The 53,727-nt window shown below is 56.4% G+C and carries 47 protein-coding genes, 7 tRNA genes, 1 rRNA gene and 1 other RNA gene (1 of these 56 cut by a window edge); 52 read left to right on the top strand and 4 right to left on the bottom strand.

Annotated features, from left to right (window positions below):
- The 31 genes from BCM02_RS32165 to BCM02_RS32015 form a co-directional block, all read left to right on the top strand.
- Window positions 1–94, top strand: a 23S ribosomal RNA gene (locus BCM02_RS32165); the annotation flags it as partial.
- A 195-nt stretch (window positions 95–289) separates the two neighbouring features.
- Window positions 290–366 (top strand) — tRNA-Met (locus BCM02_RS32160).
- 6 nt (window positions 367–372) lie between these two features.
- A tRNA-Val gene (locus BCM02_RS32155) sits at window positions 373–448 on the top strand.
- Window positions 449–458: 10 nt separating this feature from the next.
- A tRNA-Asp gene (locus BCM02_RS32150) sits at window positions 459–535 on the top strand.
- 24 nt (window positions 536–559) lie between these two features.
- A tRNA-Phe gene (locus BCM02_RS32145) sits at window positions 560–635 on the top strand.
- Between the two features lie 25 nt (window positions 636–660).
- Window positions 661–746 (top strand) — tRNA-Tyr (locus tag BCM02_RS32140).
- Window positions 747–762: 16 nt separating this feature from the next.
- Window positions 763–838 (top strand) — tRNA-Lys (locus tag BCM02_RS32135).
- Between the two features lie 149 nt (window positions 839–987).
- A complete protein-coding gene (locus tag BCM02_RS32130) occupies window positions 988–2,130 on the top strand; it encodes a PucR family transcriptional regulator (RefSeq protein WP_148933223.1) in 1,143 nt (380 codons plus the stop codon).
- 91 nt (window positions 2,131–2,221) lie between these two features.
- Window positions 2,222–3,343: an ABC transporter ATP-binding protein gene (locus BCM02_RS32125; protein WP_148933222.1), complete on the top strand. Its 1,122-nt coding sequence runs from the start codon at window positions 2,222–2,224 to the stop codon at window positions 3,341–3,343.
- Between the two features lie 436 nt (window positions 3,344–3,779).
- The gene (hprK, locus tag BCM02_RS32120; protein ID WP_148933221.1) at window positions 3,780–4,718 is read left to right on the top strand and encodes an HPr(Ser) kinase/phosphatase; all 939 of its coding nucleotides are present in this window, start codon (window positions 3,780–3,782) and stop codon (window positions 4,716–4,718) included.
- Window positions 4,719–4,735: 17 nt separating this feature from the next.
- Window positions 4,736–5,743, top strand: a complete 1,008-nt coding sequence (gene lgt, locus BCM02_RS32115; protein ID WP_148933220.1) for a prolipoprotein diacylglyceryl transferase — start codon at window positions 4,736–4,738, stop codon at window positions 5,741–5,743.
- Between the two features lie 4 nt (window positions 5,744–5,747).
- Entirely contained in the window at window positions 5,748–6,419 is a 672-nt protein-coding gene (gene ppaX, locus BCM02_RS32110; RefSeq protein ID WP_148933219.1) for a pyrophosphatase PpaX, read from the top strand.
- Window positions 6,412–6,903: an acyltransferase gene (locus tag BCM02_RS32105; RefSeq protein ID WP_148933218.1), complete on the top strand. Its 492-nt coding sequence runs from the start codon at window positions 6,412–6,414 to the stop codon at window positions 6,901–6,903. Before ppaX ends, BCM02_RS32105 begins: the two co-directional genes overlap by 8 nt.
- A gap of 148 nt (window positions 6,904–7,051) precedes the next feature.
- Window positions 7,052–8,296: an acyltransferase gene (locus tag BCM02_RS32100; RefSeq protein ID WP_187434523.1), complete on the top strand. Its 1,245-nt coding sequence runs from the start codon at window positions 7,052–7,054 to the stop codon at window positions 8,294–8,296.
- Between the two features lie 357 nt (window positions 8,297–8,653).
- Window positions 8,654–9,862 (top strand): ATP phosphoribosyltransferase regulatory subunit, encoded by a 1,209-nt coding sequence (locus BCM02_RS32095; protein WP_148933216.1) that lies wholly within the window; start codon window positions 8,654–8,656, stop codon window positions 9,860–9,862.
- Window positions 9,859–10,518 carry an ATP phosphoribosyltransferase gene (hisG, locus tag BCM02_RS32090; RefSeq protein ID WP_148933215.1) on the top strand — a complete coding sequence of 220 codons (660 nt, stop codon included), beginning with the start codon at window positions 9,859–9,861 and terminating at the stop codon, window positions 10,516–10,518. The genes BCM02_RS32095 and hisG overlap by 4 nt, the downstream gene beginning before the upstream one ends.
- A 163-nt stretch (window positions 10,519–10,681) precedes the next feature.
- Window positions 10,682–11,971, top strand: a complete 1,290-nt coding sequence (gene hisD, locus BCM02_RS32085; RefSeq protein WP_148933214.1) for a histidinol dehydrogenase — start codon at window positions 10,682–10,684, stop codon at window positions 11,969–11,971.
- Window positions 11,972–11,996: 25 nt separating this feature from the next.
- Window positions 11,997–12,596: an imidazoleglycerol-phosphate dehydratase HisB gene (hisB, locus tag BCM02_RS32080; protein ID WP_148933213.1), complete on the top strand. Its 600-nt coding sequence runs from the start codon at window positions 11,997–11,999 to the stop codon at window positions 12,594–12,596.
- Window position 12,597: 1 nt separating this feature from the next.
- Window positions 12,598–13,227, top strand: a complete 630-nt coding sequence (gene hisH / locus BCM02_RS32075) for an imidazole glycerol phosphate synthase subunit HisH (RefSeq protein ID WP_148933212.1) — start codon at window positions 12,598–12,600, stop codon at window positions 13,225–13,227.
- A gap of 62 nt (window positions 13,228–13,289) precedes the next feature.
- Window positions 13,290–14,048, top strand: coding sequence for an imidazole glycerol phosphate synthase subunit HisF (gene hisF, locus BCM02_RS32070; protein ID WP_148933211.1), 759 nt, complete (start codon window positions 13,290–13,292; stop codon window positions 14,046–14,048).
- Window positions 14,045–14,743 carry a bifunctional phosphoribosyl-AMP cyclohydrolase/phosphoribosyl-ATP diphosphatase HisIE gene (gene hisIE / locus BCM02_RS32065; protein WP_148933210.1) on the top strand — a complete coding sequence of 233 codons (699 nt, stop codon included), beginning with the start codon at window positions 14,045–14,047 and terminating at the stop codon, window positions 14,741–14,743. The genes hisF and hisIE overlap by 4 nt, the downstream gene beginning before the upstream one ends.
- Before the next feature lie 92 nt (window positions 14,744–14,835).
- Window positions 14,836–15,642, top strand: a complete 807-nt coding sequence (gene hisJ / locus BCM02_RS32060; protein WP_148933209.1) for a histidinol-phosphatase HisJ — start codon at window positions 14,836–14,838, stop codon at window positions 15,640–15,642.
- 86 nt (window positions 15,643–15,728) lie between these two features.
- A complete protein-coding gene (locus BCM02_RS32055) occupies window positions 15,729–16,679 on the top strand; it encodes a ribose-phosphate diphosphokinase (RefSeq protein ID WP_148933208.1) in 951 nt (316 codons plus the stop codon).
- 245 nt (window positions 16,680–16,924) lie between these two features.
- A complete protein-coding gene (locus BCM02_RS32050) occupies window positions 16,925–18,673 on the top strand; it encodes a tetratricopeptide repeat protein (protein ID WP_148933207.1) in 1,749 nt (582 codons plus the stop codon).
- Between the two features lie 90 nt (window positions 18,674–18,763).
- Window positions 18,764–19,711, top strand: a complete 948-nt coding sequence (gene trxB / locus BCM02_RS32045; RefSeq protein WP_148933206.1) for a thioredoxin-disulfide reductase — start codon at window positions 18,764–18,766, stop codon at window positions 19,709–19,711.
- 185 nt (window positions 19,712–19,896) lie between these two features.
- Complete coding sequence (locus tag BCM02_RS32040; RefSeq protein WP_148933205.1) at window positions 19,897–20,847, top strand: ROK family glucokinase; 951 nt, start codon at window positions 19,897–19,899, stop codon at window positions 20,845–20,847.
- A gap of 118 nt (window positions 20,848–20,965) precedes the next feature.
- Window positions 20,966–21,853 (top strand): RNase adapter RapZ, encoded by an 888-nt coding sequence (gene rapZ, locus BCM02_RS32035; RefSeq protein ID WP_148933204.1) that lies wholly within the window; start codon window positions 20,966–20,968, stop codon window positions 21,851–21,853.
- 10 nt (window positions 21,854–21,863) lie between these two features.
- Window positions 21,864–22,856, top strand: a complete 993-nt coding sequence (locus BCM02_RS32030) for a gluconeogenesis factor YvcK family protein (RefSeq protein WP_148933203.1) — start codon at window positions 21,864–21,866, stop codon at window positions 22,854–22,856.
- Between the two features lie 6 nt (window positions 22,857–22,862).
- The gene (gene whiA, locus BCM02_RS32025; protein ID WP_148933202.1) at window positions 22,863–23,792 is read left to right on the top strand and encodes a DNA-binding protein WhiA; all 930 of its coding nucleotides are present in this window, start codon (window positions 22,863–22,865) and stop codon (window positions 23,790–23,792) included.
- Window positions 23,793–23,898: 106 nt separating this feature from the next.
- Window positions 23,899–24,168, top strand: coding sequence for an HPr family phosphocarrier protein (locus BCM02_RS32020; protein ID WP_090583454.1), 270 nt, complete (start codon window positions 23,899–23,901; stop codon window positions 24,166–24,168).
- 228 nt (window positions 24,169–24,396) lie between these two features.
- Window positions 24,397–25,206, top strand: coding sequence for an SIMPL domain-containing protein (locus BCM02_RS32015; protein WP_148933201.1), 810 nt, complete (start codon window positions 24,397–24,399; stop codon window positions 25,204–25,206).
- Window positions 25,207–25,289: 83 nt separating this feature from the next.
- On the opposite strand, the gene sda is transcribed toward BCM02_RS32015, so the two are convergent.
- The 3 genes from sda to BCM02_RS32000 all read right to left on the bottom strand — a co-directional run bounded on the left by sda (window position 25,290) and on the right by BCM02_RS32000 (window position 26,664).
- Window positions 25,290–25,604 (bottom strand): sporulation histidine kinase inhibitor Sda, encoded by a 315-nt coding sequence (gene sda, locus BCM02_RS36215; RefSeq protein ID WP_246183651.1) that lies wholly within the window; start codon window positions 25,602–25,604, stop codon window positions 25,290–25,292.
- Between the two features lie 216 nt (window positions 25,605–25,820).
- Window positions 25,821–26,402, bottom strand: coding sequence for an ATP-dependent Clp endopeptidase proteolytic subunit ClpP (clpP, locus tag BCM02_RS32005; RefSeq protein ID WP_148933200.1), 582 nt, complete (start codon window positions 26,400–26,402; stop codon window positions 25,821–25,823).
- 187 nt (window positions 26,403–26,589) lie between these two features.
- Window positions 26,590–26,664 (bottom strand) — tRNA-Arg (locus BCM02_RS32000).
- Window positions 26,665–26,905: 241 nt separating this feature from the next.
- Between BCM02_RS32000 and BCM02_RS31995 the strand changes: the two genes are divergently transcribed.
- From BCM02_RS31995 to ssrA, 13 genes are all read left to right on the top strand, one after another.
- The gene (locus BCM02_RS31995; protein ID WP_148933199.1) at window positions 26,906–27,955 is read left to right on the top strand and encodes a sugar-binding transcriptional regulator; all 1,050 of its coding nucleotides are present in this window, start codon (window positions 26,906–26,908) and stop codon (window positions 27,953–27,955) included.
- 86 nt (window positions 27,956–28,041) lie between these two features.
- Window positions 28,042–29,046, top strand: a complete 1,005-nt coding sequence (gap, locus tag BCM02_RS31990; RefSeq protein ID WP_148933198.1) for a type I glyceraldehyde-3-phosphate dehydrogenase — start codon at window positions 28,042–28,044, stop codon at window positions 29,044–29,046.
- A gap of 195 nt (window positions 29,047–29,241) precedes the next feature.
- Entirely contained in the window at window positions 29,242–30,423 is a 1,182-nt protein-coding gene (locus tag BCM02_RS31985) for a phosphoglycerate kinase (RefSeq protein ID WP_148933197.1), read from the top strand.
- 60 nt (window positions 30,424–30,483) lie between these two features.
- Window positions 30,484–31,236 carry a triose-phosphate isomerase gene (tpiA, locus tag BCM02_RS31980; protein ID WP_148933196.1) on the top strand — a complete coding sequence of 251 codons (753 nt, stop codon included), beginning with the start codon at window positions 30,484–30,486 and terminating at the stop codon, window positions 31,234–31,236.
- Window position 31,237: 1 nt separating this feature from the next.
- Complete coding sequence (gene gpmI, locus BCM02_RS31975; protein ID WP_148933195.1) at window positions 31,238–32,776, top strand: 2,3-bisphosphoglycerate-independent phosphoglycerate mutase; 1,539 nt, start codon at window positions 31,238–31,240, stop codon at window positions 32,774–32,776.
- 95 nt (window positions 32,777–32,871) lie between these two features.
- Window positions 32,872–34,164: a phosphopyruvate hydratase gene (gene eno / locus BCM02_RS31970; RefSeq protein WP_148933194.1), complete on the top strand. Its 1,293-nt coding sequence runs from the start codon at window positions 32,872–32,874 to the stop codon at window positions 34,162–34,164.
- Between the two features lie 199 nt (window positions 34,165–34,363).
- Window positions 34,364–35,113 carry a sugar phosphate isomerase/epimerase family protein gene (locus tag BCM02_RS31965; protein ID WP_246183650.1) on the top strand — a complete coding sequence of 250 codons (750 nt, stop codon included), beginning with the start codon at window positions 34,364–34,366 and terminating at the stop codon, window positions 35,111–35,113.
- Between the two features lie 138 nt (window positions 35,114–35,251).
- Complete coding sequence (gene secG / locus BCM02_RS31960) at window positions 35,252–35,485, top strand: preprotein translocase subunit SecG (protein ID WP_148933192.1); 234 nt, start codon at window positions 35,252–35,254, stop codon at window positions 35,483–35,485.
- A gap of 261 nt (window positions 35,486–35,746) precedes the next feature.
- Window positions 35,747–36,928, top strand: a complete 1,182-nt coding sequence (locus BCM02_RS31955) for an ABC transporter substrate-binding protein (protein WP_246183649.1) — start codon at window positions 35,747–35,749, stop codon at window positions 36,926–36,928.
- Window positions 36,929–37,029: 101 nt separating this feature from the next.
- On the top strand, window positions 37,030–37,248 hold the full coding sequence (locus BCM02_RS31950; RefSeq protein ID WP_148933191.1) for a hypothetical protein: 219 nt from the start codon (window positions 37,030–37,032) through the stop codon (window positions 37,246–37,248).
- Between the two features lie 54 nt (window positions 37,249–37,302).
- Window positions 37,303–40,407 carry a ribonuclease R gene (rnr, locus tag BCM02_RS31945; RefSeq protein ID WP_148933190.1) on the top strand — a complete coding sequence of 1,035 codons (3,105 nt, stop codon included), beginning with the start codon at window positions 37,303–37,305 and terminating at the stop codon, window positions 40,405–40,407.
- Between the two features lie 160 nt (window positions 40,408–40,567).
- Window positions 40,568–41,050 (top strand): SsrA-binding protein SmpB, encoded by a 483-nt coding sequence (gene smpB, locus BCM02_RS31940; protein WP_246183654.1) that lies wholly within the window; start codon window positions 40,568–40,570, stop codon window positions 41,048–41,050.
- Between the two features lie 228 nt (window positions 41,051–41,278).
- Window positions 41,279–41,642, top strand: a transfer-messenger RNA (tmRNA) gene (gene ssrA, locus BCM02_RS31935).
- Window positions 41,643–41,728: 86 nt separating this feature from the next.
- On the opposite strand, the gene BCM02_RS31930 is transcribed toward ssrA, so the two are convergent.
- Window positions 41,729–42,133 carry a CHRD domain-containing protein gene (locus BCM02_RS31930; protein ID WP_148933188.1) on the bottom strand — a complete coding sequence of 135 codons (405 nt, stop codon included), beginning with the start codon at window positions 42,131–42,133 and terminating at the stop codon, window positions 41,729–41,731.
- A gap of 131 nt (window positions 42,134–42,264) precedes the next feature.
- Here BCM02_RS31930 and BCM02_RS31925 point away from each other — a divergent pair, with 131 nt between their 5' ends.
- The 8 genes from BCM02_RS31925 to BCM02_RS31890 form a co-directional block, all read left to right on the top strand.
- A complete protein-coding gene (locus BCM02_RS31925) occupies window positions 42,265–42,675 on the top strand; it encodes an HNH endonuclease (RefSeq protein ID WP_148933187.1) in 411 nt (136 codons plus the stop codon).
- 355 nt (window positions 42,676–43,030) lie between these two features.
- The gene (locus BCM02_RS31920) at window positions 43,031–45,061 is read left to right on the top strand and encodes a pectate lyase family protein (protein WP_425466215.1); all 2,031 of its coding nucleotides are present in this window, start codon (window positions 43,031–43,033) and stop codon (window positions 45,059–45,061) included.
- A 359-nt stretch (window positions 45,062–45,420) separates the two neighbouring features.
- Window positions 45,421–46,539, top strand: coding sequence for an SEC-C metal-binding domain-containing protein (locus tag BCM02_RS35745; RefSeq protein WP_222871043.1), 1,119 nt, complete (start codon window positions 45,421–45,423; stop codon window positions 46,537–46,539).
- A 140-nt stretch (window positions 46,540–46,679) separates the two neighbouring features.
- Window positions 46,680–48,875 (top strand): DNA topoisomerase III, encoded by a 2,196-nt coding sequence (locus tag BCM02_RS31910; protein ID WP_148933186.1) that lies wholly within the window; start codon window positions 46,680–46,682, stop codon window positions 48,873–48,875.
- 227 nt (window positions 48,876–49,102) lie between these two features.
- Window positions 49,103–50,797, top strand: a complete 1,695-nt coding sequence (locus tag BCM02_RS31905; protein ID WP_148933185.1) for a methyl-accepting chemotaxis protein — start codon at window positions 49,103–49,105, stop codon at window positions 50,795–50,797.
- A gap of 216 nt (window positions 50,798–51,013) precedes the next feature.
- Window positions 51,014–51,766, top strand: a complete 753-nt coding sequence (locus tag BCM02_RS31900; RefSeq protein WP_148933184.1) for an alpha/beta hydrolase — start codon at window positions 51,014–51,016, stop codon at window positions 51,764–51,766.
- A 224-nt stretch (window positions 51,767–51,990) separates the two neighbouring features.
- Window positions 51,991–53,004 carry a LacI family DNA-binding transcriptional regulator gene (locus tag BCM02_RS31895; RefSeq protein ID WP_187434522.1) on the top strand — a complete coding sequence of 338 codons (1,014 nt, stop codon included), beginning with the start codon at window positions 51,991–51,993 and terminating at the stop codon, window positions 53,002–53,004.
- 360 nt (window positions 53,005–53,364) lie between these two features.
- Window positions 53,365–53,727: the beginning of a DUF4832 domain-containing protein gene (locus BCM02_RS31890; RefSeq protein ID WP_187434521.1), read on the top strand. It continues 2,217 nt past the right edge of the window; the window shows 363 of its 2,580 coding nt (coding positions 1–363); the start codon lies at window positions 53,365–53,367; its stop codon lies off the right edge, out of view.

Here is a 53,727-nt window from a genome sequence, read left to right as displayed (position 1 = left end):
AGACCCCTGGAAGACGACCAGGTTGATAGGTTCGAGGTGGAAGCGCAGCAATGCGTGCAGCTGACGAATACTAATCGGTCGAGGGCTTATCCTAACGTTTAAGTTCGCAAGAGCTTAAACAAAACACAGCTAAAGTGTTGAGTTTCGTATCCAGTTTTCAGGGTGTAACGGATAAAGATTTCTGACAAGTTCAGAAAAACTTTTGAACTTACAATAGCGTTTGGCGACGCTATTCACCTGGTGCATACCGCTTTCCCTGACGGTATGTAGGACAAGCAAGGGATTATGTGGCGGCGTAGCTCAGCTGGCTAGAGCATTCGGTTCATACCCGGAGGGTCGGGGGTTCGAGTCCCTCCGCCGCTACCATACTTTGGAGGTTTAGCTCAGCTGGGAGAGCATCTGCCTTACAAGCAGAGGGTCGGCGGTTCGATCCCGTCAACCTCCACCATATATAATGCGGAGCCGTGGTGTAGAGGCCTAACATGCCTGCCTGTCACGCAGGAGACCGCGGGTTCGAATCCCGTCGGCTCCGCCATTTATATAATTGCATACTTAATGTGGCTCGGTAGCTCAGTTGGTAGAGCAGAGGACTGAAAATCCTCGTGTCGGCGGTTCGATTCCGTCCCGAGCCACCATTTGTTTTTCTCTCGTGTTATGCATGGAGGATTAGCGAAGTGGCCAAACGCAGCAGACTGTAAATCTGTTCTCTGACGAGTTCGGTGGTTCGAATCCATCATCCTCCACCATTTCCTAACATGATGAGAGCCATTAGCTCAGTTGGTAGAGCACCTGACTTTTAATCAGGGTGTCGTAGGTTCGAGTCCTACATGGCTCACCATTTCGAACGTTCAACCTGTGGTCAATGACCACAGGTTTTTTTATTTTCTTATATATGTGTCCATTCCCGTAACAACCTGAATTGCATGGCAATGTATGGTACAATGTCCTAAAAACAAAGAGTACCATACTCGTGAATAGAGGTAGAGGATGAGCGAAGCGAACTGGATCGGGCAGCTGGAACAAATCCTTTTAAGGCCGATACGTCAATTCCAAACTGCGATACTCGCTTGGGCAGAACAAGTCTCGGTCACAGACTCTAGCAATAAATTTGTACAATTTACCCACAACGTTACGCGAGGCGATTGGATTCGGCTTGCAACGGGTGAATTGCAGGTCGTGATTTCAATTCATGATGAGCAAGTACAGGCCATAGAAGTAAGCGATGGGACCATGAGCGACACGGAAATTCGCTTGTTAGGCTGGTCACTTCAACACCTGAAGGCTCCCGAACAAAATGTGTTTTCGGGGTTGCCGGAAGGCGAACGAGTTGTGAGGGAACTAGGCAGTTGGATCGCCAATCAGTTGGATCACGGCAATCAGCCGCTGACGGTGCCGGATCGGCTTATCAGCCGAATCCGTCTTTACAGTACCATGATTCCGTTCTTGCTCGTCGCGGACCAGCTTGAACCTGGACAAGCCAGCTATGGTGATCTAGAGAAGCTCCTGCGGAGCTTTCTTTCGGAGGATATCCTCCTTATACCGCTGAAAGATCAGGAGTGGCTCATCCTTGGTCCGGTGTCGCTAATTCGAGAAGCCCAGAATGAAGATCGGCCAGATGAAGACGAAGAGTCGGTGGAAGATAGTCTCGCTTCCATTGCTTCCGGCTTGCATGATATGCTGGCAAGCGAGTGGCTGGGCGAGTCCCACTTGGCCGTTCTTCAACCGATACAACCTGCAAAGGATATCGTTTCGGCAGCGTCGCAGCTTAGAGAAACCGTTCATTTGGGACGCACGTTTCATGTCGGTTCGAATATCCATCTGCCTTGGCTGCTTCAACTGGAGTGGTTGCTCAGCGCGATCCCGGAGTTGCAGCGGCAGCGTTTTGTGGAGCAGGCGCTCAAACGGACGGACGTGTTTTTGGAACCGGAGATTTTATCGACGCTGGAAACGTTCTTCTCGCTCGATTGCAACGTAAGCGAGACGGCGAAGAAGCTATATATTCATCGTAATACGCTGTTATACCGCCTCGATAAGCTAAAGCAGGAGACCGAACTCGACGTGAGGCAGTTCCGTGACGCGGTGTTGGTGAAGATCGTGCTGCTATTGTATAAAGTGACGAAAAGGAATTAGTATTTTTGTAAAGTTTGTGCATAGTCACATCTGACCCTGTGAGATAAGATAGTTGTAGTGAAGAACAACTATCTGTTAGGGGGAAATACAAATGGCAGGTGTACGCTTAGAACATATTTACAAAAAATATGCTGGTTCGGACAACGCTTCGGTTAAAGACGTTAACCTTGATATCAAGGACAAGGAATTCCTCGTTCTTGTCGGTCCATCCGGCTGCGGTAAATCCACAACGCTGCGTATGATCGCAGGTCTTGAGGAGATTTCCGAAGGTAAATTGTTCATTGGCGACCGTCTCGTTAACGACGTAGCGCCGAAAGACCGCGACATCGCGATGGTATTCCAATCCTACGCCCTGTACCCGCACATGAACGTGTACCAGAACATGGCATTCGGCCTTAAACTTCGTAAATTCAAAAAAGCGGAAATCGACAAACGTGTTCGTGAAGCCGCTAAAATTCTCGATATTGAACACCTTCTTGAGCGTAAACCTAAAGCGCTTTCCGGCGGTCAACGCCAGCGTGTCGCCCTCGGCCGTGCAATTGTTCGTGAGCCGCAAGTATTCTTGATGGATGAGCCGCTTTCCAACTTGGACGCGAAACTTCGCGGTCAGATGCGCGCGGAAATCTCCAAACTGGCTAAACGTCTGGAAACGACCGTTATCTACGTAACGCATGACCAGATCGAAGCTATGACAATGGGTGATCGCATCGTCGTTATGAAAGACGGTATCATTCAGCAAGCGGCTTCGCCAGAAGAGCTGTACAACCATCCGGTTAACATCTTCGTTGCAGGCTTCATCGGATCGCCTACAATGAACTTCATCTCCGGTACGCTGACGGAGCAAGGCGGCGCTACTCGTTTCAAATCGAACGGCGTAGACGTTGTTGTTCCAGAAGGCAAAGCACAATTGCTGCGCGAGAAAGGCTACATTGGCAAAGAAATCATTCTGGGCGTTCGTCCGGAAGATATCCACGAAGAGCCAGTATTCCTGGAAGCTTCGCCGAACACGCATGTATCCGCTCACGTTGAAGTTTCCGAGAACCTCGGTCACGAAATGTACCTGTACCTGAACGGTCTGGGTACGGACACGGTTATCGCTCGCGTTGACGGCCGTTCCGGTCTGAAAGAAGGAACGACGGTTAAGCTTGCGCTTGACATGAACAAAGTTCACGTGTTCGACAAAACAACGGAACTGAACGTTTTTGAAAACTAAGCCGATCGGCTTGGGATAGAGAACAGCCACCCTCTACGGAGGGTGGCTGTTTGTATTTCGGAGAGCGGCTGACTTCAGATATCCCGGGAGAGCGGCTGTTTTCGGAAAGAGCTTGAGAGGCGAGCGGCGAAGTAAGGGTCGAAGTGAACTACGATAACGAAGCTGCGAAATCCAGCTACTATTTCGAAGACGTGAAAGGGAGTGACGGCGCGGCCCGTTAAGTGAGGTGGAATAGTAAGCTTGGCGGTTCGGCAAATGAACATAGTGTTCAGGATTTTATGTTACTGGTCAGGCATTTGGATGTACCACGCATGGGGCTGGAAGCGAACGGAAACGTTGCTTTCAACGCTTTTTTTCGTTACGATGAAGACATTGGTAAACGATACATAACACTGTGGGCAGGATGCAGCAGCTACTTGCGCGAGGAGGCCGACCAATGGCGAAGAAGGTGAAAGTGTCCGATCTTGTCCAGCAGTTTCAGCTTGAAATTGTGAGCGGAGAAGACGGATTACGCCGAAGCATTACGGTAGACGATTTGTATCGCCCGGGTTTGGAGATGGCCGGGTATTTTCACTATTTTCCGAGTGAACGGGTGCAGATTCTAGGAAAAACGGAGCTGGCGTTCATGGAGACGCTCAGCAGTGACGAACGGACCGATCGGATCGAGCGGCTCTGTCATGACGAGACGCCATGCTTCATCGTGACGCGCGGTTTGGAAGTGCCGGTCGAACTCGTGACGGAGTCGAACAAGAAGCAGATCCCGGTGCTGCGCAGTAATGTGGCGACCACGATTATTTCCAGCCGCATTACCAACTTCCTGGAACGCAAGCTGGCCCCGTCGGCAACGATACACGGCGTACTCGTCGATGTGTACGGCGTGGGGATGCTGATCACCGGCGGCAGCGGCATCGGCAAGAGCGAAACGGCGCTAGAGCTAGTGAAGCGGAGCCACCGTCTCGTCGCCGACGATGCGGTGGAAATTCGTCAGACGTCCGATGGACAGCTGCATGGCACAGCGCCGGAACTGATCCGACATCTCCTGGAGATTCGGGGCTTGGGCATCATCAACGTCATGACGCTGTTCGGCGCGGGCGCGGTCCGCAACAACAAACGGATTAGCGTCGTCATTCGGCTTGAGAACTGGCAGGCAGACAAGCAGTATGACCGGCTTGGATTGGATGAGGAAACCACGCGCATTATCGATACGGACGTACCAATCGTCACGGTCCCGGTTCGCCCAGGTCGCAACTTGGCGGTCATTATCGAGGTGGCCGCAATGAATTTCCGTCTGAAACGGATGGGGTACAATGCGGCTCTTCAATTTACGAATAAGCTGACGGAGACGATCGCGGACGATACGGACGATTTCGATTGATAAAGGAGCTAGGGAGCATGTTCACTCTTCAATTAAATTCGATTGCCTTCTCGTTAGGGCCGATCGACGTGCACTGGTACGGCATTATTTTAGGCACCGCGGCGCTAGTGGGACTGCTGTTGGCCGTGCAGGAGGGCAAACGGTTCGGGCTGTCGGCGGATTTCTTCATGGACTTGCTGCTCTTCGGCGTGCCATCGGCCATTATCGGGGCGCGGTTATACTATGTGGCGTTCAAGCTGGACGAATATAAGGACGATCCGCTGCAGATTTTTGCGGTATGGAACGGCGGTATCGCGATTTATGGGGCGTTAATCGGGGCCTTCCTTTGCGGCTATATATATTTCCGGATGAAAGGTTATAGCTTCTGGCGAATCGCCGATATTTGCGCGCCTTCGCTAATCGCGGGCCAAATGATCGGACGTTGGGGCAACTTCGTCAACCAGGAAGCATATGGCGGCGACGTGGAGGAGAGCTTCCTTCGCAATACGCTGCATTTGCCGGACTGGATCGTCAATCAAATGAACATTAACGGCGTGTTCCATCACCCTACGTTCTTATACGAGTCGCTCTGGAATCTGGTTGGCCTCGTCCTCTTGATGGTACTTCGCCGTCAGTCGTTCCTTCGCGCGGGCGAATTAGTGCTTTCGTATTTCATTTGGTACTCGATTGGCCGCTTCTTCGTAGAAGGGCTGCGTACCGATAGTCTTGCGTTCGAAGGGGCCAACTGGCTGGCATCGCTTATGAACGGGCTGTGGTCGCCGATGAACATCGTCTTCGAGCCAGGTTACCTGGATGCGGCATACGGCAACGTGCGCATTTCGCAGCTGATCTCGGTGTTGTTGATCGTAGCCGCGGTGATCCTCATCATCGTACGCCGCCGGAACGGCATGGCGAAGGATCGCTATCTCGACCCGATCATCAATTACAAAACCGGTCTTCCGGCCGGCAGCGCAGGAAATTCGGGCAGCACTTCCGCGCAAGCTCCGGGCACGGGCAGCGCCGATACGCAATCAAAGGAGCAATAAACGTATGACATCCGCAATTCAAACCGTACTTTATGATTTGGACGGCACGATTCTCGACACGAACGAGTTGATCATCGAATCGTTCCTGCATGCGCTGCAGGATGTTGTGCCTGCAAGCTTCGGGCGCGAGCAGATCATTCCGAGCATGGGACAGCCGCTAGTCAATCAGATGCAGCTATTCTCCAACCTGGAGGAAGTGTCGCATCTGATCTCCCGATACCGCGAATTCAATCTACGCCAACACGACGAGTTCGTGAAGCCGTTCCCTCACGTTGCGGAGGTCATGGCGCGCTTGCAGCAGCTCGGGTTGCAACAAGGGATCGTAACGACGAAGATCCGGTTAACGACGGAGAAAGGGCTGCGTTTCACCGGGATCTACGATTATTTGACGCCGGAGGCCATCGTGACGATCGACGACGTAGAGCAAGCGAAGCCGCATCCGGAGCCGATTCTCAAAGCGATCAAGGCGCTTGGCGCCGATCCGGAGACGACCATCATGTTGGGCGACAGCACGGTCGACATGATCGCGGCGGAGGCGGCCGGATGCATACCGGTCGGTGTGGCCTGGTCGCTGAAAGGCGAGGCGATTCTGCGGGAGAGCGGCGCGAAGCATATTATTCATGATATGCGGGATCTGTACGAGCTGCTCGGAATGGAGCGAGAGCCGATTGCGTAACGTCGAGCGCTATCCGGTTCAGGGCCCTAACGCGCTATGGCAGGTGTATCGGACGGTAAGCCGGGTGAAGGCGGTACGGAACTTTATTTTCATCCAAATTTCCCGGTACTGCCCCTCGTTGCCCGTGAAAAATTGGATTTATCGGCACGTGCTCGGGATGAAGGTGGGGCAGCATACGGCGTTCGCGCTCATGGTCATGGTCGACGTCTTCTTCCCCGAACGCATCCGCATCGGCGACAATTCGATTATCGGGTACAATACGACGATTTTGACGCACGAGTACTTGATTAGGGAGTATCGGCTCGGCGACGTGCACATCGGCTCGGGGGTCATGATCGGCGCGAACACAACGATCCTCCCGGGCGTGACGATCGGGGACGGCGCCGTCGTATCGGTAGGGTCCGTCGTGAATAAGGATGTGGCACCGGGCGATTTCGTCGGCGGCAATCCCATTCAAGTCATTCGCAAAATGGGCGAGAAGTAGAGCGGCCCTGGTGAAAGGCGGCGCGTTTCGGGTAAAGGACATAAAGGAGATGCAGCGGGGACAAATTAGGGAAGCACGATTATTTCCCGGTTTGACCAGCTGTACCGCGGTCTTCGCGCCTGCGGCCCCAGAGTTGGGAGGAAACCCGATGTCCAGAAACGAGAACGTGAACGAGCTGAACGTGCTGCGCGCCATCGCCATTCTTGGGGTGCTCGCCGTTCATGCCACATCCGCCTCAACCCTCAAGCTCGTCAAGCATGATTCGTTCGTGGTTTATAACATCATCAATACGCTGGCCTTATTCTGCGTGCCGGCTTTCGTCTTCCTGACGGGGTTCACGCTGTTTTACCATTACGGGCCTGAGAAGAAGATGCGAGCCGGCGATTGGGGCGCGTTTTATTTCCGCAAACTGCCCCAGCTGATTATCCCGTACGTAGTTTTCTCGGCTCTCTACCAACTGGCCAAGTATGCGATCGCGTCCGGCTGGACGTTCGACCTAGCCTTGCTAGCGCAATATGCCGGCAGATTCGGCGCGAATTTGCGCGACGGGACGGCGTATCCGCATTTGTATTATATTTTGGTCGCGATCCAGCTGTACGTGATGTTCCCGCTCTTCTATTACTGTGCGCGAAGGTGGCCGCGTATCGGTATTGGGCTGCTTGCGATAGGCTTCGCGATTCAATGGTTCTTCTTCGGCCTCCATCGGTTGGAGCTGCATCTGCCGAACAAAGGGACGTTCGCGTTTACGTATTTCGCGCCTTTTATGCTGGGGGCGTTCGCGGGGATGTATTATCCGCGCTTCAAGGCCTGGGTCGACCTGCGCGAAGGATGGCGGAAGACGGGATTCCGGATCGGGACGGCGCTGCTCTGGACGGTATGGACGACATCCGCGCTGACCTACATCGCGGTGTGGCACATTACGCGGATTAACAACAAAGCGATGCACCCGTTATGGTACGAGGCGGGATACAACGTGTTCACCTTTACGAGCGTGTTAGTCCTCCTGCAGATGATTTACGGTTGGGCGCGAAAAGGATGGAACGGCCGGACGTATCAAACGCTTGAGCTGATCGGCACGCTGTCGTTCGGGATTTATTTGATCCACCCGGGCATGCTGCTGCTATACCGCAAGCTGTCTCCCGGTATTCCGTTAACGGGGATCTATCATGCGTGGATTGCGGGCGGGTTCATTTTCGCATTAATGGGATCCGTTGTAGTCCTCTTGCTAGCATATCGATTCATACCCGGAGCGTCCGTCATGCTTGGCAAAGTGCCGAAGAAATTGGTCGGCAGACGTTATCCGTCGCCGGCGTCGATCCAAGCGGAGCCGACTCTGGCTGAACGGAACCGCGGCAGAATCGAGGCGTCCAATCCGGAAGCGAACAGGGCTTGAGGCCCCGTTCGCTTTTTTGTTTTGCGAGGGAAACCGCGGCAGGCTGAGGAACGGCAGCGCAAGGGGAATGCCCATGACCTTATGAAGCCGTAGGGATCTCGGCGAACGACGATGCGTCCCTCGAGGAGCGGTTTGTAAGGCCTGGTGCGTGTGGAGATTGAAGCGGCTGTAGGGAGGGAAAGCGGCAGCGGGAGTGACGCCGAGAGCGGTTTCGAATGAGGCTAGCTGTAGGCGACCGCGCTGCTGGGTAATCTTGACGAATGATGTGAGGCATGATACGATATCGACTAATCCTTTATTTTGGTATCATGGTAACATGGTAGTACATTAACTCGTTAAAGTGATGGTGATAGAGAAATGGCGAAACCGAAAGTGTTCGAGAAGCCGATCGGCGTGAAAGATTATTTGCCGCATGCGGTCGCGCGTCTGCGCCAGATCGAACATCAAGCCCTTGCCTGCATGGCTTCGTGGGGCTATGAACAAATAATGACGCCTACGATGGAATATTACGATACGGTCGGGGTTGCGAGCGCAACGTCCGACGAGAAACTGTTCAAGCTGTTGAATAAGCGGGGAACGACATTGGTGCTGCGTTCGGATATGACGGCGCCGATCGCGCGCGTCGTGGCATCGCTGCTGAAGGACGCGGCATTCCCGCTGCGCTTGTCTTATCATGCGAACGTCTTTCGTTCGATCGAAGAAGAGTCCGGCCGCGAGGCGGAATTCTATCAGACCGGCGTAGAGTTGGTCGGCGATCCTTCGCCGGAGGCGGACGCCGAGGTCGTGGCGCTGGCGATCGCATCGCTGCGCGCGGCCGGGGTAGACCGGTTCAAGATCGCGATCGGCCATGTCGGGTTCTTGAACGGCTTGTTCGAGGAGACGCTCCAGGGTCGGTTAGAGGAGCAGGAGGAACTGAAGGCCTGCCTGCTCGGCCGCGATTACGTCGGCTATCGTGAAAAGGTCAAGTCGCTGCAGCTCTCAGAGCCTGTCCAGCGCGTGCTTGAAGGGATCCTTCGCCTGCGCGGCGGGCAGGAGATCTGCGATCAGGCGCGCGTCGTGAGCGCGAATACGACGGCGCAGGCATCCATCTCTCATCTGTGCGAGATGTGGGATGCGCTCAAGGCGTATGGCGTCAGCGACTATGTGCTGATTGATCTGACGATGATCGGCGATTTCTCCTATTACACGGGCATGACGTTCGAAGGCTATGCGGCGGACCTAGGCTTCCCGGTTGTCAGCGGCGGCCGATACGACAATCTACTAACGCAATTCGGCCGTTCGGCGCCGGCTACCGGCTTCGCGCTGAAGACGACTCGTATTCTGGAGCTCATCGGCGATCGCGACGAAGCGGAGGCCGATCGGGTGCTCATCGGATACGATGGCGGGGGCCGGGACGAGGCGATTGCGGAAGCGCTGCGTCTTCGCGAGCAGGGAGCGATCGTGGTGACGGAGAAAATGACGGCGGATCGGGCGGCTGACCTGCACGCGTCGCTTGATCGATATGCCCTGCAGGGCGCGGTATTCAACATATTCAAGTCTTATGTCGGAGGAGGCGTGGCGCGATGAGCCAGACGAATGACCAAACCGGTAGCGATCTTCTCATGGTCGCCATGCCGAAAGGCCGTATCTATAAGCAAGTTATCAGGCTGTTCCAAGAAGCGGGGCTATCGATTCCTGATCTCGAGGAGACGCGCAAGCTCGTCATCGAGGTACCGGAAGCGGGCATGTCCTTTATTATGGTCAAGCCCGTGGACGTGCCGACCTTCGTCGAGTATGGCGTTGCGGACATCGGCATCGTCGGCAAAGACGTGCTCATGGAAGAGAACAAGGATGTCTACGAGCTGTTGGATCTTGGGATCGCCAAATGCCGCATGTCGGTGATCGGTCTTCCAAACTGGAAGCCGACGATTCAGCCTCGCGTCGCGACGAAATATCCGAATGTCGCATCGCAATATTTCCGGGAGCAAGGCCAGCAGGTCGAGGTCATTAAGCTGAACGGATCGATCGAGCTTGCGCCGCTGATCGGGCTTGCCGACCGGATCGTCGATATGGTTGAAACGGGTCAGACGCTGCGGGAGAACGGATTGGTGGAGATGGAGCAGATTTTCGGCATCACGAGTCGCCTCATTGCCAACCGCGTCAGCTATCGGATGAAGAACGAGGCCATACAAGGTTTGTGCGACCGGCTGCAGACGGTAATTAGCAGCGCGGCCGGCGTGTAAGCTGATTAAATGACCGCGGAGACACGGCAACTATACAACTGTAGCAGTTGGCTGCCGCATCTTAAGCTATAATGGAATACGAGATAATAGATTCTTGGGCGGGATGACACCCTGCCTTTCACTATACTCCCGGCATGGTTGGGAGCTGGAAGGGGAGAAGCGCATGCGAGTGCTGCGCGCAGAACAGTTCGGGTTGACCCGCGAAGTCGAATACGGGACGCCGGAACAGAACGAGGCGGTTCGCCAGATCGTGGAGAGCGTACGGACGGAAGGCGACGCGGCGCTGCTGGCGTTCACGGAGAAGTTCGACGGTGTTCGGTTAGAAGCCGCAGGGCTGAGAGTGACGGCGGAAGAGATCGAGCAGGCATATGGCAAGGTGGAGGCGCCTTTCTTGGAGGCGATCCGCGAGGCTGCGGCCAATATCCGCGCTTTCCATGAGAAGCAGCTGCGGCAATCCTGGGTCGATGTACAGCCGGATGGGACGATGCTCGGCCAAATATTGCGCCCGCTGAAGCGCGTCGGCGTGTACGTGCCCGGCGGCAAGGCGGCGTACCCGTCTTCGGTGCTCATGAACGTCATCCCGGCGCAAGTGGCGGGCGTGCCGGAGATCGTCATGGTCACCCCTCCGGCCACGGGCGGCAGAGCCGGCATCGATCCGTACATCCTCGTCGCGGCCGCGGAGGCCGGCGTGAAGGAGCTCTATCGCGTCGGCGGCGCGCAGGCGGTCGCGGCGCTGGCTTATGGCACGAATACGATCGCGCCGGTCGATAAAATTTGCGGACCGGGCAACATCTATGTGGCGCTGGCGAAGCGGGCCGTATTCGGCGCGGTGGACATCGACAGCATCGCGGGCCCGAGCGAAATCGTCGTCCTCGCGGACGATACGGCCGATGCGGCTTACGTTGCGGCAGATCTGCTCTCGCAAGCCGAGCACGACGAGATGGCGTCCGCTATTCTGGTAACGACCTCGCCTAAGCTGGGCGAAGCGGTGGCGTCGGAAGTGGAGCGGCAGCTTGCCACGCTACCGAAAGCGGACATCGCCCGCAAGTCCATCGACGCGAACGGCGCGATCCTGCTGGCGGAGACGATGGAAGAGGCGCTCGCGGCGGTCAATCGGATGGCGCCGGAGCATTTGGAAGTGATGGTCGCCGAGCCGATGGGACTGCTGGGGCGCATCGAGAACGCGGGCGCGATTTTCCTGGGGCCGTACAGCTCGGAGCCGGTGGGGGACTACTTCGCGGGCCCGAACCACATCTTGCCTACGAACGGGACGGCGCGGTTCTCGTCGCCGGTGAACGTGGACGATTTTCTGAAGAAATCGAGCTTGATCTACTATAGCAAGGACGCGCTGCTCAAGAACGGCGAGAAAATCATGACGCTTGCCCGCCATGAGGGATTGGAAGCGCACGCGCGCGCGATCGGCATCCGGCTGGAGCGGGAAGGCGAACAGTAAACGAAGGAAAGCAGGGGGACTTTAGATGGCGGAGAACGCGATTCGCGCGGCCGAAGTGGCGCGCAAGACGAACGAGACGGATATTAAGCTGGCCTTCGCGATTGACGGCAGCGGCACGGCGAAGATCGAGACGGACGTTCCGTTTCTGAACCATATGCTCGACCTGTTCACGAAGCACGGCCAGTTCGACCTGACGGTCGACGGACGCGGAGACGTGGACATCGACGATCACCACACGGTCGAAGACATCGGCATCTGCCTCGGTCAGACGATTCAACAGGCGCTCGGCGACAAGCGCGGCATCAAGCGGTATGCCTCCGTATTCGTGCCGATGGACGAGGCGCTGGCGCAGGTCGTGATCGACCTGTCGAACCGTCCGCATTTCGAATACCGGGCGCAGTATCCGTCCCAACAAGTCGGCTCCTTCCAAGTCGAGCTCGTGCACGAGTTTCTGTGGAAGCTGGCGCTGGAAGCGCGGATGACGCTGCACGTGATCGTACATTACGGACAGAACACCCACCATATGATCGAAGCGGTGTTCAAAGCGCTCGGACGCGCCTTGGACGAAGCGACGAGCATCGATCCGCGCGTGCAAGGAGTGCCTTCGACGAAAGGGGTGCTGTAGGATGATCGCCATCATCGATTACGGCATGGGCAACTTGCACAGCGTCAGCAAGGCGGTCGAGCGGCTCGGCTTCGAAGCTGTCGTGACCGATGACGAGGCGGTGATCATGAGCGCGGAGGGCGCGATTCTGCCGGGCGTCGGCGCGTTCGGCGACGCGATGGAGAACCTGCGCGAGACGGGGCTGGACGGCGCCGCCAAGCGGTATGCGGCCTCCGGCAAGCCGCTGCTCGGCATCTGCTTAGGGATGCAGCTGCTGTTCGAGCAGAGCGAAGAACACGGACTGAACGACGGCTTGGCGCTGCTGTCGGGCAAGGTGGTACGCTTCCAAGGGGATTACAAGGTGCCGCACATGGGTTGGAACAAACTGAGTTTCGGTCAAGAATGCCCGCTCTTCTCCGGATTGTCCGAGGGTCATGTCTACTTCGTGCACTCCTATCACGCGAAGCCCGCCCGGCAGGCGGATTTGTTGGCGACGACCGACTACTATCAGCCGGTCCCGGCGATCGTCGGCAGCGGCAACGTGTACGGCATGCAGTTCCACCCGGAGAAAAGCGGCGAGCTCGGCATGCAGCTGCTGCGGAATTTCTTGACCCTGACGGGCGCGGAACCGACGCGGCGCGCGGCCGAATAAGAATTGGAGCGCCGGGAGCGGGACTCCCGCGCAGATGATTGGATGGAAGAGGAGGCGGCGTTATGCTGGCCAAACGGATTATTCCCTGTCTGGACGTGAAGGACGGGCGCGTCGTCAAAGGCGTGAATTTCGTGAACTTGCGCGATGCGGGCGACCCGGTGGAGCTTGCGGCGATCTATGATAAAGAGGGCGCGGACGAACTCGTTTTCCTCGATATATCGGCCTCCCACGAAGGACGGGCGACGATGATCGAAGTCGTGCGCAAGACGGCGGGCGAGATTACGATTCCGTTCACCGTGGGCGGGGGCATCGCTCATGTCGACGACATGAAGCGGCTGCTGCGCGCCGGAGCGGACAAGATCGGCATTAACACCGCGGCCGTGGTGAACCCGCAGCTCGTGGAGGACGGCGCGCGCAAATTCGGTTCGCAGTGCATCGTAGTCGCGATCGACGCGAAGTTCAACCCCGAATGGGGCGAATGGGAAGTGTACACCCACGGCGGACGCAAAACGACCGGCATTCGGGCGTTGGAGTGGGTGAAACGGGTCGAGCAGCTCGGGGCGGGGGAGATCCTGCTCACGAGCATGGACGCGGACGGCACGAAGGACGGCTTCGACGTGAAGCTGACGCGGGCGGTGTCCGATCTGGTCGGCATTCCCGTCATCGCGTCGGGCGGCGCGGGGCGCGCGGAGCATTTTGCCGACGTGTTCGAAGCGGGACGGGCGGATGCCGGGCTTGCGGCGACCATTTTCCACTACAAAGAATTGACGATCGCAGACGTGAAGAACGACCTGCGCAGCAAAGGAGTCGAGGTGCGATGAGCCACAACGAAAGCGCCGCGCTGGCGGAACGCATCAAATGGGACGAGAGCGGTCTCGTGCCGACGATCGTGCAGGATTACAGCAGCAAAGAAGTGCTCATGCTCGCCTATATGAACCGGGATTCGCTTGCGAAGTCGCTCGAGACCGGATCGACGTGGTTCTGGAGCCGCTCCCGCGGCGAGCTGTGGAATAAAGGCGCGACCAGCGGCCACACGCAGCGCATTGTCTCCATGCACTACGATTGCGACGGCGATACGGTGCTGGTTCGCGTCGAGCAGCAGGGACCTGCTTGCCATACCGGCAAGTACAGCTGCTTCTTCAATGATGTCGAAGGTTTCGCGCGCCAAGACGCGGAGGGACAAGCGGCGGAAGGATCGGCGGATCGATTCGCGATGCTGAGCCAGCTAGAGAGCGTTATCGCCTCCCGCCATGCGGAACGTCCGGAAGGCGCATATACGACGTATTTGTTCGATAAGGGCGTTGACAAGATCCTCAAGAAAATCGGGGAGGAAGCCGGCGAAGTGATTATCGCGGCCAAGAACAACGACAATACCGAGCTTCGCTACGAAGCGAGCGACCTGCTCTTCCACCTGATGGTGCTGCTGCGCGAGCGCGGCCTACCGCTGGACGACCTCATGTACGAGCTCGGACGCCGCTACAACAAACCGAAATCGGCTTATCAGCTTAGCGAATAAGACGTAAACACCGAAGCCGAGCCCGCAGGATGCGGAAGCTCGGTTTCGTGCTGCACGGCTTGCAACAGTAGCGAAAGGGGCGCACGACGAACATGAACATCGATTACCATACGCACCACGTCCGCTGCGGACACGCGGTCGGCACGCTGGAGGAGTACGTCAAGCGCGGCATCGAGATCGGGCTGGATCAGCTCGGCCTGTCCGACCATATGCCGCTGCTGCACGTCGACCCGGCGACATACTACCCGGAGATGGCCATGCCGATGGAGGAGCTGCCTCGTTACGTCGAAGAAGCTTTCAACCTCAAGGCCAAGTATAAGGATCAGATCGACGTACGCGTCGGCTTGGAAGGCGATTACATCGAAGGCTGCGAGGAGCAGATCGAACGTATTGTCCGCGCCTATCCATGGGATTACGTCATCGGATCCGTCCATTTTCTCGGCACCTGGGATATTTCCGACTTCCGGCAGACGCATGAATGGGACGGTCGCGACCGGATGGCGGTGTACGCGCAGTACTACGACGCCGTGCGAAAAGCATGCGCGACCGGGTTCTATGATTATATCGGCCATATCGACGTCATCAAGCGATTCGGCTTCAAGCCGGAAGGCGACGTGACGCCGATGGAGGACGCCGCGCTGGAAGCGGTCCGCGCGAACGGGCTTGCGATCGAGCTGAACGCGTCGGGACTTCGGATGCCCGTTGCCGAGATGTTCCCGAGCCGCAGAATGCTGTCGAAAGCGTTAGAATTGGGGATTCCGCTCACGATTGGCTCCGATGCGCATCAGCCCGAGCGGCTTGGGCAATATTTAGAAGAAGCCCGCGCGCTCCTGCGAGAAGTCGGATTCACGCAGCTGGCTACGTTCGAGGGACGCAAACGCGCCATGATTGATTTTTGAATTATTTTTAAAGTTATGTATAATGGAAGTTGTCGAAACAAGCTTCGTTATGCAAATTTAGTGGTCTAATCGCTCAGGAGGGTATCATGTTTAGCGACAAGGTGCGTATTTTTTCGGGTTCTTCGAACCCGAAGCTTGCCGAGCAGATCAGCGCCGAACTCGGCCTGCCGCTTGGCAAAATTAAAGTGTCCCGTTTCAAAAGCGGCGAGATCTACGTCCACTACGAGGAGACGATCCGGAACTGCGACGTCTTCCTGGTGCAGTCGTTCTCGCATCCGATCAACGATCATTTCGTCGAACTGCTCGTCATGATTGACGCCGCGAAACGCGCATCCGCGCGCACGGTGAACATTGTCGTTCCGTACTACGGTTACGCGCGTCAGGAGCGGAAAGCCGCGCCGCGCGAGCCGATTTCGGCGAAAATGCTGGCAGATGTACTTAGCACGGTCGGCGCGACTCGCGTCGTGACGATCGATCTGCACGCGCCGGCGATCCAAGGGTTCTTCAACATTCCGGTCGACCATCTGACCGGCCTGGATTTGATCAGCGACTATTTGAAATCGAAAGACATTCCGAATCCGATCGTGGTTTCTCCGGACGCGGGACGCGCTTCCACGGCCGAGAAACTCGCCAACTATCTTGACGCACCGTTCGCGATCATGATCAAGAAGCGTCCGGCTCATAATGAATCGGTTATCACTCACGTCATCGGAGACGTCGAAGGGCAGACGCCGATCATTATCGAGGACCTGATCGATACGGGCACGACCATTGTCAACGTCGTTGAAGGACTGAAGGAACGCGGGGCGCATGACGTCTACGTATGCGCGACGCATCCGCTCTTCTCCGGCCCTGCCTTGCAGCGATTGGACCACCCGAATATTAAAGAAGTCGTCGTAACCGACTCGATCGCGCTTCCGGATAACCGTTCCGACCGGTTCAAGGTGCTCTCCGTAGCGCCGATTCTGGCCGAGACGGTCCGGATCATCATCGAAGGCGGTTCGATCAGCACATTGTTCAAAAACGCGGGCATCTAGGCGGATCTCGCTATCAGTACGATAATTGAATCGCGGACGAACCACAGGCAAAGGCGGCAGATTTCCCGCACAGCCCTCCCACCAAAGACCGCGCGCGAGGCGCGTTCGAACCGGTGGCGGGGCGCGGGCTGCCGCCTTGCTTTGGGTACGTCCGCGATTCGTCCCATATTCTTTGCGTGTATGGATAGGCTTCGCTATGATATAATCGTAGCAACTTTAAGATGGACCGGGGAGGTGCCTTGCGAATGAAAGAGAAGAAGCGTGCGGCCGCGCCAAGTCATAAGACGAACATCATACCGATTCACTGGGACGCCACTTTCTTTTTCGAACGGGCGGTGCGCTCGCTGGATCGATATCATTATGACAAGGCACTGAAGTATTTTCGCCGCGCGGTCGAATACGAGCCGGGCAATCCGGTCAATCACTGCAACATGGCGGGAATCTTGTCCGAGATGGGCAATTACGAGGAATCCAACAACGTGCTCCGCAACATCGTCGAAGAGCTCGACCCGGCGATGACGGAGTGCCATTTCTATATGGCGAATAACTACGCCAACATGGAGCAGTACGAATCGGCCGAGGACGCGCTCATCCGCTATCTCGAGGAAGACGCCGAGGGCCAGTTCCTCGACGAAGCGGAAGAGATGATGGAGCTGCTCCATTACGAGCTCGAGCGGCCGATGAAGATCGCGTCGGTCAAGGCGCGCGAAGGATATTTCGAGCATGATCAAGCCCGCGCGATGCTCGAGGAAGGGAAGTTCGCCGAGGCGGTGCGTCTCCTGGAGACGATCGTCGAGAAGAACGGCGAGTTCCTGGCGGCCCGCAACAATCTGGCGCTGGCGTATTACTACATGGGCCTGTTCGACAGGGCGATGACGACGATTCAGGAAGTGCTCGCGCAGGAGCCTGGCAATTTGCACGCGCTGTGCAATCTCGCGATATTCCACCAGCATGCCGGGGATGCGGAAGCGCTGCGGCCGCTCGTCGAGCTGCTGCGCAAGACGGTGCCTTTTCACCAAGAGCATGTGTTCAAGCTGGCGACGACGATGGGGATTCTCGGCGAGCACGGACAGGCGCACCGGCATTTCCTTCGGCTGATGAAGGACGGCGCGCTGCGCGACGATGCTTGCTTGTACCATTACACGGCGGTGGCGGCATGGAACATCGGGCGGCTGGACGAAGCCGAGCGATTCTGGCAGCAAGCGGCCAAGATGGATCCGAAATCGAACGTGCCGGGCTATTATTTGGAGCAATTGACGCACGTGCGCGCCGGCGGGGAAGCCGGGACCGCGAGCTACCACTATCATCTCCCGTTTGAAGAGCAGTTTAAGCTATGGGAGAAATCGAGCGAGACGCTGCCCGATCATATGAAGCGCGACCCGCTGGTGCGCTCCTCCTTCTTCTGGGCGCTGCGTCACGGCGACCGCGGCACGAAGCTGCAGGTCATTCAGGCGCTGGGCATGATCGCGGACAACGAAGTGAAAGACGCGCTGCGCGCGTTCATTCAAGAAGAGCAGGAAGACGATTACTTGAAACGCATCGCGGTGTTCGTCCTTCGCACGATCGGCGTGCACGAGGCGCTCGAGGTTCATCTGGAAGGCAAAGCGACGACGATCGAGCACAGCCGCATGCCTTCGCGTCTGCCGGAGTGGGATCCGAAGTGGCAGGAAGTACTCGAAGCGGCGCTCGGACGGATGAACAAGCACTACGATCTCGTCCAGCAGCATGACTTACTGACGCTGTGGATCGATTTTCTATCCCGCGTGTATCCGGATGCGCCCAAGCTGGGTAAGGTTGAAGGATGGGCGGCCGCGCTCGAATATTTGACGGCGAAGATGCACCGGCGGACGATTTCGTACCATGAAGTGTCGGAGCGGTACGGGACGTCGATCGCGACGGTGAGCAAATGCGCCAAACGGATTGATGAAATTTGCGGGATTAAGGAAAAAATGAAAATGATCTTCCCTGCCTTGGACGCGAAAGGCGACGCTTAAGGAACGCTGGAACGCCGCATAGCGGCGTCAGGCGCGAGCGGCCTCGGGCCATGGCGGGCGCAGGTTGGATTGCAAAGGAGGCATTCTCGAATGTACAAAGCGATTATTATCGGTACCGGTCCAGCCGGATTGACGGCGGCGATCTACTTGGCGCGGGCGAACATGAACCCGCTGGTCATCGAAGGTCCGGAACCGGGCGGCCAGTTGACGACGACGACCGAAGTGGAGAACTTCCCGGGGTTCCCGGAAGGGATCATGGGGCCGGATCTCATGGCGAACATGCGCAAGCAAGCGGAGCGTTTCGGCGCGGAATTCCGCACCGGTTGGGTGAACTCGGTCGATACGTCGAAACGTCCGTTCACCCTTCAGGTGGAAGGGCAAGGCGAATTGCAGGCGGAGGCGCTCATCATCTCGACGGGCGCGTCGGCGAAGTACCTCGGCATTGCGAACGAGCGCGAGAATGTCGGCCGCGGCGTCAGCACCTGCGCGACGTGCGACGGTTTCTTCTTCCGCGGGAAGAAGATTATCGTCGTGGGCGGCGGCGATTCGGCGATGGAGGAAGCGAACTTCCTGACGCGCTTCGCGTCGGAAGTCGTGCTCGTGCATCGCCGCGAAGAAATGCGCGCCTCGAAGATCATGCAGGACCGGGCCCGCGAGAACGGCAAAATCAGCTGGGCGCTTAACCGGACGCCGCTGGAAGTGGTGGCAGGACCAATGGGCGTTACGGGACTCAAGGTGCGCAACAACGCGAGCGGCGAAGAAGAAGTGCTGGAGACGAACGGCATCTTCGTGGCGATCGGCCATACGCCGAACACGAAGTTCCTCGGCGGACAGCTGGAAGTCGACGAGACCGGTTATCTGATCACGAAGCCGGGCACGAGCGAGACGAGTATTCCGGGGATCTTCGCCTGCGGCGACGTGCAGGACAACAAGTACCGCCAGGCGATTACCGCGGCGGGCAGCGGCTGCATGGCCGCGCTCGATTGCGAGAAATTCCTCGAAGGACACGCGGTACACGATTGGAGCCAATCGTTGTAATTGCGTAAGGTTTAGGCGGCCGAATTGCAGGACGCCGCGAGAAGGGACGCTGCCCGGGTGGAGTCGGGCAGCGTCGTTTCGCGTCAACGCGCCGCTCCCGCTAGAGAGTCTTGACCGCCTCCTTGGGCGTCACTTATAGTGGGAACAGCAGCAACCCAACCATTATTGTAGAGGTGGCTTTATTCATGTCTGAGAAAATTGTTGTTGGCGTAGATATCGGCGGCACTTCCGTCAAAGTAGGGATTTGCGATTTGAACGGCGCACTGCTTCATACGTACGAGGGTCCGACGGAGGCCGATAAAGGCACGGAAGTGGCGTGCAACAATATCGCTTCCTACGCGCGGCTCATCGTCGAACAATCTCCTTACAGCTGGGAACAAGTGGAGGGCGTCGGCGTCGGTACCGCCGGTTTTCTCGATATTCCGAACGGCATCATTAAATTTTCCCCGAACCTCGGCTTCCGCAACGTGCCGCTGAAGGCAATTCTGGAAGAGAAACTCGGCAAGAAAGTACTCGTCAACAACGACGCGAACGTGGCGGCGCTCGGCGAAGCTTGGGCTGGCGCGGGTCGCGGCGTGAATCACTGCGTCTGTTACACGCTCGGCACGGGCGTAGGCGGCGGGATCATCGTCGGCGGCAAGATCGTGGAGGGCTTCGCGGGCATGGCGGGCGAGCTCGGCCATATGTCGATCGTGCCGGATTTGGAAGCGATTCAATGCGGCTGCGGCAAAATGGGCTGCTTGGAAACCGTCTCGTCCGCGACGGGCATCATCCGTATGGCTAAGGACGCTGTAGAACGCGGCGACCGGACGTCCCTGTCGTTCGTGCCGCACATCATGGCGAAGGATGTCGTCGACGCGGCGAAGGCCGGCGACGAAGTGGCGGCCCGCATCGTAACGCGCGCGGCGTACTACTTGGGCAAGTCGATGGCGCAAGTCGCCGTCGTGCTCAACCCGCAGCGATTCATTGTCGGCGGCGGCGTTTCCAAGGCAGGCGAATTTTTGTTCGAACAGATCCGCGAAGCCTTCCAGAAGGCAACGCCGGATATCGTCGCGGAAGGCGTGGAGATCGTCCCGGCCGTACTGGGCAACAACGCGGGCGTCGTCGGCGCGGCAGGACTCATTATTCGTTCGTAACGTAAGCTCGCGATGACGAAGAATAAACAGAGCATTCATGCTTTGATATAAGATATAGGCGGTTCGGCGCTTCGGCGCCGGACGTCGGTATTTTCGACTAGGGTAGGAGGAAACGGCGATGGAAACGGGAACGGCGATGGCGAAACTGGTCATCATCACAGGGATGTCAGGCGCGGGCAAAACGATTGCGGTGCAGAGCCTCGAGGATCTCGGTTTTTTCTGCGTCGATAATTTACCCCCGGTGCTGATCCCGAAATTCGCCGAGCTGATCGAGCAGTCGAACGGCAAAATCGGCAAAGTCGCGCTTGTCATCGACCTGCGCGGACGGGAGTTTTTCACGGCGTTATCGGAATCGCTCAATTATTTGAAGGATCACTACACGATCGGGTACGAGATTCTGTTCCTCGATGCGACGGACGGCGTGCTCGTGCAGCGCTACAAGGAAAGCCGCCGGCGCCATCCGCTCGCGCCCGAAGGGCTACCGCTGGAAGGCATTCAGCATGAACGCCGCCTGCTGGAGGATCTGAAGGGCTGGGCGACGCAGGTCATCGACACGAGCAATCTGAAGCCGCTGCAGCTGAAGGACCGGATCATGTCGAGGTTCACGAACGCGGATCAAAGCTCGATTTCGATCAACGTCACCTCGTTCGGATTCAAATACGGCATTCCGATCGATGCGGACTTGATCTACGACGTCCGTTTTCTGCCGAACCCGCACTACGTCGAGCAGCTGCGCCCGAACACCGGGCAGGATCCGGAGGTCTACGATTACGTCATGAAGTGGCCGGAGACGCAGACGTTCCTGACGAAGCTGCTCGATATGCTGCAGTTCCTTATTCCCCAATACCGCAAAGAAGGCAAGAGCCAGGTCGTCATCGGGATCGGCTGCACGGGCGGCAAACATCGCTCGGTGGCGATTGCCGAATACTTGGGCCGCATGCTCGGCGCAAGCGATACCGAGACGATCCGCGTCAGCCACCGCGATGCGGAACGCGATCGGCACTAGAGGTGAACGGATGAAGCAGAAAGGCACGACACCAGAAGAACGACTTCCCCGTATTGTCGTCATCGGCGGCGGTACGGGGCTCTCCGTTATGCTGAGGGGACTGAAGGAGAAGCCGCTCGATATTACGGCCATCGTGACGGTGGCGGACGACGGCGGCAGCTCCGGCATCCTGCGCAGCGAACTGCAAATGCCGCCGCCCGGCGACATTCGCAACGTCCTCATTGCGCTGGCGGACGTTGAGCCATTGCTCGCCCAGATGCTGCAGTACCGGTTCAATACCGGAACGGGACTTGCCGGACACAGTTTGGGGAACTTGATGTTGGCCGCGATGACGGATATTTCCGGGGATTTCGTGACCGGCGTTCGCGAACTCAGCCGCGTATTGGCCGTTCGGGGACGGGTGCTTCCGGCGGCCGGGCAAGCGATCGTACTGCACGCCGAGATGGAGGACGGCTCCATCGTGACGGGGGAATCGAACATTCCGAAGGCGGGCCAGGCGATCAAGCGGGCGTTCATTGAGCCGGCCGAGGTCGAGCCGCTCGAGGAAGCGGTTGAAGCGATCCGGGAAGCGGATGCGATCCTGATCGGACCAGGCAGTCTATATACGAGCATTATTCCGAATCTGCTCGTGCCGAAATTGGCCGAGGCGATCGTCGAATCCGATGCGGTCAAGATGTTCGTCTGCAACGTGATGACGCAGCCGGGCGAGACCGACGACTATTCGGTGGGCGATCATTTGGACGCGGTGCATGCGCATATCGGGCATCATCTGTTCGATTACGTCATCGTGAACAACGGCGAAATCCCGCCGCAGGTGCAGGAGCGATACGCCGAGAAAGGCGCGAAGGCCGTGCATCTGGATCTGGAGGAAGTACAGAGCCGCGGTTACAAGGTCATAGCGGACCGACTTGTGCTGTTCCGGACATATCTACGGCATGACGCGGCGCGATTGAGCCACCATATTTATCAGCTTGTCGAAGATTGGATGAATCGAAAGAGGTGAACAACGATGTCTTTTGCAGCGCAAACCAAGAAAGAACTGACGATGATTGAAGCCGATCCGTGCTGCGAAAAGGCGGAACTGTCCGCGCTCATTCGAATGAACGGCTCCGTTCAACTATCCAGTCGCAAAGTCATTCTCGACATCTCGACGGAAAACGCCGCAATCGCAAGGCGAATTTATTCGCTGATCAAGAAACAGTTTGCGGTACATACCGAACTGCTCGTGCGCAAGAAGATGCGGCTTAAGAAAAACAACGTCTATATCGTGCGCATCCCGGTCAACGTGCAAGAGATTCTAAGCGAACTGCGCATCGTCTCCGAAGGCTTCATGTTCAACCAAGGCATTGACAAGGAGATGCTCCGCAAATCGTGCTGCAAACGATCGTACCTGCGCGGCGCGTTCCTCGCCGGAGGATCGGTCAACAACCCGGAAGGATCTTCCTATCATCTGGAGATCGCCTGCATGTATGAAGAGCACTGCCAGGCGCTCGTGGAGCTGGCCAACAAGTACGATCTGAACGCCAGATGCATCGAGCGGAAGAAAGGCTTTATCTTCTACATGAAAGAGGGCGAGAAAATTATCGAGCTCTTGAACATTATCGGCGCGCATCAGGCGCTCTTTAAGTTCGAGGACGTCCGCATCATGCGAGACATGCGTAATTCCGTCAACCGCATCGTCAACTGCGAGACGGCGAATTTGAACAAGACGATCGGCGCCGCCGTGCGTCAGATCGATAATATAAAGCTGCTCCAAAAACAAGTCGGCCTCGACAGCCTCCCCGATAAGCTGCGGGAAGTCGCCGAAATCCGTCTGCTGCATCCGGATATGAACTTGAAGGAAGTCGGAGAGATGCTCAAGGGCAAGGTCAGCAAGTCGGGCGTCAACCATCGGCTGCGCAAGATCGACGAGATTGCGGAAAAGTTACGGAATGGCTAACCGCAAGGCTAGTGCTCGCGCAACAAAAGTGATATAATGGTGATTAAAATGACGTTTTGCACTCGTGAATCGCACGATTGAATTTCGTATAGGGGGTAAGGTTTCGATGACAAGGCACCCGGTTGTCGTTCGTCTGAAAACAGGTCTCCACGCAAGACCGGCCGCGCTTTTCGTTCAGGAAGCGAATAAGTTCTCGTCCGAAGTCTTCGTTGAGAAGGACGACAAGAAAGTGAACGCGAAATCGATTATGGGTATTATGAGCCTGGCCATCAGCTCCGGTACCGAGGTGACAATCAGCGCGGAAGGATCGGACGCCGATCAAGCTGTAACCGCTTTAGTGAACCTGGTCAGCAAGGAAGAACTGGAGAACCAATAATGGATCGCGAAAAAGCTCCCGCAGGGGGCTTTTTTTAGTTTTCCGGGGATGGATGAATTCATGGCCAGGCGCCGAAATCAGATCGAAGATGCGAGGAACTCGGATACGGATCCAGCGCCCCCGTCGGCTACTGAATTCGAGCCGGAAAGGAAATGCTGTTGACGTGCAACAATTCGGAGAGCGGCGGCGTCTAGTAGTCACAAACCAAGAAGAAGGGTGTTGGGATCGATGATACGATTCACGCATGACGGACAAACGGAACAGCAGAAGACGAATAAAGGGAAGAAGCGGCCGATGCTGTTGCTGGTGCCTGCACTCGCGGTGGCGATCGGTTTCGGTACGATTATCGGAGCGGGCGGACCGACCCCGTTCGTAAAGGCGGCGGAGACGGTGAGCGTGGAACGGGGACTGATTACGGTAGCGGGTAAAGGCGAGATCAAGGTCGCGCCGGATGTGGCGTACATCAATGCCGGGGTCGAGACGAAAGCGGCGACGGCGAAGGAAGCGCAGGCGAAGAACGCGGCCCAGTTCGCGGCGATCGAGAAGCTGCTCTTCACGACGTACAAGCTCGATAAGAAGGACGTCAAGACGACCGGGTTCTACGTCCAACCGCAGTACCAGTACAACGAGAAGGACGGCACGAGCAAAATTATCGGCTACACGGCCACGCACAGCATCGAAATTACGAGCCGCAACCTCGACGGTATCGGCGCGCTGCTCGATAACTTATCGACCGCAGGTGCTAATCGCGTAGACGGCGTACGGTTCGACGTGGAGAACCAAGAGCAATACGAGCTGCAAGCGATGGAGAAAGCGATGGCCCAAGCGAAGCGCAAAGCCGACGTCCTCGCCAAAGCGGGCGGCCGCGCGGTGAAGCAGGTCGTTAACATTACGCAAGGCGATGTCGCAAGCGTTCCGATCTTCCAGACGGCGAAGATCATGGCGGAATCCGCAGCCGACTCGGCGGGCGGAAGCTCCGTGCAGACGGGCGAAGTGACGGTCTCGACGAGCGTAACGGTATCTTACGAAATGCAATAATAAAGAGGCAGCTGCCCGATGGCAGCTGCCTTTTTATGTTGCGCGGGCCGCCTCCCATAGAGGCAGTACGTACGCGAGTCGTATTAATTGTTGTCGTTGTCGATAAGCGAGATGCCGCGCTGTTCAAGCGCATGTTCGATGAGCGCGATGAATTCGTTCGACAGACGCATCGCCTTGGCTTCGTGATAGACCTCCATCAGGTGCGTATCGCTGAGCGGACGAAGCAACATGGATTTGTCCTGCATCGGCAAATAGATATTCGGCTCCGAAGGCGTATCGTCCGATTCCCGAATGAAGGAGGCGCCGAACGCGGAAGGATAAGATTCATAAAACGCAGGCTCTTCACTCTCGTGACGAAGAAAGGAACGAACGCTCGCGATAGATTGAGATCGATTCATAACGAAAGCAACTCCATAAAATAAGATTTTATGTGCCCTAACCTAAGGTGTAATTGGAATGATTTAGTACATCGTATCATGAAAGCGGCATGGAGTGGTCATGAATTCGGATCAACGAATTTTTGTTGACAATTAGGAATTAGTGTGGTAATTGCGGGGGGGTGAGCGGAGATAAACAAAGACCCGGCAGGCAAGCTGTCGGGTCTTTGCGGGGCATTATATTTTCTCGATGACTTTATCGACAAGACCATACTTGAAAGCTTCTTCCGCGCTCATGAAATAGTCGCGGTCGGTATCGCGCTCGATTTTCTCCAGCGGCTGCCCCGTCCGTTCGGACAAGATCCGGTTGAGCGTGTCGCGCGTCTTCAGAATGTGCTTGGCGCGAATCTCGATATCGCTTGCTTGACCTTGCGCGCCGCCGAGCGGCTGGTGAATCATCACTTCGCTGTTCGGAAGGGCGAAACGTTTGCCTTTGGCGCCGGCGGCCAGCAGGAAAGCGCCCATGGAAGCGGCGAGTCCGACGCAGATCGTGGAGACGTCCGGCTTGATGAACTGCATCGTATCGAAAATGGCGAGACCTGCGGAGACAGAACCGCCAGGACTGTTGATGTAAAGCGAAATATCTTTCTCGGGATCATCCGCCGCCAGAAATAGCAGCTGCGCGATGATGGAGTTGGCGACGACGTCGTTCACCGGCGTGCCAAGGAAAACGATGCGGTCCTTCAACAGACGGGAGTAGATGTCGTAGGCACGTTCGCCGCGGTTGCTTTGCTCAATGACCATAGGTACGAAATTCATGTCCAAGTCCCTCCTTAATGGTTATCAAGTATTACCTCGGACGCAGGGATTAAAACCCGATCCGGGGTAAGGCTATGTAAGCGTAAGCCCATCATACCGGATTGTTTCGCAAAAGTCAAAAATGGTCAGACTATGAAAACAAAAAAACCGGCGAAGGCCGGTTGTTGTTTCGTTCGTAGTAAAGTAATGGCGCGCCCGCGAGGGATCGAACCTCGATCTCAGGCTCCGGAGGCCTACGTCATATCCATTGGACCACGGGCGCGTATTCAGTAAGCGATAGCGAGATTCATTGTAACCCATAGAAAAAGAAAATGCAAGCGGCTACGAAAAGAAAAATTTATGAAAAAGAGCTTCGGTAACCGGTTTCATTTGGAAAACCCAACTTGCTCCTCCCCAGGGTTTGGAGTACAATGATGGTGGGACTTAAAACGAACAGGCGGGACGCTTTGTGTCCCTGTTAATTCAAGACCCAATTCGGCAATAATGGAGTGGATGTGAGCATCATGCAGTCTCTCATCGAAATACAACAGAAGCTCCTGCCGGATCTGCTCGTGGTGATGAAGAAGCGTTATCTCATCCTCCGCCAGGTGATGCTCTCCGATATGATCGGACGCCGCACGCTGGCCGCTTCGCTCGAGATAACGGAGCGGGTGCTGCGGGCCGAGACCGATTTTCTGAAATCGCAAGGACTGCTTCAGATCGAGGCAGGCGGTATGCGCATTACGGAAGAGGGTAAGAAGCTACTGGACGAGATGGAGCCGCTCTATCAGCAAATGTTCGGCTTGTCCGATCTGGAAGAACGCATCCGTACCCGGTACGGATTAAAACAGGTCGTGATCGTGCCCGGCGATTCCGAAACGTCGCGGCATACGAAACGCGAGCTTGGCTTAGCCGGCTGCGCCGTGCTTCGCAAGCACATGGAGAAAGACGACGTCGTCGCTATCACCGGCGGAACGACGCTCGCGCAAATGGCCAATCAGCTGACGACGCAGACGCCGCTGAAGGGCAATTGGTTCGTGCCCGCCCGAGGCGGACTCGGCGAGAGCATGGACTACCAGGCGAACACGCTGGCCTCTACGATGGCCAAGCGGACCGGCGCGCAGTATCGGCTGCTTCACGTCCCGGACCATCTGGGCGAAGAGGCATACACGACGCTCATGCAAGAACCGAACGTGCGAGAAATCGTGGATGTCATCCGAAGCGCCCGCATTGTCGTGCACGGCATCGGGGACGCTATGGTCATGGCACGCAGACGGCGGCTGGATGCGACCTTCATCGAAGCTCTACAGGCAGAAGGGGCGCACGCGGAAGCGTTCGGGTACTATTTCGACCGGACCGGCACCGTCGTACACCGCATGCCTACTATTGGACTGCGGCTTGAAGATATTATGGCGACAGAAGTGGTCATCGCGATCGCGGGCGGAAGCAGCAAGGGCGAGGCCATCGCCGCGATTATGCAATTCGGGCACGACGACGTGCTCGTCACCGACGAGGCGGCCGCGCTTGAGATCGCAGCGCTGCTCGACCGGGAAGCCGCAATCAGCACTACGTGATCTTGACCGACGCGGGCAGGCTGCAAGACGCCGCTTGCACGAGGTCTTGAGATATATTGAAAATTACCTTTAGGAGGCAAACCCGCATGGTAAAAGTAGGTATTAACGGATTTGGCCGTATCGGCCGCAACGTGTTCCGCGCATCTTTCAACAACCCGAACGTAGAAATCGTCGCAGTCAACGATCTGACAGACACGAACACGCTGGCTCACCTGCTCAAATATGACACGACTCACGGTAAATTCGATGGCACGGTAGAAGCTAAAGAAGGCGCCCTGATCGTAAACGGCAAAGAAATCAAAGTATTCGCCGAGCGCAACCCAGAGAACCTTCCTTGGGGCAGCGTTGGCGCAGAGATCGTCGTAGAATCGACGGGTATCTTCACGGCGAAAGAAAAAGCCGAGCTTCACCTGAAAGGCGGCGCGAAGAAAGTTATCATCTCCGCACCGGCTACGAACGAAGATATCACGGTTGTTATGGGCGTAAACGAAGACAAATACGATCCGGCAGCGCACACGGTTATCTCGAATGCTTCTTGCACGACGAACTGTCTGGCTCCTTTCGCCAAAGTTCTGAACGACAAATTCGGTATCGTAAAAGGTATGATGACGACGATTCACTCGTACACGAACGATCAATCCGTACTTGACGTTCCTCACAAAGACCTGCGCCGTGCTCGCGCAGCAGCTGAGAACATCATTCCTTCCTCCACGGGCGCTGCTAAAGCGGTATCCTTGGTACTGCCTGAGCTGAAAGGCAAACTGAACGGCATGGCTATGCGCGTTCCTACGCCTAACGTTTCCGTAACGGATCTCGTTGCAGAACTGAAAGTTAACGTAACGGTTGAAGAAGTGAACAATGCTCTGAAAGAAGCGGCTGAAGGCCCTCTGAAAGGCATCCTCAACTACTCCGATGAGCCGCTTGTATCGAGCGACTACAACGGCGACCCAGCTTCCTCGACGATCGACGCGCTGTCGACGATGGTTGTAGAAGGCAACATGGTTAAAGTTATTTCCTGGTATGACAACGAGTGGGGCTACTCCAACCGCGTTGTTGACCTGGCTGCATATATCGCATCCAAAGGTCTGTAATAGCCGACTTTTGAATAGAGACGAAGGAGCTGCTAACCGCAGCTCCTTCGCTACAGTTTATCGTACTTAACCCAGACAATAACGAGCATGTCCCCGCCTAGAGGGACAGCCATTGGATAGCAGTGGAGCGTGGATATAGATAGCGGACTCTGAAGCCTCATGGGATAGGGGTCAACATACCGGGAGGGAAACACAATGAACAAGAAGAGTGTGCGCGACGTCGAGCTCGGCGGAAAACGCGTTTTTGTGCGTGTAGACTTCAACGTGCCAGTCGAGAACGGCGTAATTACGGACGATAAGCGGATTCGCGAAACGCTGCCGACAATCAATTTCTTGATCGAGAACGGCGCGAAGGTCATCCTGGCCAGCCACATGGGCCGTCCGCAAGGCCAAGTCGTGGAAGAGCTTCGTCTTACGGCGCAAGCGGTCCGACTGTCCGAGCTGCTTGGCAAGCCTGTTGTGAAAGCGAACGAAGCGGTCGGCGAAGAAGTCAAAGCGCAAGTTGCGGCGCTGAACGCAGGCGACGTGCTTCTGCTTGAGAACGTGCGCTTCTACCCGGGCGAAGAGAAGAACGATCCGGAGCTGGCGAAGCAATTCGCGGAGCTTGCCGACCTGTTCGTCAACGACGCATTCGGCGCAGCTCACCGCGCCCACGCTTCGACGGAAGGCATCGCGCACCAGCTGCCGGCGGTATCCGGTCTGCTTATGGAGCGCGAGCTGGACGTGCTCGGCAAAGCGCTGAACAACCCGGAGCGCCCGTTCACGGCGATCGTAGGCGGTTCCAAGGTGAAAGACAAGATCGACGTCATCAACAAAATGATCGAGATCGCGGACAACATCATCATCGGCGGCGGCCTGTCCTACACGTTCTTCAAGGCGCAAGGCCACGAGATCGGCAAATCGCTCGTCGACAACAGCAAGCTGGATCTGGCGCTCGAGTTCATCGAGAAAGCGAAGTCGCTCGGCAAGAACTTCCTTATCCCGGTTGATATCGTCGTAGCCGACGACTTCAGCAAGAACGCCAACACGCAAATCGTCGACATCAATGGCATTCCGGCGGGATGGGAAGGCATCGACATTGGGCCGAAGACGCGCGAAATCTATGCAGACGTCATCAAGAACTCCAAACTGGTCGTTTGGAACGGACCGATGGGCGTATTCGAGATCGAGCCATTCTCACACGGTACGCAAGCGGTAGCTCGCGCATGTGCGGAAACGTCCGGCTACACGGTCATCGGCGGCGGCGATTCGGCGGCAGCGGCGGAGAAATTCCAGCTGGCCGACAAAATGGACTTCATCTCCACGGGCGGCGGCGCATCGCTGGAGTTCATGGAAGGCAAAGCGCTCCCGGGCGTTGTAGCGCTTAACGATAAATAAGATTTCCCGAACAGGTTTGAAACAAGCGAGTATGAGATAGGTTAAGGAGCGAATTCGAACATGCGTAAACCGATTATTGCGGGTAACTGGAAAATGTTCAAAACCGTGTCCGAGGCGGTCTCGTTCTTTGCGGACGTGAAAGGCAAAGCAGAAATTGACGGCGTAGAAGCCGTCGTCTGCGCGCCTTACACGACGCTGCCGGCTCTTGTGGAAGCGGCTAAAGGAACGAGCATTGCGATCGGCGCTCAAAATCTTCACTTCGAAGATAACGGCGCGTTCACGGGCGAAATTAGCGGCGTCATGCTGAAGGACCTCGGCGTGAAATACGTCATCATCGGCCACTCGGAGCGTCGCGCTTACTTCGGCGAGTCCGACGAGATCGTGAACAAGAAAGTCCATGCGGCATTCAAGCACGCGCTGCTTCCGATCGTCTGCGTAGGCGAGAAGCTTGAAGAGCGCGAAGCCGGCCAAACGAAGGACGTTTGCAAAGTGCAAACCGAAGCGGCGTTCCAAGGTCTGTCCGCGGCGCAAGCGGCTGACGTGGTCATTGCATACGAGCCTATCTGGGCGATCGGCACGGGTAAATCGTCGACTTCCGCAGACGCGGAAGACGTTATTGCTTACATCCGCGGCGTCGTTGAAGGTCTGTACGATGCAGCAACGGCGGCGGCGGTACGCATTCAATACGGCGGCAGCGTAAAGCCGAACAACATTGCCGAGTACATGGCTCAACCGAACATCGACGGCGCACTCGTAGGCGGTGCAAGCTTGGAAGCGGCCTCCTACATCCAGCTGGTCGAGGGGGCGAAGTAAGATGACGGCACCTAAACCGGTTGCGCTCATCATTCTCGACGGCTTCGGCCTTCGGAATGACGTAACAGGCAACGCGGTCGCGCAGGCGAATAAGCCGAACTACGACCGCTACTGGAACACGTACCCGCACACGACGCTGACGGCTAGCGGCGAAGCGGTCGGTTTGCCGGAAGGTCAAATGGGCAACTCCGAAGTGGGCCACTTGAACATCGGCGCCGGACGTACCGTATATCAGGATCTGACTCGCATCAGCAAATCGATCCGCGAAGGCGAGTTCTTCGAGAACGAGACGCTGCAGGGCGCGGTCGATCATGCGAAGAACAACGGCAAGAAGCTTCATCTGTACGGCCTGCTGTCGGACGGCGGGGTGCACAGCCACATCGCGCATCTGTTCGCGCTGCTGGAACTGGCAAAGAAGAGCGATCTGCACGAGGTGTACATCCATGCGTTCCTCGACGGCCGCGACGTGGCGCCGGATAGCGCCAAAGGTTATTTGGAGCAGCTCCAAGCGAAAATCGAAGAGATCGGCGTAGGCCAAATCGCGACCGTGCAAGGCCGCTACTACGCGATGGACCGCGATAAGCGCTGGGAGCGTACCGAGAAATCGTACCGCGCCATGGTATACGGCGAAGGCCCGCAGTACACGGATCCGATTAAAGCGGTCGTCGAATCGTACGAGAAATCGGTATTCGACGAATTCGTCATGCCGACGGTCATCGTAAGCGCCGACAACAAACCGGTCGCGCTTGTGGAAACCGGCGACGCCGTCGTGTTCTTCAACTTCCGTCCGGACCGCGCGATCCAGCTGTCCCAAGTGTTCACGAACAGCGATTTCCGCGGCTTCGACCGCGGCGCTAACGTGCCGAGCGAGCTGTACTTCGTCGCGCTGACGCTGTTCGCGGAGAGCGTAGGCGGCTTCGTCGCTTACAAGCCGAAGAACCTCGATAACACATTAGGCGAAGTATTGGTCCAGAACGGCAAGAAGCAGCTGCGCATTGCCGAGACGGAGAAATACCCGCACGTGACGTTCTTCTTCAGCGGCGGCCGCGACGTCGAACTTCCGGGCGAGACCCGCATTCTGATCAACTCGCCGAAAGTCGCGACGTACGACCTGCAGCCGGAGATGAGCGCTTACGAAGTCGCGGCTGCGGCCGTGGCCGAGATCGAAGCGGATAAGCACGACGCGATCATCCTGAACTTCGCGAACCCCGACATGGTCGGTCACTCCGGCATGCTGGAGCCGACGATCAAGGCGGTCGAAGCGACGGACGAGTGCCTGGGCAAGGTCGTGGAAGCGGTGCTGGCCAAAGGCGGCGTGGCGCTGATCACGGCGGACCACGGCAACGCGGACATGGTTATCGACGAGAACGGACGTCCGTTCACGGCGCATACGACGAACCCGGTTCCGTTCATCGTGACGAAGCAGGGCGCAACGCTGCGCGAGAACGGCATTCTGGCGGACATCGCGCCGACGATTCTCAGCCTGCTTGGTCTTGCCAAGCCGGAAGAGATGACGGGTCACGCGCTCATTAAAGAGTAAATGAAGATCGACGCCGGGCGCTTGTCCGGCGACGGGATTTGGTTTACTATAGATTGGAATTTGACAATAAACCTTTGAAGGAGTGTTTCCGTACCATGTCTATCATTACTGACGTATATGCACGCGAAGTGCTTGACTCCCGCGGTAACCCGACGGTAGAAGTAGAAGTTCATCTGGAATCCGGTGGCAAAGGCCGCGCGATCGTACCATCCGGCGCATCCACTGGCGCATACGAAGCAGTCGAGCTTCGCGACGGCGACAAATCCCGTTACCTCGGCAAAGGCGTGCTGAAAGCCGTTGACAACGTCAACTCCATCATCGCTCCTGAAATCATCGGTCTGGACGCGCTCGACCAAGTGCTGATCGACCGCAAAATGATCGAGATCGACGGTACGCCGAACAAAGGCAAGCTGGGCGCCAATGCAATCCTCGCGGTATCGATGGCTGTTGCTCAAGCAGCTGCAGACGCGCTGAGCGTTCCGCTGTACACGTACCTGGGCGGATTCAACGCTAAAGTTCTGCCGGTTCCGATGATGAACATCGTGAACGGCGGCGAGCACGCGGACAACAACATCGACGTGCAAGAGTTCATGGTTCTGCCGGTAGGCGCAGAGAGCTTCCGCGAAGCGCTCCGTATCGGCGCTGAAATCTTCCACAACCTGAAATCGGTTCTGAAAGAAAAAGGCCTGAACACGGCAGTCGGCGACGAAGGCGGCTTCGCGCCGAACCTTGGTTCCAACGAAGAAGCAATCGTAACGATCATCTCCGCAATCGAGCGCGCAGGCTACAAGCCGGGCGTTGACGTATTCCTCGGTATGGACGTTGCATCGACGGAATTCTTCAAAGACGGCAAATACCACCTCGAAGGCGAAGGCCGTTCCTTCACGCCTGCTGAGTTCGTGGACCTGCTTGCTTCGTGGGCAGACAAATACCCGATCATCACGATCGAAGACGGTTGCTCCGAAGACGATTGGGAAGGTTGGAAATTGCTCACCGAGAAACTGGGCGGCAAAGTTCAACTCGTCGGCGACGATCTGTTCGTAACGAACACCGAGCGTCTCTCCACGGGTATCGAGAAAGGCATCGGCAACTCGATCCTCGTTAAAGTGAACCAAATCGGATCCCTGACGGAAACGTTCGACGCGATCGAAATGGCGAAGCGCGCTGGTTACACGGCGGTTATCTCCCACCGTTCCGGCGAATCCGAAGACAACACGATCGCCGACATCGCAGTTGCGACGAACGCGGGCCAAATCAAAACCGGCGCTCCGTCCCGTACGGACCGCGTAGCGAAATACAACCAATTGCTCCGCATCGAGGACCAACTCGGCTCCACGGCGCAATACGCAGGCAAAAGCGCGTTCTACAACCTGAAAAACTTCAAGTAATCGCGTGCCGCGCGGCGGTTATCCTTAACGGATAGCCGCCGCGTTTTTTTGTGCGCATCGCGGCCTGTAGGCGGGTTACGACTACCGCATGGTTGAGCGAGGAGCCGGAAGGGCAAAATGAGCGGAGCAGCGCGGCGCCGAGAAATGAGGATAAGGGCATGAAAGGGGGAGGGAGGACATCGCGAAACCGGCGATAGGCTTGCAGCTGTACACCGTACGCGATCAGACGGAGAAGGATTTTCTGGGCACGATCCGTAAAGTTGCGGAGATGGGGTATCAGGCGGTCGAGTTTGCGGGGTACTACAATACGCCTGCCGCAGAGATCAAGGCGCTGCTGGACGAGCTCCAGCTGCAGGCGCCTTCCGCGCACGTAGGCCTGAATTTCGGCGAGCCTGCCAATATGGCGGCCGATCTGGCGAAGCAGATCAAGACGGCTAAGATGGTGGGCGTTGCGTACTTGATCGTGCCCTGGGCGCCGCTGCCCGAGACCCCGACCGCGGAAGACGTGAAGCATTTGGCCGGCATGCTGGAGCAAGCGGGCAAACTAGCGGCGCAGGCGGGTCTTAGGTTGGGCTACCATAATCATGATTTCGAGTTCAAGCTCGTGGACGATCAGCCGATCCTCGACCATCTGCTCTCGACGGTGCCGGCTGAATTTCTCGTAGCCGAATTCGACCTGGGCTGGATGCACTTGGCGGGTTACAAGGTGAGCGATTACGTGAAGAAGTATGCCGGCCGCGTGCCGCTCGCGCATTTCAAGGATTTCGACAAGGGGCGCAAGGACGTCGTCATCGGGCAAGGAATCGTGGACTTGAAGAGCGTTCTGCCTATTGCGGAGCAGGCGGGAATCGAGTATTTGTTCGTCGAGCAGGAGGAGTTCGAGAATGCGTCGTCGCTCGACAGCGCCAAGGCTGCGCTCGAATTTTTCCGGGCCAATGGGATGCTGTAAATAATTAGCGAAAGTTTCCTGCTGGCGAGTTGAAGTCGGCTGCGCGCTATGATACAATAAATCTGCTGTCCATAGGCTCTTGTCCATGTGATGAGGGCTACGGCAAAATGCTGATGCTTTGGCGTTGGAGGTGGAACTGTGGATATTTTCTTCAAAGTGTTGCTGATTATTTTCTCGCTGGCCTTGATTGCGGTCGTACTTCTGCAGAAAGGCAAGAGCGCGGGTCTTTCTGGTGCCATCTCCGGCGGTGCAGAGCATCTGTTCGGCAAGAATAAAGCACGCGGCTTGGATCTGTTCCTTCAGCGGTTGACAATCGGCGTGGCGGCAGGATTTTTCATCTGCTCGCTGATCGTAGCGTATCTCGTGAAATAAGTCGTACCCAGGCGGAGCGGAAGCTTCCGCTTTTTTTTATTGTCTTGAAGACCGCGACCGGAACGTTCAAGATGAGACCTCGACGGAGGTCTTTTTTTTGTTGGATACATAAGCCAATATGAACGAATTACGAAGGCGAGCCTCCTCCACATAATTTCTTCGCACGGAGATGACACGTCTCGAACAGTCGAATTTTACACTGGCTGAAGGTGACGAGCTTTGACGGAAGCGACGAGATTCGAACAAGGGAGGGCGCAAACCATGACTGTACGCCATCGGAATACCTGTTGGGCGAGCGCCCTGATGGCGCTGTCGCTGGCCGTGACGGCTTGCGGAAGCTATGAGTACGCGAGCGGCGGCGAAATCGGCGTCGACGTCGATCAGGCGACGATGGATGCCATGCAAACGGCGGAAGTGACTCCGACAAGCGCGGATGCGGCCGAAGCGAAAGCGCTGATTCAACCAGTCAAGGTCATGTGGTGGCATTCGATGGACGGGGAGCTCGGCAAGGCCGCGAAGCAGCTGGCGGCGAATTTCAATGCGTGGCATCCCGCGGTTCGGGTGGAAGCGGTCTACCAAGGCACCTGCGACGAGAGCTTGAGCAAAATAATGGCGTCGACGGACGGTAAATCCGCCCCTTCGCTGATCCATATGTGCGACACCGGCTCGCGGTTCATGATCGACTCCGGAGCGGTTAAGCCGGTGCAGCTGTTTATGGACGCTGAAGGATATGACCTGTCCGCGCTCGAACCGACCATTCGCAATCTCTACACCTTCGAGGGAAAGCTATATGCAATGCCTTTCTATACATCCGGCTCGATGCTCTACTACAATAAGGCGCTGTTCATGAAAGCGGGATTGGATCCGAAGTCGCCCCCGACGACCCTCGACGAGGTAGCGGAAGCGGCAGATAAGCTGACCGGCAGCGGTGTTGCCGTCGATGACGAACTGGCGCGGGGCCTCGACCGTAAGGCGGAAGATGCGAGGTCGGCGTTCATCAACGGCCAAGCGGCGATGATGCTGGACTCCTCTGCTTCGCTGAGCGTCATCGTCGATGGCGTAAGCGATAAGTTCGAAGTCGGCGCGGCGTTCATGCCGAGGCCGACGGACGCGGATGAGAGCGGCGTACTCCTCGACGGGGCGAGCCTGTGGGTAATGAACAACAAGCCGGAAGCCGAGCAGAAGGCAGCCTGGGCGTTCGTCAAGTATCTCGCCGAACCGAAAACACAGGCGGAGTGGTATATCCATACCGGCTACTTCCCGATTACGACGAAGGCATACGACAAGCGAATCGTGAAGGAAAATATGGAGAAGTATCCGCAATTCCTAACGGCGGTCGAACAGCTGCGCCGGACGAAATCGAACGCCGCGACGCAGAGCGCGTTCGCCAGCGCCGGAATGCCCCCGAAGGCGCGCCGACAGGTGGAGATGACGATCGAATAATCAGTCTCCGGCCAGTAGGAGAACGCCGGCGGCGCCGGACGGCAAGGTCAAGGCAATTAGGGACCACAGCGTGCATCTGCGCGATACGGTGCGATGAGCGAATGAACCAAAGAAAGAGCGTTCCGGAGGCAGCGAATGCCGCAGGGGCGCTTTTCGTTTTTTTTTGCCGTTGCCCGGCGGTGGTGTGCATGGGAATCGCGGAATTCGGAAATTTTGTTTATAAGGGCGAGAGTTGGTGTGAAGGAGGAGTGAGCGGGGAGGCGAAAGCCGGCTTTTGCGCCATGGTAAATATTTTCGGTGAAGCGGATGGCGCTGCATGATTTCGTGTATACTAAATCTATATGTAAATCTATCATCCGCTAAGTGGAGGCATTATGATCACAGAGCAGCAACTGCTTGAATTCATGAAAGAATCGGCGTACAAGCCGCTGACATATCAGGAGCTGGCGGAACGGCTCGGCAGCGAGGACGCGCAAAGTTTCAAGTCGTTCCTCGTCTTGCTGAACACGCTTGAGGACGAGGGCAAAATCCTTCGCACTTCCAACGACCGCTACGGGCTGCCGGAGCGGATGAATTTGCTGCGCGGCCGCATTCAGGCTCATGCCAAGGGATTCGCGTTCCTGCTGCCGGAGGAGAAGGATCATCCGGACGTGTATTTGCACGCGAATGATCTGAAGAGCGCGATGAACGGCGATACGGTGCTCGTGCGCGTTACGGCGAAGACCGGCGGGGGGCGCATGGAGGGCGAGGTCGTGCGGATCGTCCAGCGCGCCGTGACCCAAATCGTCGGCACGTTCGACAATCACGAGGCTTACGGCTTCGTGCTGCCGGACGACAAGCGGATCAACCGCGATATTTTCATCCCGAAGGGCGAGTTCAAGGGCGCGGTGAGCGGGCAGAAGGTCGTCGTGCGCATCGTCTCCTACCCGGAAGGCCGTTCGGCGGCGGAAGGCGAGATCATCGAGATTCTCGGCCATAAGGACGATCCGGGCGTCGACATCCTCTCCATCATTCGCAAGCACGGGCTGCCGGAGAGCTTCCCGGACGACGTGATGGCCGAAGCGGAAGCGGCCCCGGATACGATCACGGAGGAAGAGATTATTAGCCAAGGCCGGCGCGATCTGCGAAACAAGGTTATCGTGACGATCGACGGCGAGGACGCGAAAGACCTCGATGACGCGGTGAACATAGAGCGGCTCGAGAACGGCAACTACGTGCTTGGCGTACATATCGCGGACGTCGGTTATTACGTGACCGAGAAGTCCGCGCTGGATCAGGAAGCTTACCGCCGCGGGTGCTCGGTGTATTTGGTCGACCGCGTCATCCCGATGCTGCCGCATCGCCTCTCGAACGGAATTTGCTCGCTCAATCCGCAGGTGGATCGTCTGACGATGTCGTGCGAGATGGAGTTCGACGCGAAGACGCTGAAGCGGGTGCGCCACGACGTGTTCACGAGCGTCATCCGGACGAAAGAGCGCATGACGTATACGAACGTGCGCAAGATCCTGCAGAACGAAGATCCGGAAGTGACCGAGCGTTACGCCGAGCTGGTCGATACGTTCAAGCTGATGGAAGAGCTGGCGATGCGTCTGCGCGGCATGCGGATCAAGCGCGGCGCGATCGACTTCGACTTCGTGGAAGCGAAAGTGCTCGTCGATCAAGAAGGCAAGCCGACCGACATCGTCAAGCGCGAGCGCTCGATCGCCGAGATGATCATCGAGGAGTTCATGCTGGCGGCGAACGAGACGGTCGCGGAGCATTTCTACTGGCTGAAGGTGCCGTTCCTGTACCGGATTCACGAGAACCCGGATTCCGAGAAGTTGATGACGTTCGTGCAGTTCGCGGCGAATTTCGGCTTTCAAATCAAGGGCAAAGGCAATACGATCCATCCGCGCTCGCTGCAGACGCTGCTGGAAGAGATTCGCGGCGCGAAGGAACAGACGGTCATCTCGACGATGATGCTGCGTTCCATGAAGCAGGCGCGCTACGAAGCGCAGAGCCTGGGCCACTTCGGCCTTGCGGCGGAGTTCTACTCCCACTTCACGTCGCCGATTCGCCGTTACCCGGACTTGGTCATCCATCGCGTCATGCGCGAGGTGTTCGAGAATGGCGGCATGCTGCCGGACGACCGAATGGATACGTTGGGCCAGCGGATGCCGGAGATCGCGCAGCAGTCGTCCGAACGCGAGCGCGTAGCGGTCGAGGCGGAGCGGGATACGGAGAAATTGAAGAAAGCCGAGTTCATGCTCGATAAGATCGGCGAGGAATTCGACGGCATTATTAGCAGCGTGACGAGCTTCGGCATTTTCATCGAACTGGAGAATACGGTCGAAGGGCTTATCCGGCTTAGCGAGCTGAACGACGACTACTACCACTTCCACGAGCAGCATATGGTGCTGATCGGCGAGCGTACCTCGCGGATCTTCCGGATCGGCGATGATGTTCGCATTCGCGTGGAGAACGTCAACATGGACGAGCATACGATCGATTTCGCGCTGCTCGACTCGAGCTCGCGCAATACCGACCGCGAGCTGGAGAAGGCGCTTCGCGCCGGACGCATACGCGGCGGTCAAGGCGGCGGCCGGGAACGCGGCGGCCGCGAAGGTCAAGGTCGCGGCCGCGGCGACGAGCGCAGCGCGAGCGGACGCGATGATCGCGGACAGCGCGGCGGACGACGCGGCGGGGAGAACCGGCCAGCGCCGGCGGCGGCGGAGCAAGGACGCGGCGGACGCCGCAAAGGCGGCCGAGGCGGCGAAACGGGCGCGCGTCCGGGGCAAGGCGGCGTGATCGCCGCGCCGGGACGTCGTCAGGCCGGGAGCGAAGGCGGAACGGATCGTCAAGGCTGGAAGCCGGAGGACGATTTCAATCTGGATAAGATTCTGGGCGTAGCGGAAGAAGGCGGCGAGCGCTCCGGGGGCAACCGTGGCGGAGAGTCGGCAACAGGCGGCGACCGCAGCGGCGGCGCTCGTCCAGGCGGCAAGCGCAAAGGCGGCGTGCGGACCGACATGTGGGGACTCCCGATTCTCGGCACCGGCGGCGTTATCGACGACGGCGAGTACGAGCACTTCAACGGACCGGGCGGCAACGATCGTCGCGGCCGCTCGGGCGGTAATCGCTCCGGCGGCAACCGCAGCGGCGGAGGTCGCGGCGGCGCCGGCAGAAGCGGCGGCGCGCCGGGCGGCAATCGCAGCGGCGGAACCGTGCAAGGCGGCACGCGCGGCGGCTATACGAGCGGCGGAGCTGGCGCACCTGCGGGCGCGGGCCAAGGCGGCGGCAACGCTAGCGGCGGAAGCCGATCGCGGCGCCGCAAGAAGTCCGGCGGCGTGAGCGAAGTGTTCAATCCGAACGCGGCGCATCCGGAAGGAGCGGCGGAGACGGTACCGGCGGCGGAAGGCGCGCCGGCGGGCAAGCCGCGCAAGAAGCGGAAGAAATCCGGCGGCAACGCGACGGCGGCTTTTATCCGCAAGGAAAAGAAGTAAAGCGAGCGGGTATCGGAATCGTGGCGGCGCGGGCCGCCTTGATTTCGAACTGTAAAGTTGTTACAATGGACTCCTGATGCACCTGCGCGGGAGTCCGTTGTTTTATGACGGGGACGTGCAAAGTAAGGGTGAAGAAGCGAACGAATGCGAGGTGGATGGCGTGGCGAAGAAGACGAATGAGAATAAGCAGCTAGCTCAGAACAAGAAGGCTTCCCATGACTATTTCATCGAGGAGACGTTCGAAGCGGGCATGGTGCTCATGGGCACGGAGATCAAGTCGGTGCGATCCGGCAAGGCGAACATCAACGACGCATTCGCGACGATCCGCAATGGCGAGATGTTCATCCACAACATGCATATCAGTCCGTTCGAGCAAGGCAACCGCCATAACCCGACCGATCCGACGCGGGCGCGCAAGCTGCTGCTCCACAAGGGGCAGATCCACAAGCTGCTCGGCCAGTCGAAGCAGGAAGGCTACGCGATCGTGCCGCTGAAGATTTACGTCCGCAACGGCTACGCGAAGCTGCTCATCGGCCTCGGCAAGGGCAAGAAGCAATACGACAAGCGCGAGAGCGCGGCGAAGAAGGATGCCCAGCGCGATATTCAGCGTGCGCTGCGCGAGAAGCAGAAGGTCGCGCGGTAACCTGGGGATGTCGGCCATGGCAGCGATGCCAGCTCGGCGCCAGCTCTTCCAAAAACACAGGGGTACATTCGTGCAGACGATGTGCTATACTAACTAAGCAAGCCAAGCAGTACGGTTTTGCAACGGCAAGACAGCAACAACAGCTTATGCTCGCCGCGTGAGAACGCCGGGCGCTCGGCTAAACGGAACATGAGCCGCAAGGTTCAGACGACGCCGTTTATGCGACATGGGGGCGTTTATGGATTCGACGGGGATAGTTCGAGCATGGGTTGCGGGTAGTGGGGACGCGTCCGCTTCATCAACGCTAAAGCCTATTAAATGGCAACCAACGTACAACTTTAGCAGCAGCCTAAGAAACTGTATGCTAAGCTCCTCTCTTGCATCGCCCATGTGCCAGATGTAGGGGCTCACTCTTAGTGGGATACGCTGTCACATCTCCGCCTGGGGTGTGCTGAAGAAGACAATCAGGCTGACCTAGATCGTAGCCGGTTACGGGGCGACGGCCTAGGTGACATCAAAACTGTGACTACACCCGTAGATGCCTATGTGGCGATGTCTTCGGACAGGGGTTCAAATCCCCTCGCCTCCACCATCAAAAACCCGACCGCATGAGGTCGGGTTTTTGTATGGCCAGAATTAGAGAGTAAAGCTCGTTATCATAAACGATTCAGGTGGGCACTATGAGATCTGGCCGCGAATTTCTCCGTCTGGATTTTGTACGGTGTGTATATTGACATAGGCGTTGCCGCTTTTAAATTCATCGACTAGATCATGGATCGTCTTTCCGCTTAGAGGGCCGACTAGATCACTGCGAGTCAGAGTGCCGCGAATAATGCCTCGGGTTACGGAAATTCCAAATTTCGAGGGTCCGAATAGAAAAGCGACGACAGGACCGTTTTCACCTCTTCGTCCAAGATGAATATGGGCTTGGGTTACTCGGTTAATATCTCGAATGGCTACTCTAAAAAACAACTTGTTCCGACTACGGCTAAGCTGAAAAATAGCATCTCCTGCAGCTATTGTCCTTACAGGAGGCACTTCGTTTCTTCCTTTGAGGAAAGCCTTAAACGTTCTGATAACCATCACCCCTCATGCTGTAATGCTGTACTCTATTCGGTAGGGCAGCAGGTGGCCTGTTCATCTGTCTTATGATAGATTGATTATTATGAATATTGTTGTGGCTATTGATTAACGCTAGCCGTGGGAGGCGAAGAATGATGATCAACGTTCTTAACATCGATGGCCAACAACTCACCCCTTGCGTGCTAGACCGGGCATGGAGAGAAGTTAATCGAGCGCGTGCGATCTGGATTAACGAGGAGACCATCCAATTACTTTACAACCCATTCTTATATCGCGACTATCGGAAAACCGCGCTGAAGCGGGATCGTTACACCTGCCTATGGTGCGGGCGTTCCGGGACGACGGTCGATCACATAATCCCCTCGAGCAAAGGCGGTTCGGATCTCCCTCGAAACTTACTTGCTGCCTGCATGGAATGCAACACGAAGCGGGGGAGCCGTTCGGCATTCTCCTATTTTAGAGAGAGGGTGTTTTCCTCGCCGAACAGGATGAAGTTACTTTATCGTATCCTGAAAGCGAACTATCACCATCAGGTGAACTAATTGGAGATACGCAACGCATCTCCAACGCCGACATCCTCAACCCGACCTTATAAGGTCGGGTTTTTAGTTGCGTTTGGCTAGGTGCATGCATGTACGTATGATGGATTCCAGTCATAATCATGAACTCAGATAAGTCGAGAATGGCGGGGATCCGCACACAATGATGAAGTAATGATTGTTTCGGAACCGGTTACGGGACTGTTACGCTTACGGTGGTTCACCTGCAAGTCCATGACGATAAAGGAGGGGAGTAGCCAGAGTTTATTGTAAGCGTTTTCGGTAAAGTCTGAATCCATCACATTTAGGAGGGATCCAATTGAAGAAAAAAGCAGTCAACCTCATGCACGCGGTGCTCATGATGACGCTTGTCGTCACCTTAATGGTTTGCGGCTTGGGCAATACGGGAGTAGCCCAGGCTGCCGGCGTTACGATAACGGGCAGCGGAGGCTGGAATGAAGCGGCGTATGTGAAATGGGCGCCTGTCAGCAATGCGGAGGGGTACAATGTCTATGTGAAGCCTGCCAGCGCAGCGGATTCCCAGTATCAACGAATTGATAACGAGCTTATTCGCCAATACCCTTCTTATTGGAGAGCGGATGCCGTTGGGCTTGCAGCGGGGAATTACGTGCTGAAAGTCGAAGCCAAGCTGTCTGGCGGCTCAACGGTCAGCGCGGTAACGGGAGCAATAGCGGTAGCCGCCCATGACCGGTCCGGCTTCGCTTTTTCGGCGGCTTCGACCTACGGAACCGGTTCGGGCGCCTACAATGATAACGGAACGCTCAAGAGCGGCGCTCAAGTTGTGTATCTCACCTCGGATACGGCAAAGACGGTTACGCTCGATGTGAAAGTCAGCAGTTCGGGCGGGCTGCAAACCGCCGTAGGCCTTGGCGAAATCTTGAGTTTAAGACAGAAAGGGTATGATAAAACGCCGCTCGCCATTCGATTCATCGGCAAAGTGACGGCGGATGATCTGAGCGGACAGCTGAACAGCAGCGGGTATCTGGAGGTCAAAGGAAAGAATAATTATGCCGAAATGAATATGACGCTCGAAGGGATCGGAGACGATGCTTACGCTTATGGCTGGGGGATGCTGCTTCGGTATGCGGGCAACGTGGAAGTGCGCAATCTGGGCTTCATGCTCTTCCCGGACGACGGCATTTCGTTGGATACCGGCAATGTCAACGTATGGCTGCATCACAACGATCTTTTCTATGGAACGGCAGGAGGGGATGCTGACCAGGCGAAGGGCGACGGATCGACCGATATGAAGAAAGGATCGACCTACAATACGATTTCGTATAACCACTACTGGGATTCTGGCAAAGCTTCTTTGGTAGGTTTGAGCGAGTCGGCCCAATTTTATGCTACCTTCCACCATAACTGGTTCGATCATTCGGATTCGCGTCATCCCCGCATCCGAGTGGCATCCGTTCATATTTATAACAACTTCTATGACGGTAACGCCAAGTATGGCGTAGGCGTAACAACGGGAGCCTCGGCTTTCGTCGAATCCAATTATTTCAGACATGCCAAAAATCCGATGATGAGTTCTTTGCAAGGGACCGATGCGCTGGGAGAAGGGACGTTCTCGGGCGAAAACGGAGGCATGATTAAAGCGTTCAACAACATCATTGCGGATGCGAACAGTTTGATTTATGCGAATTCCAATGCCGGCACGGCCGCGGCAAACGCAACTTCGTTCGACGCCTATCTCGCTTCATCGAGAACGGAAACCGTGCCCAGCTCGTATAAAGCGTTGGTCGGCGGAACGGCGTATAACAATTTCGATACGAGCGTCGATATGGGCGTGACTGCAGCCGATATTGATCCGCCGGGTTCCGTCGAAACGATCGTGACCGCCGAAGCCGGACGCATGAACAACGGGGATTTCCAATGGGCATTCAATGACGCGACAGATGACGCATCGTATGCCGTCAACGAGGTGCTGATGGCCAAAATCAAAAGTTATACGACCAAGCTGATCGCGGTTGGCGGGAATGCGAATCCGACGGATCCCACTCCGGACCCTACGCCAGATCCGGGTACCGAACAACAAGTTGTTCATAACTTCACATCGAATGGAACGGCAAGCGACTTCTTCAACATTCAGGGCGCGCTGTCGACTTCCAAGGGGTCCGTATCTTACAACGGGCTAACGCTCACGCAATGTCTGAAATTCGAGAGTTCGACCAGCATTGCCTTTACGGCGCACGCGGCTTCGACGTTAACCTTGGTGTTCAACTCGCCGGACGGGACCAAAGTCAAAATCGACGGAACCAGTTACCCCATGACGAACGGCATTGTGCGCGTATCTCTTGCCTCGGGGACGCACGCGATTACGAAAGATAGCGTAACCAACCTTTATTACATGCAGCTAGCCTACTAGAGGGAATGTCTCTTATTCAGTCATATGCAGGGATAGAAGGCCACCTCCTCGGTGGTCTTTTTGCGTGATCGGTAGGTTTGTCCACATTATGCTATAATCAGTCGTGAATCGATTATGTTGAAGGTCATTGATTCGAATGCGGAATATCATAGACGAGTTGGTCGATTCCGATCTGGATCCGGAGCAATGCATGGACTGCGGGTATCGTGAGACAGAGTGAATCTTGATGAGAAAGGAAGATGGTCATGTTCAATGCTGAGCAAATGAAAGGCTTTATTCTGCATCCGGAGCACCTTGTATGCAATGCGGCCCTTGCCTATTTTGCCGAGAGTTGCTTATATGAAGGCGACACGACACTAATGCCGCTCTTGTTGGAGAGACTGAAGCAATCGAAGCCATCCGAAACGATTCACTGGTTCCATGCCTATCGATTCCCGCAAACGGAGGAGACGCTCCGCGAGCTTCTGGCCTTGTGGCAATCGCCGTCTATCGATCCGAATACGAAACATCATTTGCGGGGTATATTGCTTCATAGCGAGCCCCGTTTGTTGACCCCTTATGAGGCGTTGATTGCGAAGGATGCTATTTGGAGCAAGCGGGTGCGGCAAAAACGCGGTCTTGCGATGATGGACGATCGGGAATTGATGGATGTCTTCCGCGTGTTTATTGAGCAGAGCGCCGGTAAATATGTGGATGAGTTTGATGCAAATTACGGGGACGAGATTGTACTTGAATTGTCTCGTCGCAAGTGTATGACTAACGACGCCGTGCTTCAGAAGCTGGCTGCCTACGATCCCAGCGACATCAGCTACGAAACGGCTTATTATACAAAATTGGCAGGGGCAAGGAAGCTGGAAGCGGCCATTCCTTATCTGTGCGATGTGCTGGGGGCGGACGATGATTGGCATCCGGAGCGGGCGAAAGAGGCGCTTGTTCAGATCGGGACCACTTCGGTGATCACGATGCTGACCGAACGGTATGCGGCCGCTGAGTCGGAATATTTCCGGATGTACGCCTCGGATGTGTTCGGCAGAATTAAGCTGCCTGCCTCGGAAGAGGCGCTGCTTACGCTATTGCCGGAGGAGCAGGACCTCTCGTATGCGACGACCATGGCGGACGGCCTATGCCAGCTGGGGTCAAGCAAAGGCTTCCCGATGGTCCAAACCATGGTGGAAGCCGGGAACTACGAGCGCGGTCTCATGAATCTCACGGAATCGATTTATACGTACTGCGTCATCTCGAACACGCCGCATCCTTCCTTATCGCAGTGGAAGCAGGAGCTTAATGAAGAAGAAGCGCGGACGGCTAAGCACGGCGCGGCATGGGAGCGGATGTTTGCCGATGCGGGTATCCCAGAAGGCTTCGAGAGATTTCAAGGCGGCATCGCCAAACCGTATACGAACCCTGCTAAGGTAGGACGCAACGATCCTTGTCCTTGCGGAAGCGGGAAGAAACACAAGAAATGTTGCGGCGCTTAGGCGGGTTGGAAGTTGGCGTTCTCCAGAATACGGATCAGTTTCGCCGCGTTTCCGTCATCTATCGGAGACGCGGCTTTTTTGACATTATTCCCGCGCTTATTCGATAATGGGAGTATGACAATTGCAGGGGGAAAGAGCAGATGAAATCGCTCGTATTGGCGGAAAAGCCCAGCGTCGCGCGGGAAATCGCTCGCGTGCTCGGCTGTACGAATAAGAACAAAAGTTACATCGAAGGCCCGTCCTATGTGGTAACGTGGGCGCTCGGCCACCTCGTCGGCCTCGCCGAGCCGGAGGATTACGATCCGAAGTACAAAACCTGGAACCTGGAGGATCTGCCGATCATGCCGGACCGGATGACGCTGAAGCCGCTGAAGGAGACATCCGGCCAGTTCAAGGCCGTCCTCCAATTATGCAAGCGGCCCGATATCGGCGAGCTGATCATCGCCACGGACGCAGGGCGGGAGGGGGAGCTCGTTGCCCGCTGGATTATGGAGCTGGCGCATTGGAAGAAGCCGTTCAAGCGGCTCTGGATTTCGTCGCAGACGGATAAGGCGATCCAAGACGGCTTCGCGTCGCTGAAGCCGGGTCGCGAATATGACCGGCTGTATGCTTCGGCCGTATGCCGGGCGGAAGCCGATTGGCTGGTTGGCTTGAATGTTACGCGGGCTTTGACCAGCAAGTACAATGCGCAGCTATCGGCAGGCCGGGTGCAGACGCCGACGCTCGGGATGCTGATGGAGCGCGAACGCGAGATTAGCGGCTTCGTGCCGAAGCCGTTCTGGACGGTGTCCGCGGAGTTCGCCGGCGAGGGCTTCCAAGCCGCTTGGCGCAGCGAGGAAGGGCATGACGGAAGGTTGTGGACGCAGGCGGAGGCGGAAGCCGTCGTGGCCCGTACGAAGGGTAAGCCGGCGGTCGTCGAGCGGTTGCGGACGGTAGAGCGAAGCGAGCCTCATCCGCAGGCGTACGATCTGACCGAGCTGCAGCGGGATGCGAACACGCGGCTTGGCTTCTCGGCGAAGCAGACGTCGAACGTGCTGCAGCGGCTGTATGAACAGCATAAGCTGGTGACGTATCCGCGGACGGACTCGCGTTATTTGTCCTCCGACATGGTGCCGACGCTGAAGGGTCGAATGGAGAGCATTGCAGTCGGGCCTTATGCGGCGCTTGCGCGCAAGCTGCTTCGGACGCCGCTGGCGGTCACGAAGCGCATCGTCGACGACGGCAAGGTGAGCGATCACCATGCGATTATTCCGACGGAGCAATATGTCAATCTGTCTGCGCTTAGCCCGGAAGAGAGGAAACTGCATGAATTGATCGTCAGACGGTTCCTTGCGATGTTCAGCCCGCCCTGCCGATATGACGAGACCGGCGTGGTCATCCGGATCGGCGAAGATCGCTTCTACGCCAAAGGCAACGTCCTGAAGGAAGCCGGCTGGAAGGAAGCGTACGGCAGCGTGCAGGACGCCGATTGGTCGGATGGCGAGGATGATGGCAGCGACGAGGCGGCAGCGGACGGAGGTAGGGCAGCGGCGCGAGAGGCAGGCGGCGGCGGACAGCTACTGCCGGCGCTCGCTTCCGGACAGTCGCTAACCTTGAAGCAAAACCGGTTCCGCGAAGGAAAGACGCAACCGCCTGCGCGTTACACGGAAGCGGGATTGCTGTCCAAGATGGAGAAATACGGGCTGGGCACCCCGGCCACGCGCGCGGATATTATCGAGAAGCTGCTGTCCTCGCAGACGATCGATCGTCAAGGCAATCGGCTGGTGCCGACCGGCAAAGGCAAGCAGCTCATCGAGCTGGCCTCGAAGGAGCTTCGCAGTCCGGAGCTGACCGCGGCGTGGGAGCGGGAGCTGGAGCGCATTGCGAAAGGGCAAGGCGATGCGAAGAAGTTCATGGCAAGCATCCGGCAGCAGGCTGCGGCGTGGGTGAACGAGGTGAAGCAGGATGCGAAGGAATATAAACCGCACAACCTGTCTCATGCCCATTGCCCGGAATGCGGCAAGCGAATGATGGAGGTCAACGGCAAGCGCGGCAAGACGTTCGTGTGTCAGGATCGCGAATGCGGTTACCGCCGCGCGGCCGAGCCGGCGCTGTCGAACAAGCGTTGTCCGCGATGTCATAAGAAGATGGAGATCCACACCGGCAAAGCGGGCAAATACGCGCAGTGCCGCCCGTGTAATGTCATCGAGATGCTGGAGGACAAAGCCGGCGGCGGGCGGATCAATAAGCATCAGCAGAAGCGGCTCGTCGAGCAGTTCAGCGATAAGGTATCGTTGACCGGTGGATTGGCCGACGCCTTGAAGGCCGCGCTGGAGGGCAAGGACGAGAAGAAGTAATTAGCGAGTAAGTCGGGCATGTTGTTGTGTGATGCTCCGGAGGGTTTGCCAAACCTAAGAGCCAGTCGAATAAGGCTGGCTTTTTTGGTTCGTACAAATAACTAAAAGCCGAGCGTATTGCTTTTTGAACCGCCTCTTAATAAAAGGATATAAAGACCTATCTCTTGTCGAATAAAGTCGGCCGATAAAGTCTCATAAGGACTTTTTCATACAGGGGTGGGCTTATAATGAAGATTTCTTCCTGGCTTAAAGTGATGAGTGGCGTGTTTATCTTTCTGACCGTCTTGAACGGAGTTAGTGTCTATAGCCTTCAACAGAGCGTAGCGCAGGAACGCAGCACAGTTAAAATGCAAGCGGAATTCAAGCAATTAGGGATCGATTTAGCCAACTCCTCGGACTATTTGACTAACGAGGCAAGAGCTTTCGTGCAGTTCGGAGATAAAGTCCGCTATGATAACTATTGGAAAGAAGTCAACGAGACCAAAACGAGAGATCATGTCGTAGAGCGATTGACCGCATTGGGCGCGCCTAAAGAAGAGCTGGATCTTATTGCAGCGTCCAAACAAAATTCGGATGCGCTTGTCCAAATCGAAAATGCGGCAATGAAAGCCGTGGCGGACAACGATTTCACCAAAGCGCGGGAACTGATGTTTGACAGCAATTATGAGGCGAATAAAAAAATCATTATGGAACCGCTGGAGCAGTTTCAACAAAAGATGAATACGAGAGCGGAGAAGGAAGCCGATACCGCACAGCAAAAAGCAAGCCTGATGCTGTTGGTAACGATTCTTTTGCTTATCGTTACGTTTGGAGCAGTCTTTGCAATATTTATTATTATTTTCGTTAAGTTGAAACCGCTTAAGTTCGTCAATGACAAAATCGCCGAAATCGCGCAGAGCGGGGGCGATCTTACCGGACGACTGGACTACGCGGGCAAGGATGAAATTGGCGAAATCTCGAAATCCTTGAATGCGATGTTCGAGACCCTGCAATCCATTATTACCGATGTCCGGAATGCTTCCCGTAGCGTATTGAGCTCGTCGAGTAAATTGGTCGAAAATACGATAGAAACGGCAAGTGCGACAGCGGAAATTACGAGACGGGGAGTCCATATTGAGCAAGGGGCGACAACCTCCGTGCAAGGCACGTTGGATGCTTCACATGCCATCCATGAAATGTCTGTAGGCGTGCAGCGTATCGCCGTATCCGCGGAAGATCTTGCCGCTATCGCAAAGGGTACGGAGAAAGAGGCGGCCAGCGGCGTGAACTTTATCCAGCAAGTCGGCAAGCAGATGGCCCAAATTAGCGATTCAGTAAGTGTCACGGTCGAAATCGTATCCAACTTGAAAGAACGCTCTTCTCATATTGGGAAAATTGTTAGCGCGATCACGGAAATTTCGAATCAAACGAATTTGCTTTCGTTAAATGCGTCCATTGAAGCGGCAAGAGCGGGCGAACATGGAAGAGGTTTCTCTGTAGTGGCCAGCGAGATCCGGTCATTGGCGGAGCATTCCTCTGCTTCGGCAGGGCAAATCTTCGAATTGCTGCAAGATATTATGAAAGACTCTCAAGAAACCGAGCAGGCGATGCAGCAAGTGACGAGTGAAGTAGGGACGGGGCAAAAGAAGATTGAAGAAGCCATAGAATCATTCGAAAACATTCTGAAATCCACTCAGCAAGTGGCTTGGCAAGTCCAGGAGGTGTCCGCTGTTAGCGAACAAATGGCGGCAGGCTCCGAAGAAATCGCGGCCTCTGTTTCCGAAATGGCCACTATTGCCGAAGAATCGCTTACGGGAGTGAAAGCCGTAAACGAGATGACGGCCAAGCAAAGCGCTTTAGTCCAGGAGGTTGCTTCGCTTACGGACTTGCTTGGCAAAGATTCTCGAAGCTTGGAAGCACTCGTGACGAAGTTTAAAGTTTAACATGAATAGCAAGCGAGGCATTCGGCGGCAACTGTGGACGGATGTATAATTGAATCCATCACGGTTAAAAAAACGGTCTTTAAGGCCGTTTTTTTCTTTGATCACGTTGTTTGGCCTGCAACCCTCGCTGCCGATCGCCCACCGCTACTCTGCCGCACAACTATGATTTGATATACTGATTGCATGAATTGAGGACAAGCACAAGGAGATGAACACATGCGGGGCCAGCTCAGCACATGTCAGTTCGAGAATAGAACGATTCAGATCTATACGCCCCCATCTTATCTGGACGACGAGTCGGCGCGATTTCCGGCCGTGATTGTTCAGGATGGCCGCTATTTGTTCGAGGGCTCGATAGAAGCGTTAGAGGCGGATTTTGCTCGTGGCGTGACGCAAGAGGTGGTGTTTGTCGGGATCGAGCCGATCCGGCGGGATGTGGAATATACGCCTTGGGAGGCGGAACCGCTGCAGGAGGGCGAATGTTTGGGCGGCGAAGGCGACAAGTACTTAAGCTTCGTGACGGAGCAGGTGATGCCTTACGTGAGAGAACGGTACCGGGTCACGGAGGACCCCTCCCAAATCGGGATTGCCGGCGGCTCTTTTGGCGGACTCATTTCGTTCTATGCGGCGTTTCGGAAGCCGGACCATTTTGGCCGGTTCATCTTAATGTCGGCTTCCCTGTGGTACCCGAATATGTTGACGTTCGTGGAGAACAACGCCTTTGCCAAGAACGATATCCGCCTGTACATGTATGTCGGCGAGCGGGAAGGCGTAGGGCGCGCTAACTTGCTGGGGGACATGGTTCCCCATACGAGAAAGGTCTACGAGATGCTCAAACCGAAGATGCCAGGCGGAAGCGGGCAGGTTCTCCTGGAAATGGATCCGGAAGGCGTACATACGCACAGCTATTTCAACCGGTATTTCCCTCATGGCATGCGGTTTGTCTATCCGGGTCCGAACGCGGATTAGAGACGGAAGGTGACGCTCGGCAAGAGCGGGACATCGAACAGCAGCGGATCGCATATAGAAAATGTTGTTCGCGTAGGACGAGGTTTCTTCGATGGATGGATGTCCGCAGAGTCGCGAACTCTCGCGAAAGGAAGGCTAATCCCGCGCGTTTGACGGCATACACAAATCAACGCTATAATTTCCTTATTGTGCAAAAATTTTCGCGGGGATGGGAGGGAGCGCGCATGAAGCTCAAAGAAATCGCAAAAAAAGCAAACGTGTCGATCAGCACGGTGTCCAGAATCATTAACAATCAGGGCAATTTCAGCGAGGAGACCCGCCGGAAAGTGCTGGAGATAGCCAATGAACATTTGACGCCGGGCGTCTCTCCCTCCAAGCTGGCAGGCATCCCCTATCATATCGCCGTAATCGTGCCGGGTACCAACGACTTCTTCGATAACGACCCGTCGACCTCGGCCGACTTGAATCACCTGAAGGAAGAATTCGAAGCCTACGGCCACCAGATCCAGATCGTCAAGCATAGCGCGGATGCGCCGTCCTCTCCGGCTTATAGGTATTTGACCGAGGAGAAAGCGGACGCCGCCCTCATCTTCGACCCCATGGCGAACGACAAGTTGGTCGAGGAGCTGGAGCGGCTCGGCATTCCGTATTTGCTGACGAACGGAAGAACCTATAAGAGCGGCCACAACTATATCGACTACGATAACCGTAAAGGCGCGTACGAGGTCATTCGATACTTGCATGGATTGGGGCATCGGAAGATCGGGATTATTGCGGGCCCTCGAAATCATCTCGTGAACGTCAATCGGCTGGACGGGTGCAAAGACGCGTTTCGCGATTTCAAGCTGCCTTGGGTGGACGCCGCGGTCGCCATGGGCGCCTTCGATCCCGCGCATGGCTACGAGGCCGTGAAGCAATTGATGCGGGAAGACCCGTCGATTACCGCCATTTTTACGTTTAACGACATCCTGGCGTTCGGGGCCATGAAGGGATTGGCCGAGATGAACATCCGGATTCCGGCGGACGTCTCGTTGGTCGGATTCGACGACGTCAAACTGTCGGAGTTCATGGTGCCGCCGCTCACGACGGTCCGCCGGTTTCGATACGATATCAGCTCGCTCATTGTCAAAGTGCTCGTGGAGTTGATCGCGAACAAGAACATTTCGGAAGTTCAGATCAGTCTGAAAACCGAACTTATCGAGCGGGAATCATGCGCCGGCGTGGCTCCTATGGCGTAGAGAAAGCCGCAGAACGCTGCGCAGCCGACCTCGAGCGGGGCCGTCCCCGTAGGAGTCGCGGAAGACGTCGCTTTCGAGGCGAACGGCCCGTATTATAAGCAAAAGAACCTCAATCTCCGCTTCGTTAGCGGGAGAGTGGTTCTTTTTTTGCGTGGCGGCAGGCGCGCTCGCAAGCGAGCCCAATATTTCGTTGACGGCGTACGTACCGGTGAACTATACTAAGAACGCAAAAAGTTTGCGCAACTAATTGCGCGAACGCCAATGATAAAGGAGGGATGATTCATGCAACGTAAGTTTTCAAGGTCGTTTTTGAAAGCGTTTACTGCATTAATGTCATTTGTCTTGCTATCAGGAGGTGCATTGACGCTGCCGTTGGTCGACTCGGCGTCCGCGGCGGTCGGTCCGATCAGCGTGAACTTGACGGAAACGCAGGAGGCGTTCAAGAACCCGTTCAAGGGATTTCGGCCGACGCGGTTCATGAACGACGCGGGATTCTCGAATCATGAATACGGGACGGTGTTCAAGCACTATATCAAATACACCGACTTGGAGAATGCGGCAACAGACTCCGTGCAGAAGATCAAGGATTGGAGCAACACCGCCTGGGCAGGGATCGAGAGTCAGAATAAAAAGGTTATCCCGCGCGTGTTCATCGTCTATCCGAACGGCGGCGAGTATTGGCCGGAAGGCGTTCCTCACGGAGACGTGGCGACGCAGTGGACG

Origin of the sequence: Paenibacillus methanolicus (assembly GCF_008124765.1) — a bacterium.
Lineage (GTDB): Bacteria > Bacillota > Bacilli > Paenibacillales > Paenibacillaceae > Paenibacillus_Z > Paenibacillus_Z methanolicus.
Note: the sequence above shows the minus strand (reverse complement) of the source record. Positions and strands in the feature narration are given on the sequence as shown.

Excerpts from the sequence above, each read along its gene's own strand:
- BCM02_RS32130 (WP_148933223.1), top strand. The coding sequence starts at position 988 with ATGAGCGAAGCGAACTGGATCGGGCAGCTGGAACAAATCCTTTTAAGG.
- BCM02_RS32125 (WP_148933222.1), top strand. The coding sequence starts at position 2,222 with ATGGCAGGTGTACGCTTAGAACATATTTACAAAAAATATGCTGGTTCG.
- hprK (WP_148933221.1), top strand. The coding sequence starts at position 3,780 with ATGGCGAAGAAGGTGAAAGTGTCCGATCTTGTCCAGCAGTTTCAGCTT.
- lgt (WP_148933220.1), top strand. The coding sequence starts at position 4,736 with ATGTTCACTCTTCAATTAAATTCGATTGCCTTCTCGTTAGGGCCGATC.
- ppaX (WP_148933219.1), top strand. The coding sequence starts at position 5,748 with ATGACATCCGCAATTCAAACCGTACTTTATGATTTGGACGGCACGATT.
- BCM02_RS32100 (WP_187434523.1), top strand. The coding sequence starts at position 7,052 with ATGTCCAGAAACGAGAACGTGAACGAGCTGAACGTGCTGCGCGCCATC.
- BCM02_RS32095 (WP_148933216.1), top strand. The coding sequence starts at position 8,654 with ATGGCGAAACCGAAAGTGTTCGAGAAGCCGATCGGCGTGAAAGATTAT.
- hisG (WP_148933215.1), top strand. The coding sequence starts at position 9,859 with ATGAGCCAGACGAATGACCAAACCGGTAGCGATCTTCTCATGGTCGCC.
- hisD (WP_148933214.1), top strand. The coding sequence starts at position 10,682 with ATGCGAGTGCTGCGCGCAGAACAGTTCGGGTTGACCCGCGAAGTCGAA.
- hisB (WP_148933213.1), top strand. The coding sequence starts at position 11,997 with ATGGCGGAGAACGCGATTCGCGCGGCCGAAGTGGCGCGCAAGACGAAC.
- hisH (WP_148933212.1), top strand. The coding sequence starts at position 12,598 with ATGATCGCCATCATCGATTACGGCATGGGCAACTTGCACAGCGTCAGC.
- hisF (WP_148933211.1), top strand. The coding sequence starts at position 13,290 with ATGCTGGCCAAACGGATTATTCCCTGTCTGGACGTGAAGGACGGGCGC.
- hisIE (WP_148933210.1), top strand. The coding sequence starts at position 14,045 with ATGAGCCACAACGAAAGCGCCGCGCTGGCGGAACGCATCAAATGGGAC.
- hisJ (WP_148933209.1), top strand. The coding sequence starts at position 14,836 with ATGAACATCGATTACCATACGCACCACGTCCGCTGCGGACACGCGGTC.
- BCM02_RS32055 (WP_148933208.1), top strand. The coding sequence starts at position 15,729 with ATGTTTAGCGACAAGGTGCGTATTTTTTCGGGTTCTTCGAACCCGAAG.
- BCM02_RS32050 (WP_148933207.1), top strand. The coding sequence starts at position 16,925 with ATGAAAGAGAAGAAGCGTGCGGCCGCGCCAAGTCATAAGACGAACATC.
- trxB (WP_148933206.1), top strand. The coding sequence starts at position 18,764 with ATGTACAAAGCGATTATTATCGGTACCGGTCCAGCCGGATTGACGGCG.
- BCM02_RS32040 (WP_148933205.1), top strand. The coding sequence starts at position 19,897 with ATGTCTGAGAAAATTGTTGTTGGCGTAGATATCGGCGGCACTTCCGTC.
- rapZ (WP_148933204.1), top strand. The coding sequence starts at position 20,966 with ATGGAAACGGGAACGGCGATGGCGAAACTGGTCATCATCACAGGGATG.
- BCM02_RS32030 (WP_148933203.1), top strand. The coding sequence starts at position 21,864 with ATGAAGCAGAAAGGCACGACACCAGAAGAACGACTTCCCCGTATTGTC.
- whiA (WP_148933202.1), top strand. The coding sequence starts at position 22,863 with ATGTCTTTTGCAGCGCAAACCAAGAAAGAACTGACGATGATTGAAGCC.
- BCM02_RS32020 (WP_090583454.1), top strand. The coding sequence starts at position 23,899 with ATGACAAGGCACCCGGTTGTCGTTCGTCTGAAAACAGGTCTCCACGCA.
- BCM02_RS32015 (WP_148933201.1), top strand. The coding sequence starts at position 24,397 with ATGATACGATTCACGCATGACGGACAAACGGAACAGCAGAAGACGAAT.
- sda (WP_246183651.1), bottom strand. The coding sequence starts at position 25,604 with ATGAATCGATCTCAATCTATCGCGAGCGTTCGTTCCTTTCTTCGTCAC.
- clpP (WP_148933200.1), bottom strand. The coding sequence starts at position 26,402 with ATGAATTTCGTACCTATGGTCATTGAGCAAAGCAACCGCGGCGAACGT.
- BCM02_RS31995 (WP_148933199.1), top strand. The coding sequence starts at position 26,906 with ATGCAGTCTCTCATCGAAATACAACAGAAGCTCCTGCCGGATCTGCTC.
- gap (WP_148933198.1), top strand. The coding sequence starts at position 28,042 with ATGGTAAAAGTAGGTATTAACGGATTTGGCCGTATCGGCCGCAACGTG.
- BCM02_RS31985 (WP_148933197.1), top strand. The coding sequence starts at position 29,242 with ATGAACAAGAAGAGTGTGCGCGACGTCGAGCTCGGCGGAAAACGCGTT.
- tpiA (WP_148933196.1), top strand. The coding sequence starts at position 30,484 with ATGCGTAAACCGATTATTGCGGGTAACTGGAAAATGTTCAAAACCGTG.
- gpmI (WP_148933195.1), top strand. The coding sequence starts at position 31,238 with ATGACGGCACCTAAACCGGTTGCGCTCATCATTCTCGACGGCTTCGGC.
- eno (WP_148933194.1), top strand. The coding sequence starts at position 32,872 with ATGTCTATCATTACTGACGTATATGCACGCGAAGTGCTTGACTCCCGC.
- BCM02_RS31955 (WP_246183649.1), top strand. The coding sequence starts at position 35,747 with ATGACTGTACGCCATCGGAATACCTGTTGGGCGAGCGCCCTGATGGCG.
- BCM02_RS31950 (WP_148933191.1), top strand. The coding sequence starts at position 37,030 with ATGAACCAAAGAAAGAGCGTTCCGGAGGCAGCGAATGCCGCAGGGGCG.
- rnr (WP_148933190.1), top strand. The coding sequence starts at position 37,303 with ATGATCACAGAGCAGCAACTGCTTGAATTCATGAAAGAATCGGCGTAC.
- BCM02_RS31930 (WP_148933188.1), bottom strand. The coding sequence starts at position 42,133 with ATGGTTATCAGAACGTTTAAGGCTTTCCTCAAAGGAAGAAACGAAGTG.
- BCM02_RS31925 (WP_148933187.1), top strand. The coding sequence starts at position 42,265 with ATGATGATCAACGTTCTTAACATCGATGGCCAACAACTCACCCCTTGC.
- BCM02_RS31920 (WP_425466215.1), top strand. The coding sequence starts at position 43,031 with ATGATGACGCTTGTCGTCACCTTAATGGTTTGCGGCTTGGGCAATACG.
- BCM02_RS35745 (WP_222871043.1), top strand. The coding sequence starts at position 45,421 with ATGCCGCTCTTGTTGGAGAGACTGAAGCAATCGAAGCCATCCGAAACG.
- BCM02_RS31910 (WP_148933186.1), top strand. The coding sequence starts at position 46,680 with ATGAAATCGCTCGTATTGGCGGAAAAGCCCAGCGTCGCGCGGGAAATC.
- BCM02_RS31905 (WP_148933185.1), top strand. The coding sequence starts at position 49,103 with ATGAAGATTTCTTCCTGGCTTAAAGTGATGAGTGGCGTGTTTATCTTT.
- BCM02_RS31900 (WP_148933184.1), top strand. The coding sequence starts at position 51,014 with ATGCGGGGCCAGCTCAGCACATGTCAGTTCGAGAATAGAACGATTCAG.
- BCM02_RS31895 (WP_187434522.1), top strand. The coding sequence starts at position 51,991 with ATGAAGCTCAAAGAAATCGCAAAAAAAGCAAACGTGTCGATCAGCACG.